General features: G+C 66.2%; 59 protein-coding genes (2 of these 59 running past the window's edge). 40 read left to right on the top strand and 19 right to left on the bottom strand.

What is annotated here, in order from left to right; genetic code table 11:
• Positions 1 to 552, bottom strand: partial view of a DNA recombination protein RmuC gene (rmuC, locus tag ACH0A8_RS01045; RefSeq protein WP_406906164.1) — the 5' end (the start) only. The gene continues 711 nt to the left of window position 1, outside the view; the window shows 552 of its 1,263 coding nt (coding positions 1-552); the start codon lies at positions 550 to 552; its stop codon lies beyond the left edge, outside the window.
• 148 nt (positions 553 to 700) lie between these two features.
• Here rmuC and iolC point away from each other — a divergent pair, with 148 nt between their 5' ends.
• The 8 genes from iolC (at position 701) to ACH0A8_RS01085 (ending at position 9,709) form a co-directional block, all read left to right on the top strand.
• Positions 701 to 1,714, top strand: coding sequence for a 5-dehydro-2-deoxygluconokinase (gene iolC / locus ACH0A8_RS01050; protein WP_406906166.1), 1,014 nt, complete (start codon positions 701 to 703; stop codon positions 1,712 to 1,714).
• Positions 1,707 to 2,696, top strand: coding sequence for a deoxyribose-phosphate aldolase (locus tag ACH0A8_RS01055; RefSeq protein ID WP_251159898.1), 990 nt, complete (start codon positions 1,707 to 1,709; stop codon positions 2,694 to 2,696). The genes iolC and ACH0A8_RS01055 overlap by 8 nt, the downstream gene beginning before the upstream one ends.
• A complete protein-coding gene (locus tag ACH0A8_RS01060; RefSeq protein ID WP_406906168.1) occupies positions 2,693 to 4,216 on the top strand; it encodes a CoA-acylating methylmalonate-semialdehyde dehydrogenase in 1,524 nt (507 codons plus the stop codon). The genes ACH0A8_RS01055 and ACH0A8_RS01060 overlap by 4 nt, the downstream gene beginning before the upstream one ends.
• 8 nt (positions 4,217 to 4,224) lie before the next feature.
• Positions 4,225 to 5,133 carry a 5-deoxy-glucuronate isomerase gene (gene iolB / locus ACH0A8_RS01065; RefSeq protein ID WP_406906169.1) on the top strand — a complete coding sequence of 303 codons (909 nt, stop codon included), beginning with the start codon at positions 4,225 to 4,227 and terminating at the stop codon, positions 5,131 to 5,133.
• On the top strand, positions 5,130 to 7,067 hold the full coding sequence (gene iolD, locus ACH0A8_RS01070) for a 3D-(3,5/4)-trihydroxycyclohexane-1,2-dione acylhydrolase (decyclizing) (RefSeq protein ID WP_066652710.1): 1,938 nt from the start codon (positions 5,130 to 5,132) through the stop codon (positions 7,065 to 7,067). Before iolB ends, iolD begins: the two co-directional genes overlap by 4 nt.
• A 31-nt stretch (positions 7,068 to 7,098) precedes the next feature.
• Positions 7,099 to 8,049 carry a sugar phosphate isomerase/epimerase gene (locus ACH0A8_RS01075; RefSeq protein WP_066652711.1) on the top strand — a complete coding sequence of 317 codons (951 nt, stop codon included), beginning with the start codon at positions 7,099 to 7,101 and terminating at the stop codon, positions 8,047 to 8,049.
• A gap of 17 nt (positions 8,050 to 8,066) precedes the next feature.
• Positions 8,067 to 9,107 (top strand): Gfo/Idh/MocA family protein, encoded by a 1,041-nt coding sequence (locus tag ACH0A8_RS01080; protein WP_209683703.1) that lies wholly within the window; start codon positions 8,067 to 8,069, stop codon positions 9,105 to 9,107.
• A gap of 194 nt (positions 9,108 to 9,301) precedes the next feature.
• Positions 9,302 to 9,709 carry a tautomerase family protein gene (locus ACH0A8_RS01085; protein WP_066652713.1) on the top strand — a complete coding sequence of 136 codons (408 nt, stop codon included), beginning with the start codon at positions 9,302 to 9,304 and terminating at the stop codon, positions 9,707 to 9,709.
• 18 nt (positions 9,710 to 9,727) lie between these two features.
• On the opposite strand, the gene ACH0A8_RS01090 is transcribed toward ACH0A8_RS01085, so the two are convergent.
• On the bottom strand, positions 9,728 to 10,486 hold the full coding sequence (locus ACH0A8_RS01090) for a GntR family transcriptional regulator (RefSeq protein ID WP_209683699.1): 759 nt from the start codon (positions 10,484 to 10,486) through the stop codon (positions 9,728 to 9,730).
• A 97-nt stretch (positions 10,487 to 10,583) separates the two neighbouring features.
• Positions 10,584 to 11,249 (bottom strand): exonuclease domain-containing protein, encoded by a 666-nt coding sequence (locus tag ACH0A8_RS01095; RefSeq protein WP_245171741.1) that lies wholly within the window; start codon positions 11,247 to 11,249, stop codon positions 10,584 to 10,586.
• Positions 11,250 to 11,299: 50 nt separating this feature from the next.
• On the opposite strand from ACH0A8_RS01095, the gene ACH0A8_RS01100 reads away from it, so the two are divergent.
• The 13 genes from ACH0A8_RS01100 (at position 11,300) to ACH0A8_RS01160 (ending at position 25,863) form a co-directional block, all read left to right on the top strand.
• Positions 11,300 to 11,842: a hypothetical protein gene (locus ACH0A8_RS01100; protein ID WP_406906172.1), complete on the top strand. Its 543-nt coding sequence runs from the start codon at positions 11,300 to 11,302 to the stop codon at positions 11,840 to 11,842.
• A 24-nt stretch (positions 11,843 to 11,866) separates the two neighbouring features.
• Complete coding sequence (locus tag ACH0A8_RS01105; protein ID WP_066652723.1) at positions 11,867 to 12,067, top strand: hypothetical protein; 201 nt, start codon at positions 11,867 to 11,869, stop codon at positions 12,065 to 12,067.
• A gap of 61 nt (positions 12,068 to 12,128) precedes the next feature.
• Entirely contained in the window at positions 12,129 to 13,220 is a 1,092-nt protein-coding gene (gene ychF / locus ACH0A8_RS01110; protein WP_406906174.1) for a redox-regulated ATPase YchF, read from the top strand.
• Positions 13,221 to 13,232: 12 nt separating this feature from the next.
• Positions 13,233 to 15,071, top strand: a complete 1,839-nt coding sequence (locus ACH0A8_RS01115; RefSeq protein ID WP_402714574.1) for a DUF262 domain-containing protein — start codon at positions 13,233 to 13,235, stop codon at positions 15,069 to 15,071.
• Between the two features lie 44 nt (positions 15,072 to 15,115).
• Positions 15,116 to 17,083, top strand: a complete 1,968-nt coding sequence (locus ACH0A8_RS01120) for a DNA methyltransferase (RefSeq protein WP_402714575.1) — start codon at positions 15,116 to 15,118, stop codon at positions 17,081 to 17,083.
• A gap of 3 nt (positions 17,084 to 17,086) precedes the next feature.
• Positions 17,087 to 20,062: a type III restriction-modification system endonuclease gene (locus ACH0A8_RS01125; protein ID WP_402714576.1), complete on the top strand. Its 2,976-nt coding sequence runs from the start codon at positions 17,087 to 17,089 to the stop codon at positions 20,060 to 20,062.
• Positions 20,063 to 20,312: 250 nt separating this feature from the next.
• Positions 20,313 to 20,636, top strand: coding sequence for a hypothetical protein (locus tag ACH0A8_RS01130; RefSeq protein ID WP_209823184.1), 324 nt, complete (start codon positions 20,313 to 20,315; stop codon positions 20,634 to 20,636).
• Entirely contained in the window at positions 20,633 to 21,430 is a 798-nt protein-coding gene (locus tag ACH0A8_RS01135; protein ID WP_402714577.1) for a hypothetical protein, read from the top strand. Before ACH0A8_RS01130 ends, ACH0A8_RS01135 begins: the two co-directional genes overlap by 4 nt.
• A complete protein-coding gene (locus ACH0A8_RS01140; protein ID WP_402714578.1) occupies positions 21,423 to 22,568 on the top strand; it encodes a hypothetical protein in 1,146 nt (381 codons plus the stop codon). Before ACH0A8_RS01135 ends, ACH0A8_RS01140 begins: the two co-directional genes overlap by 8 nt.
• Positions 22,565 to 22,813, top strand: coding sequence for a hypothetical protein (locus tag ACH0A8_RS01145; protein ID WP_402714579.1), 249 nt, complete (start codon positions 22,565 to 22,567; stop codon positions 22,811 to 22,813). Before ACH0A8_RS01140 ends, ACH0A8_RS01145 begins: the two co-directional genes overlap by 4 nt.
• Complete coding sequence (locus ACH0A8_RS01150) at positions 22,785 to 23,483, top strand: plasmid mobilization protein (protein ID WP_402714580.1); 699 nt, start codon at positions 22,785 to 22,787, stop codon at positions 23,481 to 23,483. The genes ACH0A8_RS01145 and ACH0A8_RS01150 overlap by 29 nt, the downstream gene beginning before the upstream one ends.
• Entirely contained in the window at positions 23,480 to 24,745 is a 1,266-nt protein-coding gene (locus ACH0A8_RS01155) for a hypothetical protein (protein WP_402714581.1), read from the top strand. Before ACH0A8_RS01150 ends, ACH0A8_RS01155 begins: the two co-directional genes overlap by 4 nt.
• 35 nt (positions 24,746 to 24,780) lie before the next feature.
• Positions 24,781 to 25,863: a hypothetical protein gene (locus ACH0A8_RS01160; RefSeq protein WP_402714582.1), complete on the top strand. Its 1,083-nt coding sequence runs from the start codon at positions 24,781 to 24,783 to the stop codon at positions 25,861 to 25,863.
• Positions 25,864 to 25,969: 106 nt separating this feature from the next.
• On the opposite strand, the gene ACH0A8_RS01165 is transcribed toward ACH0A8_RS01160, so the two are convergent.
• Both ACH0A8_RS01165 and ACH0A8_RS01170 read right to left on the bottom strand, forming a co-directional pair.
• Positions 25,970 to 27,514 (bottom strand): recombinase family protein, encoded by a 1,545-nt coding sequence (locus ACH0A8_RS01165; protein WP_402714583.1) that lies wholly within the window; start codon positions 27,512 to 27,514, stop codon positions 25,970 to 25,972.
• Between the two features lie 116 nt (positions 27,515 to 27,630).
• Entirely contained in the window at positions 27,631 to 28,257 is a 627-nt protein-coding gene (locus tag ACH0A8_RS01170; protein WP_066652727.1) for a TetR family transcriptional regulator C-terminal domain-containing protein, read from the bottom strand.
• Positions 28,258 to 28,404: 147 nt separating this feature from the next.
• Between ACH0A8_RS01170 and ACH0A8_RS01175 the strand changes: the two genes are divergently transcribed.
• Positions 28,405 to 28,770, top strand: coding sequence for a hypothetical protein (locus ACH0A8_RS01175; RefSeq protein WP_144411241.1), 366 nt, complete (start codon positions 28,405 to 28,407; stop codon positions 28,768 to 28,770).
• 99 nt (positions 28,771 to 28,869) lie between these two features.
• Complete coding sequence (locus tag ACH0A8_RS01180) at positions 28,870 to 29,217, top strand: hypothetical protein (RefSeq protein ID WP_066652733.1); 348 nt, start codon at positions 28,870 to 28,872, stop codon at positions 29,215 to 29,217.
• 99 nt (positions 29,218 to 29,316) lie between these two features.
• Here ACH0A8_RS01180 and ACH0A8_RS01185 read toward each other — a convergent pair whose 3' ends face one another.
• Positions 29,317 to 29,604, bottom strand: a complete 288-nt coding sequence (locus tag ACH0A8_RS01185) for a hypothetical protein (protein ID WP_066652736.1) — start codon at positions 29,602 to 29,604, stop codon at positions 29,317 to 29,319.
• A 312-nt stretch (positions 29,605 to 29,916) separates the two neighbouring features.
• Positions 29,917 to 30,693, bottom strand: coding sequence for an isocitrate lyase/phosphoenolpyruvate mutase family protein (locus tag ACH0A8_RS01190; protein WP_066652738.1), 777 nt, complete (start codon positions 30,691 to 30,693; stop codon positions 29,917 to 29,919).
• A gap of 112 nt (positions 30,694 to 30,805) precedes the next feature.
• Between ACH0A8_RS01190 and ACH0A8_RS01195 the strand changes: the two genes are divergently transcribed.
• The gene (locus ACH0A8_RS01195) at positions 30,806 to 31,993 is read left to right on the top strand and encodes a MalY/PatB family protein (protein ID WP_406906179.1); all 1,188 of its coding nucleotides are present in this window, start codon (positions 30,806 to 30,808) and stop codon (positions 31,991 to 31,993) included.
• A gap of 123 nt (positions 31,994 to 32,116) precedes the next feature.
• Here ACH0A8_RS01195 and ACH0A8_RS01200 read toward each other — a convergent pair whose 3' ends face one another.
• Entirely contained in the window at positions 32,117 to 32,314 is a 198-nt protein-coding gene (locus tag ACH0A8_RS01200; protein ID WP_209683687.1) for a hypothetical protein, read from the bottom strand.
• 17 nt (positions 32,315 to 32,331) lie between these two features.
• Positions 32,332 to 32,595, bottom strand: coding sequence for a hypothetical protein (locus tag ACH0A8_RS01205; RefSeq protein ID WP_209683684.1), 264 nt, complete (start codon positions 32,593 to 32,595; stop codon positions 32,332 to 32,334).
• An 843-nt stretch (positions 32,596 to 33,438) separates the two neighbouring features.
• On the opposite strand from ACH0A8_RS01205, the gene ACH0A8_RS01210 reads away from it, so the two are divergent.
• From ACH0A8_RS01210 to ACH0A8_RS01225, 4 genes are all read left to right on the top strand, one after another.
• Positions 33,439 to 35,241 (top strand): hypothetical protein, encoded by a 1,803-nt coding sequence (locus ACH0A8_RS01210; protein ID WP_146245236.1) that lies wholly within the window; start codon positions 33,439 to 33,441, stop codon positions 35,239 to 35,241.
• 143 nt (positions 35,242 to 35,384) lie between these two features.
• On the top strand, positions 35,385 to 36,998 hold the full coding sequence (locus ACH0A8_RS01215) for a hypothetical protein (protein ID WP_111106878.1): 1,614 nt from the start codon (positions 35,385 to 35,387) through the stop codon (positions 36,996 to 36,998).
• Positions 36,999 to 37,689: 691 nt separating this feature from the next.
• Positions 37,690 to 38,067: a co-chaperone YbbN gene (locus tag ACH0A8_RS01220; protein ID WP_111106947.1), complete on the top strand. Its 378-nt coding sequence runs from the start codon at positions 37,690 to 37,692 to the stop codon at positions 38,065 to 38,067.
• Between the two features lie 162 nt (positions 38,068 to 38,229).
• Positions 38,230 to 38,730 (top strand): hypothetical protein, encoded by a 501-nt coding sequence (locus ACH0A8_RS01225; RefSeq protein ID WP_406906183.1) that lies wholly within the window; start codon positions 38,230 to 38,232, stop codon positions 38,728 to 38,730.
• 353 nt (positions 38,731 to 39,083) lie between these two features.
• Here the strand turns inward: ACH0A8_RS01225 and msrA (ACH0A8_RS01230) are convergent, their stop codons facing one another.
• The 6 genes from msrA (ACH0A8_RS01230) to msrB (ACH0A8_RS01255) all read right to left on the bottom strand — a co-directional run bounded on the left by msrA (ACH0A8_RS01230) (position 39,084) and on the right by msrB (ACH0A8_RS01255) (position 42,242).
• Positions 39,084 to 39,653 carry a peptide-methionine (S)-S-oxide reductase MsrA gene (msrA, locus tag ACH0A8_RS01230; RefSeq protein ID WP_111106881.1) on the bottom strand — a complete coding sequence of 190 codons (570 nt, stop codon included), beginning with the start codon at positions 39,651 to 39,653 and terminating at the stop codon, positions 39,084 to 39,086.
• A complete protein-coding gene (msrB, locus tag ACH0A8_RS01235; protein WP_406906185.1) occupies positions 39,650 to 40,123 on the bottom strand; it encodes a peptide-methionine (R)-S-oxide reductase MsrB in 474 nt (157 codons plus the stop codon). The genes msrA (ACH0A8_RS01230) and msrB (ACH0A8_RS01235) overlap by 4 nt, the downstream gene beginning before the upstream one ends.
• A 151-nt stretch (positions 40,124 to 40,274) precedes the next feature.
• Entirely contained in the window at positions 40,275 to 40,757 is a 483-nt protein-coding gene (locus ACH0A8_RS01240; RefSeq protein WP_111106882.1) for a carboxymuconolactone decarboxylase family protein, read from the bottom strand.
• Between the two features lie 12 nt (positions 40,758 to 40,769).
• Positions 40,770 to 41,141: a GNAT family N-acetyltransferase gene (locus tag ACH0A8_RS01245; protein ID WP_181437025.1), complete on the bottom strand. Its 372-nt coding sequence runs from the start codon at positions 41,139 to 41,141 to the stop codon at positions 40,770 to 40,772.
• Positions 41,142 to 41,211: 70 nt separating this feature from the next.
• Positions 41,212 to 41,772 carry a peptide-methionine (S)-S-oxide reductase MsrA gene (msrA, locus tag ACH0A8_RS01250; RefSeq protein WP_111106884.1) on the bottom strand — a complete coding sequence of 187 codons (561 nt, stop codon included), beginning with the start codon at positions 41,770 to 41,772 and terminating at the stop codon, positions 41,212 to 41,214.
• Complete coding sequence (gene msrB / locus ACH0A8_RS01255; RefSeq protein ID WP_111106885.1) at positions 41,769 to 42,242, bottom strand: peptide-methionine (R)-S-oxide reductase MsrB; 474 nt, start codon at positions 42,240 to 42,242, stop codon at positions 41,769 to 41,771. The genes msrA (ACH0A8_RS01250) and msrB (ACH0A8_RS01255) overlap by 4 nt, the downstream gene beginning before the upstream one ends.
• 255 nt (positions 42,243 to 42,497) lie before the next feature.
• Here msrB (ACH0A8_RS01255) and ACH0A8_RS01260 point away from each other — a divergent pair, with 255 nt between their 5' ends.
• On the top strand, positions 42,498 to 42,869 hold the full coding sequence (locus ACH0A8_RS01260; protein WP_181437026.1) for a GNAT family N-acetyltransferase: 372 nt from the start codon (positions 42,498 to 42,500) through the stop codon (positions 42,867 to 42,869).
• A gap of 4 nt (positions 42,870 to 42,873) precedes the next feature.
• Complete coding sequence (locus ACH0A8_RS01265) at positions 42,874 to 43,395, top strand: carboxymuconolactone decarboxylase family protein (protein WP_111106887.1); 522 nt, start codon at positions 42,874 to 42,876, stop codon at positions 43,393 to 43,395.
• Between the two features lie 43 nt (positions 43,396 to 43,438).
• Here the strand turns inward: ACH0A8_RS01265 and ACH0A8_RS01270 are convergent, their stop codons facing one another.
• Positions 43,439 to 44,071, bottom strand: coding sequence for a TetR/AcrR family transcriptional regulator (locus ACH0A8_RS01270; protein ID WP_258374093.1), 633 nt, complete (start codon positions 44,069 to 44,071; stop codon positions 43,439 to 43,441).
• 279 nt (positions 44,072 to 44,350) lie between these two features.
• On the opposite strand from ACH0A8_RS01270, the gene ACH0A8_RS01275 reads away from it, so the two are divergent.
• Entirely contained in the window at positions 44,351 to 45,355 is a 1,005-nt protein-coding gene (locus ACH0A8_RS01275) for a CorA family divalent cation transporter (RefSeq protein WP_111106889.1), read from the top strand.
• Between the two features lie 98 nt (positions 45,356 to 45,453).
• Here ACH0A8_RS01275 and ACH0A8_RS01280 read toward each other — a convergent pair whose 3' ends face one another.
• The gene (locus ACH0A8_RS01280; RefSeq protein ID WP_111106890.1) at positions 45,454 to 46,149 is read right to left on the bottom strand and encodes an RraA family protein; all 696 of its coding nucleotides are present in this window, start codon (positions 46,147 to 46,149) and stop codon (positions 45,454 to 45,456) included.
• Positions 46,150 to 46,499: 350 nt separating this feature from the next.
• Between ACH0A8_RS01280 and ACH0A8_RS01285 the strand changes: the two genes are divergently transcribed.
• Positions 46,500 to 46,925: an anthrone oxygenase family protein gene (locus ACH0A8_RS01285; RefSeq protein ID WP_406906190.1), complete on the top strand. Its 426-nt coding sequence runs from the start codon at positions 46,500 to 46,502 to the stop codon at positions 46,923 to 46,925.
• On the opposite strand, the gene msrA (ACH0A8_RS01290) is transcribed toward ACH0A8_RS01285, so the two are convergent.
• Positions 46,849 to 47,400: a peptide-methionine (S)-S-oxide reductase MsrA gene (msrA, locus tag ACH0A8_RS01290; protein ID WP_111106891.1), complete on the bottom strand. Its 552-nt coding sequence runs from the start codon at positions 47,398 to 47,400 to the stop codon at positions 46,849 to 46,851. The genes ACH0A8_RS01285 and msrA (ACH0A8_RS01290) overlap by 77 nt on opposite strands.
• Positions 47,397 to 47,888, bottom strand: coding sequence for a peptide-methionine (R)-S-oxide reductase MsrB (gene msrB, locus ACH0A8_RS01295; RefSeq protein WP_111106892.1), 492 nt, complete (start codon positions 47,886 to 47,888; stop codon positions 47,397 to 47,399). The genes msrA (ACH0A8_RS01290) and msrB (ACH0A8_RS01295) overlap by 4 nt, the downstream gene beginning before the upstream one ends.
• Positions 47,889 to 48,012: 124 nt before the next feature.
• Between msrB (ACH0A8_RS01295) and ACH0A8_RS01300 the strand changes: the two genes are divergently transcribed.
• The 8 genes from ACH0A8_RS01300 to ACH0A8_RS01335 all read left to right on the top strand — a co-directional run.
• On the top strand, positions 48,013 to 48,270 hold the full coding sequence (locus ACH0A8_RS01300) for a hypothetical protein (protein ID WP_146245238.1): 258 nt from the start codon (positions 48,013 to 48,015) through the stop codon (positions 48,268 to 48,270).
• A 512-nt stretch (positions 48,271 to 48,782) separates the two neighbouring features.
• Positions 48,783 to 49,364 (top strand): sulfite oxidase-like oxidoreductase, encoded by a 582-nt coding sequence (locus ACH0A8_RS01305; protein WP_111106893.1) that lies wholly within the window; start codon positions 48,783 to 48,785, stop codon positions 49,362 to 49,364.
• A complete protein-coding gene (locus ACH0A8_RS01310) occupies positions 49,361 to 50,086 on the top strand; it encodes a ferredoxin reductase (RefSeq protein ID WP_111106894.1) in 726 nt (241 codons plus the stop codon). The genes ACH0A8_RS01305 and ACH0A8_RS01310 overlap by 4 nt, the downstream gene beginning before the upstream one ends.
• A complete protein-coding gene (locus ACH0A8_RS01315) occupies positions 50,086 to 50,388 on the top strand; it encodes a DUF6510 family protein (protein ID WP_220037581.1) in 303 nt (100 codons plus the stop codon). Before ACH0A8_RS01310 ends, ACH0A8_RS01315 begins: the two co-directional genes overlap by 1 nt.
• Positions 50,389 to 50,579: 191 nt before the next feature.
• Complete coding sequence (locus ACH0A8_RS01320) at positions 50,580 to 50,903, top strand: carboxymuconolactone decarboxylase family protein (RefSeq protein WP_111106895.1); 324 nt, start codon at positions 50,580 to 50,582, stop codon at positions 50,901 to 50,903.
• A gap of 527 nt (positions 50,904 to 51,430) precedes the next feature.
• On the top strand, positions 51,431 to 52,510 hold the full coding sequence (locus ACH0A8_RS01325) for a tyrosine-type recombinase/integrase (protein WP_146245239.1): 1,080 nt from the start codon (positions 51,431 to 51,433) through the stop codon (positions 52,508 to 52,510).
• Positions 52,503 to 55,076, top strand: coding sequence for a site-specific integrase (locus ACH0A8_RS01330; RefSeq protein ID WP_181437027.1), 2,574 nt, complete (start codon positions 52,503 to 52,505; stop codon positions 55,074 to 55,076). Before ACH0A8_RS01325 ends, ACH0A8_RS01330 begins: the two co-directional genes overlap by 8 nt.
• A gap of 89 nt (positions 55,077 to 55,165) precedes the next feature.
• Positions 55,166 to 55,709 carry the 5' portion of a hypothetical protein gene (locus ACH0A8_RS01335; protein ID WP_146245240.1) on the top strand. It continues 2 nt past the right edge of the window, so only the first 544 of its 546 coding nucleotides appear in the window; its start codon is at positions 55,166 to 55,168; the stop codon is cut by the window's right edge — 1 of its three bases falls inside, at position 55,709.

The raw sequence follows: 55,709 nt of genomic DNA on the forward strand, positions 1-55,709 counted from the left end.
CACGCGTTCGAGGAGCCCCGCGGCCTCGACGACGTTCCGGAGCTGCGTCTCGCCCCAGACGCCCCGGGTGCTGTTCGAGGAGAGGGCGCTCGCGAGGGTGTCCGCCGTCGCGCGGAGCCGTTCCTCGGACTCGGCGGCCGATCGCAGCTGGGCGGACAGGGCGCCGTACTGCTCGGTCCGCGACTGCTCGAGCTCGGCGATCTTCGCGCGCATGACGTCGAGCGTCTGCGCGACGGGGCTCAGCGCCGACAGCACCTTCGACTCGCCCTGGTTCCGCGCCGCGTCGGCGCCGTGCATGCGCTGCACGAGGTGCTCGAGCTCGGCGGCACGGCGTTCGAGGGAGTCGACCTGCCGGCGGTACTGGGCGTCCTGGGCGTCGAGGCGCTCCTCGGCGTCGGCGCGCACCGAGTCGAGCTGCGCACGCAGCACGTCGGCCGTCGCCCGTGCGGCTGCCGCGTCCACCCCGGCGCGCGAGCGGGCGAGCGACCACGCGACGACGGCACCGACGGCCGTACCGAGGACGAGGCCGATGACCAGGGCGAGGATCTGCATGTCGTGACCCTGGCAGGTCCCACCGACACGCGCCTCCGGGCCGGAGAGGTGCCCGACAGCAGCCCGGTCCATGTACTGACATCAGCGCAAAGTCCGTGTACAGTCGTGCTCGTCCGCCGATGAAGCCGCCCGGAAGGTCCCGCGTCGCATGACCGACGAAGCCTCGCACGTCCACGACGTGATCACGATGGGACGCGTCAGTGTCGACGTCTACCCGCAGCAGACCGGACCGCTCGAGGACGTCACCACCTTCTCGAAGTCCGTCGGTGGGAGCGCGACCAACGTCGCCGTCGCCGCCGCCCGGCACGGCGCGGACGCAGCGGTGATCACCCGCACCGGCAACGACCCCTTCGGCCGCTACATCGCCCGCACCCTGCCCGAGTTCGGCGTCGCGAACGACTTCGTCGAGCCGGTCGAGGGCCTCAACACGCCCGTGGCGTTCTGTGAGATCTTCCCGCCGGACGACTTCCCGCTCTACTTCTACCGCGCGCCGAAGGCGCCGGACCTGATGATCACGTCGGAGTCCCTGCCGCTGCACGCGATCGAACGGACGCGGGTGTTCTGGACGACCGTGACGGGACTCAGCGAGGAGCCGAGCCGCAGCGCGCACCACGCGGCCGCCGCGGCACGGAGCGCGGCACTGCGGGCGCCGGGCGCCACCGGGCGGCACACCGTGCTCGACCTCGACTACCGAGCGGTGTTCTGGCCCGAGCCGGCGGCCGCGACGCGCGAGGTCGCCGTCGCCCTCGACCACGCCACCGTCGCCGTCGGCAACCGTGAGGAGTGCGAGATCGCCGTGGGGGAGACCGACCCCCTGCGCGCCGCCGACGCCCTGCTCGAGCGCGGCGTCGAGCTCGCGATCGTGAAGCAGGGCCCGAGGGGCGTGCTGGCGAAGACCCGCGACGAGACCGTCGCGTACCGACCGCACGCCGTCGACGTCGTCAACGGCCTCGGGTCCGGCGACGGGTTCGGCGGAGCACTCGTGCACGGGCTGCTGCAGGGTTGGAGCCTCGACCGCACCCTCGCCTTCGCGAACGCGGCCGGGGCGATCGTCGCCACCCGGTTCGAGTGCTCGACCGCGATGCCGACGAGCGACGAGGTCGAGTGCTTCCTGCGCACGAACCCCGCGCCGGCGACCGCGGAGGAGGGCGTCGGTGCCTGAGGTCAGCCCGGCCGACTTCGCCCGGTTGCGCGACCTGCGCGCCGGGTCACCGGAACGCGTCGCGGAGGTCCTGCGGACCCGGATCCGCCGTCCGCTGCTCGCCGAGGACGGCAGGCTCCTCATCGTCGCCGCGGACCACCCCGCGCGCGGTGCGCTCGCGGTCCGCGACGACGCCTCGGCGATGGCCGACCGGTACGACCTGCTCGAACGGCTCGTCGTGGCCCTCGGCCGCCCGGGCGTCGACGGGGTCCTCGGCACGCCGGACGTCCTCGAGGACCTGGCGCTCCTCGGGGCGCTCGACGGCAAGGTCGTCGTCGGCTCGATGAACCGCGGCGGCCTGCGCGGAGCATCGTTCGAGCTCGACGACCGCTACACCGCGTACTCGGCGCAGGCGATCACGGACGCCGGGCTCGACGTCGCGAAGCTGCTCGTCCGGATCGCGCTCGACGATCCCGGCACCGCCTCGACGCTCGAGGCGACGGCGCGGGCGGTGACCGAGGCCGCGGCCCTGCAGCTTCCGATCATGCTCGAGCCGTTCATGTCCTCGTGGCGGGACGGCAGGGTCGTCAACGACCTGAGCGCCGACGCCGTCATCACGTCGATGGCGATCGCCGCCGGCCTGGGTGAGTCGAGCGCCTACAGCTGGCTCAAGGTCCCGGTCGTCGACGACATGGCACGCGTGATGGCCGCGACCACCCTGCCGACGCTGCTGCTCGGCGGCGACCCGTCGGGCAGTCCGGACGAGACGTACGCCGCCTGGGACGACGCGCTCGCCCTGCCGGGCGTCCGCGGGCTCGTCGTCGGTCGCACCCTGCTCTACCCGCAGGACGGCGACGTCGCCGCCGCCGTCGACGTCGCCGCCGCACTCGTCCACAGCCGGGAGGCACGGGGCGATCGCTCCACACCGGCTCGCCGCCGCGCCGACTCGCCTGCCCCGTCCGCCACCCTGGACCCGTCCGTCCCGGAAGGAAGCACCGCATGACCACCAGCACCGAGACCAGCGCCGGCAGCACGACGGTCGGGCACTGGATCGACGGCGAGCACGTCGCCTCGGCCTCCGGTCGGACCGCCCCGGTCCACGACCCGGCGCTCGGCGTCGTGACGAAGCGGGTCGCCCTGGCCGACGAGGCCGAGGTCCAGCGGGCGATCGCGAGTGCCAAGGCGGCGTTCCCGGGGTGGTCGGACCTGTCGCTCGCGAAGCGCCAGCAGATCATGTTCGCGTTCCGTGAGGTCCTCAACCGCGACAAGGCCGAGCTCGCCGAGATCATCACGAGCGAGCACGGCAAGGTCATCGACGACGCCCTGGGGGAGATCGCCCGCGGGCAGGAGGTGGTCGAGCTGGCGACGAACATCCCGTCGCTGATGAAGGGCGAGTTCTCGGACCAGGTGTCGACCGGCATCGACGTGTACTCGATCCGTCAACCGCTCGGTGTCGTGGGCATCATCTCGCCCTTCAACTTCCCGGCGATGGTGCCGCTCTGGTTCCTGCCGATCGCGATCGCCGCCGGCAACACCGTCGTGCTCAAGCCCAGCGAGAAGGACCCGTCCGCCGCGATGTGGCTCGCGCGGAAGTTCCGGGAGGCCGGTCTGCCCGACGGCGTGTTCACGGTGCTCAACGGCGACAAGGCAGCGGTCGACGGACTCCTCACCAGCCCCGACGTCGAGTCGATCTCGTTCGTCGGGTCCACGCCGATCGCCCGGTACGTGTCCGAGACGGGCACGAAGCACGGTAAGCGCGTCCAGGCGCTCGGCGGGGCGAAGAACCACATGCTGGTGCTGCCGGACGCGGACCTCGACCTCGTCGCGGACAATGCGGTCAACGCGGGCTTCGGCTCGGCCGGTGAGCGCTGCATGGCGATCTCGGTGGTGGTGGCGGTCGAGCCGGTCGCCGACGAGCTGATCGCGAAGATCAGCGAGCGCGCGGCGACGCTGCGCGTCGGCGACGGACGTCGGGGCTGCGACATGGGCCCGCTCGTCACCGAGCAGCACCGCGACAGGGTCGCTTCGTACATCGAGGTCGCCGAGCAGGACGGAGCCGAGGTCGTGGTGGACGGCCGCACCGTGCGACCCGACGGCGACGAGAACGGCTTCTGGCTCGGCCCGACGCTGATCGACCGGGTGCCGACGTCGAGTCGCGTCTACACGGAGGAGATCTTCGGTCCGGTGCTCTCGGTCGTCCGGGTGCAGTCCTACGACGAGGGGCTCGAGCTGATCAACTCCGGCGCCTTCGGCAACGGCACCGCGATCTTCACGAACGACGGTGGAGCCGCTCGACGATTCCAGCGCGACGTGCAGGTCGGCATGATCGGCATCAACGTGCCGATCCCGGTGCCGGTGGCGTACTACTCGTTCGGCGGCTGGAAGAACTCGCTGTTCGGCGACCACAAGGCGTACGGCGCCGACGGGGTGGCCTTCTTCACCAGGCAGAAGGCGATCACCTCCCGCTGGCTCGACCCGGCAGTGCACGGCGGTGTCGACCTCGGCTTCCCGTCGAACGGCTGACGCGCAGCATGGCGAACGAACAGCAGCAGCGCGACCGCTGGTTCATCCCGGCGGCCTCCCGCCCCGAGGCGGGCTGGACCGACGTGGTCGACGGCCGCGTCGAGGGGTGGACGCACACCGGTCTGCGGACCGGCGCCCTGCAGGACGGGGGCGAGCTGCGCCTCCCGGCCGACGCGGTCGAGCGCCTCGTCGTCCCGCTCGCCGGCAGCTTCACCGTGGCGTACGACGACACCGAGCAGGCGCTCGAGGGACGCACCGGCGTCTTCGAGGGGCCGACCGACGTCCTGTACCTGGGCTCCGGCACCGCCGCGACGATCACCGGCTCCGGTCGTGTCGCCGTGGCCGAGGCGCCCACGGAGACGGTCCGGCCGAGCACGTACATCGCCCGCGTCGACGTCCCCGTGGAACTCCGCGGCGCGGGGCAGTCGAGCCGGCAGGTGCACAACTTCGGGACCCCGGCCGCCCTCGACGCGGTGCGGTTCATCGTCTGCGAGGTGATCACGCCGGCCGGCAACTGGTCGTCGTACCCGCCGCACAAGCACGACACGAACCGCCCGGGCGAGGAGTCGGACCTCGAGGAGATCTACTACTACGAAGCCGCCGTGGCCCGTGGTGTGCAGGCTCCCGAGCAGGCCGACCCCTTCGCCCTGCACCGCACGTACGCCTCGGACGACCGGCCCATCGACGAGTTCCGCCAGGTGCGGACCGGGGACATCGCCCTCGTGCCGTACGGCTGGCACGGACCGGCCGTCGCGGCACCGGGCTACGACATGTACTACCTCAACGTCATGGCCGGACCGGACCCGGAGCGCGTCTGGAACATCACCGACGACCCCGCCCACGGGTGGGTCCGGCAGACGTGGACCTCGGAACCGATCGACCCGCGACTGCCCTACGAGAAGGAGCCCTCCCGATGAGCCAGCACGCCGGCCCGGAGCAGACCCGTCGGATGACCGTCGGTCAGGCGCTCGTCGCGTTCCTGGCGAACCAGTGGACCGTCGACGGCGACCACCGCGAGCGCACGATCCCGGGGATCTTCGGCATCTTCGGGCACGGCAACGTCGCCGGTCTCGGGCAGGCGATCAAGCAGCTCCACGTCGACCAGCCCGGCCTGCTGCCGTACCACCAGGCCCGCAACGAGCAGGCGATGGTGCACCAGGCCGTCGGGTTCGCCCGGATGCACCGCCGCCGGGCGACCTTCGCGTCGACGGCCTCGGTCGGCCCCGGCGCGGCGAACATGCTCACCGGCGCCGCGCTCGCGACGACGAACCGGCTGCCCGCGCTCCTGCTGCCGTCGGACACCTTCGCCACCCGCAGGACCGATCCGGTGCTGCAGCAGATCGAGATGCCCCACGACCCGTCGCTGCAGGTGACGGACGCGTTCCGGCCGCTGTCGCGGTTCTTCGACCGCGTCGAACGGCCCGAGCAGCTGTTCCCGATCGCGCTCGCCGCGATGCGGGTGCTCACCGACCCGGCCGAGACCGGCGCCGTGACGATCGCCCTGCCCGAGGACGTCCAGGCCGAAGCGCTCGACGTGCCGGTGACGTTCCTGCAACCGCGCGAGTGGCACGTCCGGCGTCCGCTGCCGGAACGCGGACCGCTGGCCCGTGCGGTCGAGGCGATCCGGAGCGCCGAGCGTCCCGTGGTCGTGGCCGGTGGTGGCGTGCTCTACTCGGGTGCCGAGGACGAACTCGCGGCCTTCGTCGAGACGACGGGCATCCCCGTCGGCACCTCGCAGGCGGGCGGCGGCTCGCTCGTCTGGGACCACCCGCAGTACCTCGGCGGCATCGGGGCGACGGGGACGGCTGCGGCGAACGCGATCGCCGCACGGGCCGACGTCGTGATCGGCATCGGCACGCGGTACAGCGACTTCACCACGGCGTCCCGGACGGCGTTCCAGGACCCCGACGTGACCTTCGTCAACGTGAACGTCGCCGCGTTCGACGCCCACAAGCACGGCTCGCAGCTGCCGCTGGTCGCGGACGCCCGGGAGGCGCTGGTCGCGCTGACCGAGATGCTCACGGCAGGTTCGTCGGACGCCCCGTCGTACGCCGTCTCCGCCGGGTACGCCGCCGAGGTCGCGTCGCGGAAGCAGGAGTGGGACGCCGTCGTCGACGCCGCGTCCGTGCCGTCCGGACGCGCGGTCCCGGGCCAGTCGGAGATCATCGGCGCGGTCCGGGCGGCGACGGACCCGCGCGACGTCGTGGTCCAGGCAGCCGGCTCGCTGCCCGGCGACCTGCACAAGCTCTGGCGGGTCCGCGACCCGCTCGGGTACCACGTCGAGTACGCCTTCTCGTGCATGGGCTACGAGATCGCCGGCGGCATCGGTGTGCGACGCGGCGCCCCGGACCGCGACGCGATCGTCCTCGTCGGCGACGGTTCGTACCTGATGCTGCACACCGAGCTGGTGACGGCGGTCGCCGAGGGCATCAAGGTCGTCGTCGTGCTCGTGCAGAACGACGGCTACGCGTCGATCGGCCGCCTGTCCGAGACCGTCGGTTCCGAGCGCTACGGCACGGAGTACCGCTACCGGGACGACACCGGGTCGTTCGAGAACGACGAGGTGCTGCCCGTCGACCTCGCCGCGAACGCGCGCTCCTACGGCGTCGACGTGATCGAGGTCCGCCCCGGCCCGGACGTGATCGCCGACCTGACCGCGGCCGTGCGGCAGGCCAAGGCGAACGACCACACCACGCTGGTGCACGTGCACGCCGACCCGCTCGCCCCCGCCCCCGAGGGTGACGGCTGGTGGGACGTCCCCGTCGCCGAGACCTCGACCCTGCCGAGCACCCGGCGGGCCCGCGCCGAGTACGAGCAGCAGGTCGCGTCGCAGCGCCCCCTGCTCGGCTGAACGAACCCATCCCACGAAGGACGACGACGTCATGACCGACACCGCCGACACCGCTGCCACCGACGCAGCGGCCGCCCCCGCCGCGATCCGCATCGGTACCGCCCCCGACTCCTGGGGCGTCTGGTTCCCGGACGACCCGGGCCAGGTGCCGTGGCAGCGCTTCCTCGACGAGGCCGCAGCAGCCGGCTACACGTGGATCGAGCTCGGTCCGTACGGGTACCTGCCCACCGATCCGGCGCAGCTGTCCGACGAGCTCGAGTCCCGCGGCCTCCGGCTGTCCGCCGGCACGGTCTTCACCGGGTTCCACAAGGGTGACGACCAGTTCCAGCGGGCGTGGGACCAGGCGGTCGCGGTCGCCGGGCTCGCGTCGGCGCTCGGTGCCCGGCACCTCGTGACGATCCCGGACCTCTGGCGCTCGGACGCGACCGGTGCGGTGCTCGAGTCGCGGACCCTGACCGACGAGCAGTGGGAGCGCCTCGGCAGGGGACACGACCAGCTGGGCAAGGCGCTGCTCGAGGAGTTCGGCGTCCGCCAGCAGTTCCACACGCACGCCGACAGCCACGTCGGCACGTACCGCGAGACCGTGCGCTTCCTCGAGGAGACCGACCCGCGGTACACGAACCTGTGCCTGGACACCGGGCACTTCGCCTACTACGGCGGCGACAACCTCCGCATGATCGCCGAACACCCGGAGCGCATCGGCTACCTCCACCTCAAGCAGGTCGACACCGAGCTGCTGTTCGACGTGCTCAAGAACGACGTGCCCTTCGCGACGGCCGTGGCGCAGGGCATCATGACCGAGCCGCCGCACGGCACCCCCGAGCTCGCCCCGGTCATCGAGGCCGTCGCCCGGATCGACCCGGACGTCTTCGGCATCGTCGAGCAGGACATGTACGGCTGCTCGGTCGACGCCCCCGGCCCGATCGCCGAGCGCACCGTCCAGCACATCCTCGAGTCGACCGCCTCGGCGCGCGTCCGCTGACCCCCCAGGAGAACCCCGTGAGCACCACCGAGAACCTCCGCGTCGCCGTCGTCGGAGCCGGCGCGATGGGCAGCGACCACGTCCGTCGCATCACGTCCACGATCGCCGGCGCAGACGTCGTCGCCGTCGTCGACCCGGACACCGCCCGGGCCACCGCCACCGCCGAGCGGGCACCGGGGGCGCTCACCGCAGCGTCGTTCGAGGACGCCCTCGACGCGACGCCGATCGATGCCGTGCTCGTCGCGACGCCCGGGTTCCTGCACGAGCCCGTCCTCGTTCCGGCGATCGAGCGTGGTCTCGCCGTCCTGTGCGAGAAACCCCTCACCACGAGCGCGGAGGACTCCCTGCGCATCGTCGAGCTCGAGCAGGCGAGGTCCGACCGCCCACGGATCCAGGTCGGCTTCATGCGTCGCTTCGACAAGGGGTACCAGGAGCTCCGGGCACTCCGCGAGTCCGGCACGAACGGCGCGCTGCTCGCCCTGCACCACGCGCACCGCAACCCGACGACGCCGCCGAACTTCAGCGAGTCGATGCTCATCCACGACTCGGTCATCCACGAGATCGACATCATCCCGTTCCTCACGGGCGAGCCGATCGTCGCGGTCGAGGTGAAGAAGCCCCGCAGGAACTCGCTCGGACCGGTCGACCTGCCGGAGCCGCAGTTCGTGCTGTTCACCACCGCGTCGGGCACCATGGCGATCGTCGAGATCAACGTCAACGCGCAGTTCGGGTACCAGGTGACGACCGACGCCGTGTTCGAGTCCGGCGTCGCGTACATCGGGCGCGAGACGACGATGAACGTCGTGTCGGCCGGTGTCTCGGGCCAGGGCGTCACCCCGTCCTTCGTCGAGCGCTTCGGCGCCGCGTACGACGAGGAGGTCCAGCGCTGGGTGGACGCTGCCCGCACCGGGGGCATCGACGGGCCGAGCGCCTGGGACGGCTACACGGCGTCGGTCGTCGCCGAGGTCGCCGTGCGGGCGCAGCAGACCGGCGCCCTCGAGCACGTGACCTACGCCACCGCGAAGCCCGCGTTCTACGAGACGACGCCTGACGCCTGAGGACGCACCCTGACGAAGGACGCCCGACGGCGGCGCCCGACGGCGGCGCCCGGCGGCGGGCGCCCGGCGACGGAGGTGCCGGCACCGGTGCTGGAGACGGGCCGTGTACCGGACGGGAGGCGCGGTGCATGCTGGCACCGCGCCTCCCGTCCGCGACGGCGCACCGCCACCCCCACGCACCCCCAGGAGGCACCATGCCGCTCGTCCGCATCGATCTCGTCACCGGTCGCACCCCGGAGCAGGTGCGTGCCGTCGCCGACGCGATCCACACCGCCATCGTCGCCGAGTACGGCATCCCCGAGCGCGACCGGTTCCAGGTGATCACCGAGCACCCGGCGCAGCAGATCATCGCGCAGGACGCCGGTCTCGGCTTCGAGCGGACCGAGGGCGTCGTCATGGTCCAGGTCTTCACCCAGGGCGGTCGGAGCGACGAGGCGAAGCAGGGTCTCTACCGCGCCGTGCACGACCGGCTCGCCGAGGTCGGCGTCGCGAGCGAGGACGTCTTCATCGGCTACGTGGAGAACGGGCCGCAGGACTGGTCGTTCGGGTTCGGCCGCGCCCAGTACGTGACCGGCGAGCTCGGCGTCCCCTCCGCCGGCTGAGGCAGCGGGTCCGCCGGCCTACTTGTCGACGAGGGTGACCTCGAACGAGTAGCGGTCCGGGCGGTAGCAGTGCACCCCGTACTCCACCGCCCGGCCCGACGCGTCGTACGCCGTGCGGCTCATCGTCAGGACCGGGTCACCGTCCTCGATCTCGAGCAGCGAGGCCTCGTCGTCGGTGGCCGCCCGTGCCCCGATCCGTTGCTTCGCGACCCGCATCGTGACACCCCGGCCGCGGAGCAGCTGGTACAGCCCGTGCGTCCGCAGGTCCTCGTCGGTGATCGCCGTGAACTCGGGCGGCAGGAAGTTCTCGAGGATCGCCATCGGGACGTCCTCGGCGAAGCGGACGCGGCGGATGTGGACGACCGGCGTGCCCGGGGCGGTGCCGAGGGCCTCGGCGACGACGTCGCTCGCCGGCAGGTCCGTGCGCTCGAGCAGCGTGGTCGCCGGTGCCTGCGAGCCCTGCGCGAGGTCGTCGTACAGGCTCGTCAGCTCCACCTTGCGCGTCACGGGGCCGTGCACGACCTGCGTGCCGATCCCTCGACGACGGACGAGCAGCCCCTTGTCGACCAGGTCCTGGATGGCTCGGCGGATCGTCGGGCGCGAGAGCCCGAGTCGCTCGCCGAGGGCGATCTCGTTCTCGAGCCGTGCGCCGGGCGGCATCGCGCCGGAGCGGATCGCCTCCTCGAGCCGCGATGCGACCTGGAAGTACAGCGGCACCGGCCCGGAGCGGTCCAGGTCCGTGGAGAAGTCGGACGGCAGCTGGCCCTCGTTGGTCATCGCGGTCCTCCGGGTGGGGAGGGCACCGGCGACGGCACCCCACGGCTATGTCGTGACAATAGCACCGGACTCCGCGCGGCCCGGCTCCCCGGGATCGTCAGTCGGCGAAGATCATCGGACGGTTCGACAGCCGCGGCTGGGCTGCCGCGCGGGGCTGCTCCGTCCGCGGTCGCACCGGCGCGATGTGCACCCGGGTGGCCGCACCGAGCGCCTCGACCGTGTCGCACCCGTGCTGCCCCGCGGCGTGCACGACGATCGCGGCGCAGGCCTCGGCGTCGGCAGCGGCGTCGTGGTGCTGGAAGCCCTCGTACCCGGCCGCGCGGGCCGCCATCGGGAGTCGGTAGGAGTCGAGCGTGTAGGTCTTGCGCGCCACCTGGAGCGAGCACAGCGAGTGGTGCTCCGCCAGTTCCGTGCCGGTCGCCGAGCAGCCGCCGGCGATCACACCCATGTCGAACCGGGCGTTGTGCGCGACCAGGACGTCCCCCTCGGCGAACGCCACGATGTCCCGGTACTGCTCGGCCCACCCCTTCGCCCCGACCACGTCCGTCGCGACGATGCCGTGGATGCGGGTGTTCCACTCGAGGAACGCGTCGTGGCCCAGCGGTGGCTGGATGAACCAGGAGGCCCGCTCGACCACGCGGCCGCCGCGGACCTTGACGAGTCCGACGGAGCAGGCGCTCGCGGGGGAGCTGTTCGCGGTCTCGAAGTCGATCGCGGTGAAGTTCAACGGCACGCCCTCGATGGTCGCACGGGGTTCCGACATCACCCGCACGCGGCCTCGGCGTTGCGGCCCGGCGCGGTAGCGTCCGAGGCGTGACCGCCACCGCCACCACGACCCCGCTCGTCCTCGTCCTGCCCGGTGCCGGGTACGGGCAGCAGGCGCCCCTGCTCTGGTGGACGCGCGCGATCGCTGCGCAGCACGGCGTCGAGGTCGTCGCGCCGGCGTGGAGGGTCGACGCCGCAGCGAAGGACGACCCGGTGGCCTTCGTCGAGCGCCACGTCGCGGGCGCACTCGACGGCCGCCGCCCGGACCTCGTCGTCGCGAAGTCGTTCGGCTGCTCCGCCCTGCCCTGGGCGGTCCGCCACGACGTCGACGGGGTCTGGCTCACGCCGGTCCTCACCGATCCGGCCGTCGTCGCCGCGCTCGCCGCGGCGGGCACCGGTTCGCTCGCCGTCGGCGGCTCCGCCGACCCGATCTGGCTGCCCTCCGCGGTCGGGACGACACGCGCCGGACTGCACACGGTGGACGGTGCGGACCACGCGCTCGAGGTGCGCGGTGACTGGCGCGGTTCCCAGCGCCTCCAGACCGAGGTGCTCGCCCTGGTCGACGAGCGCATCAGAGCGCTGGTGTCCTGACCCGCCGCGACGTACAGTCGGCGCATGGGGGAGCCGAGGGACCTGGACGAGCTGTTGGCGGGCGCACACCGCGTGGACGCGCGGCCGCACACGGTGCGGCGTGGGATCGGTCTCGGGACCACCCTGCTCGTGACCGCGGTGCTGGTCGCCGGCATCGTGCTCGGGATCGCGCACGGCCTGCTGCTCACGTTCGTGAGCTTCCTGTCCGGCATCTGGCCGTCCTGACGGCACCGGCCTGGAGGACCGGGTCGGCTCCGGCGGGCCGCCGCCGGTAGGCTGTGCTCCCGTGGCTCTCACCATCGGAATCGTCGGTCTCCCGAACGTCGGCAAGTCGACCCTGTTCAACGCCCTGACCAAGAACCAGGTCCTCGCCGCGAACTACCCGTTCGCGACGATCGAACCGAACGTCGGCGTGGTGAACCTGCCCGATCCGCGGCTCGACCAGCTCGCGACGCTCTTCAGCTCCGAGAAGACCGTGCCCGCGCCCGTGTCGTTCGTCGACATCGCCGGCATCGTGAAGGGTGCGAGCGAGGGCGAGGGCCTCGGCAACAAGTTCCTCGCGAACATCCGCGAGGCCGACGCCATCGCGCAGGTCGTCCGTGGCTTCACCGACGACGACGTCGTGCACGTGGCGAACAAGGTCTCGCCGAAGGACGACCTCGAGGTCATCAACACCGAGCTCATCCTCGCGGACCTCGAGACCATCGAGAAGGCGCTGCCCCGGTACGAGAAGACCGTGAAGCTCAAGCAGGCCGAGCCGATCGTGCTCGAGACCGCGAACGAGGCGAGGGCGGCGCTCGAGCAGGGCACGCTGCTCTCCGCGACCTCGATCGACCTCGCGCCGATCGCCGAGCTCGGCCTCCTGTCGGCCAAGCCGTTCATCTTCGTCTTCAACGTCGACGAGGCGATCCTGACCGACGAGTCCCGCAAGGCCGAGCTGGCCGCGCTCGTGGCACCGGCGCAAGCCGTGTTCCTCGACGCCCAGGTCGAGTCGGAGCTCATCGAGCTCGACCCCGAGGACGCCGCCGAACTGCTCGAGTCGACCGGGCAGACCGAGTCCGGCCTCGACCAGCTCGCCCGCATCGGGTTCGACACCCTCGGGCTGCAGACCTACCTGACCGCCGGGCCGAAGGAAGCCCGGGCGTGGACGATCGGCAAGGGGTGGAAGGCTCCCCAGGCTGCCGGCGTGATCCACACCGACTTCGAGAAGGGCTTCATCAAGGCCGAGGTCATCTCGTTCGAGGACCTCATGGCGGCGGGCTCGATCGCGGAGGCCCGTGCCCACGGCAAGGCCCGCATCGAGGGCAAGGACTACGTCATGCAGGACGGCGACGTGGTGGAGTTCCGAATCGGATCAACATCTTCTGGATCGAAGTGAGGGTGCAGGAAGATGATCAAGTCAGCGAACCAGTATCCGGTGCATACGCTCTTCAGTCATGAGGGCAACGTGCTCTACAAGATCCCGCCGTACCAGCGTGAGTACTCGTGGCACAAAGCTCAGTGGGAGGACCTCTTCGAGGACTTGATCGACGCTGACGGGGCGCACTTCCTAGGCACCATCATCACGCTCGACCAGACCACTGACGCGCTCGAAGGCAGCATCCTTCAGGTGGTCGATGGTCAACAACGGCTCACGACGCTCACGCTCCTCCTGGCCGCTGTGTACTCAGTGCTCAAGGAGCACATGGATAGCCTCGACGATGACACCCGGACCGACGTCACCAATCTCGGGCGTCAGCTGGTGCGTAAGAGTGACGGACAGCCGAGGGTCACGCCCCAAAAGCAGGGCCTGAACCTTTTCGACTACCTCAAGGTTCTCGAGGAGGCCGGGCTGCCCGTCGAAGGCGAGTGGAAGCCGTACTACCCAAGTCGACGGATCGCGAAGTGCTATCAGTACTTCCGCTCTGCAATTCTCAAGCTCGCCGACACTGAGGACATAGCTGAGACCGAGGCCGCGCTTCGAGTTCACGAGGCAGCCTTGAAAGCGGTCATCGTGAAGATCGAGGTGGTGAGTCATTCAGACGCCTTCGTTCTCTTCGAGTCGCTGAATAACCGTGGCATGCCGCTTTCGCCGGTGGATTTGATCAAGAATCACCTGCTCGCCGAGTCGGAGAAAAAGAAGATCATGAACGTCGATCAGGCGTTCAAACACTGGAACGACATGCTGACGAGCCTGGGGGACAATTACTCCACTCAGGAGCGTTTTCTCCGGCACTACTACAACGCATTCAAGTCAGAGCTACCCGATGTGCCCAACGCCTCTGTCGCCACCAAGTCGAATCTCATTCGGATTTACGAGGACCTTCTCGAGCGGGACTTGAAAAAGGTGGCGGATGCTCTCGTCACCGCGAGCAAGATCTACGGTCGCATCAACTGTGTTGTCGAGCTTGACCGACCGACGTCGCTCGACAGGGCCTTCCAACGGCTCCTGCGAGTTCAGGGTGCCCCGTCCTACGTCCTCTTGATGTGGTTGATGGCGAAGCAGGACGAACTTGAGCTCAATGAAGCCGATATTGAAGCAATTGCCGATCTCCTCACGAGCTTTTTTGTGCGTCGCAACTTGACTGGCTATCCGCCAACATATGCGCTGACGAAGCTTTTCATGACGGCTATTAATGCAATTGACGCGCGCCGCGGTGAGGATATCTTTGGGATCGTCGCCGAGAAGCTGACCGCGGTGTCGGCGTCGGACGACGAGTTTCGGGCACGGCTCTTGGGTCGCATTTATGACGACAGCACTGATGTTGCAAGGTTTGCCTTGACGATACTTGCCGAAGACGAGATGACCAAGGAGACGGCAGTCGATCTCTGGCGTCAGGAGAAGAATCACTTCGTTTGGACTATCGAGCACATCCTCCCACAAGGTGAAAACCTGCCGAGGGCGTGGGTTGATATGCTCGGGGGCGAGGAAGTGGCTGCCGAAGTGCAGGAGGAACACAAGCACCGGCTTGGCAACCTCACGATCACCGCTTATAACAGCAACCTCGGAAACAAGTCGTTTGTGGAGAAGCGCGACCGACTCGACTCCAAAGGTCGACCGATCGGTTACCGCAACGGGCTGTCGCTGAATGCTGAGTTGGTGACGCTTGATTCTTGGACGAGTGACGACATTGAGCGCCGCACGCAGGAGCTGGCATCACGGGTGATGTCACGGTTCCCGCTTCCCGGGCCGGTTGACGGCGACCTGGTGGAGTTCCGTAGCGGACTCACCTCTGGTGGGAAGAAGTAGGCTGCTCCAGGTCCGCCTACGCCCAACTCATACGAAAGACGAAGATGATCAGGGACGCTCACGAGGCCAACGCGACGACCAAGCCGACTGACTTCGAGGTGGCGCGGCTCCAAGCTGCACTGCCCGAGTATTTCGACAAGGACGGCAGTTTCAGGCTCGACCGCCTGCAGGAAGCTCTGAGCTCGGCCGACGTGTCTGTGTCCCGCGAGGGCTTCGAGCTGAAGTTCTTGGGGAAGTCGTACGCGAAGTACCTGACCTCGACGCGCACTGAGACTGTCGTGGTTCCCGACCTTGAGCACAACGCTGAGCCGGCGAACGCGAACTCCGAGAACCTCTACATCGTCGGGGACAACCTCGACGCGCTCAAGCATCTCACCGGGTCGTACGCGGGCACGATCAAATGCATCTATATCGATCCGCCGTACAACACGGGCAAGGACGGCTTCGTCTACAACGATGACTTCGGCTATTCGGCCGACGACCTCGTGCGCAAGATCGGTCTCGACGAAGACGAAGCTCGTCGCGTCATCGGCCTCCATGGGAAGTCTTCGCACTCCGCCTGGCTCACCTTCATGTACCCGCGCCTCGAGCTCGCGCAGGAGCTGCTCGCAGACGATGGTGTCATCTTCATCAGCGTCGACGACAACGAGATGGCCAACGCCCGGGCGCTCTGCGACGAAGTCTTCGGTGAGGGCAACTGGCTTGGCACGCTCGTGTGGAAGAACGCGACGGACAACAACCCGTCGCAGATCGCGATCGAGCATGAGTACGTGCTCGTCTATGCGAAGTCGCGTGACTTCACTGCGCCCGTATGGAAATCAGATGTGTCCGCGATCAAGGACCTGTTGGTTTCGGTCGGTGCGGAGCTGGCGGATGCACACGCCGACGAGACAGATATGCAGGCCGCATACACGTCGTGGTTCCGCGCGAACAAGTGGCAGCTCGGTCCGCTGGACCGCTATAAGTACATCGATGCCGGCGGCGTTTACACAGGTAGTCAGAGCGTCCACAACCCGGGCCGAGAAGGCTACCGGTACGACATCCTGCATCCCGTTACGGGACAGCCCTGCAAGGAGCCTCTGTTCGGATACCGATTCCCAGAAGCATCGATGAAGCAGCTGATCGAGGACGGAAAGATCCTCTTCGGCGAGGATGAGAGCAAGATCGTCGAGATCAAGGTCTACGCCCGCGACTTTGCAGACAAGCTCAACAGCGTGATCACGCTCGACGGGCGGACTGGGGCAACCGAGACCGCAAACCTTCTCGAGGACAAGGTCTTCACAAACCCCAAGCCGAGTCAACTCCTCACCCAGCTTCTGGGCTTTGTTTTGAAGCCGGGCGATACCGTGTTGGACTTCTTTTCCGGATCGGCGACTACCGCCGACGCGGTCATGCAGCTGAATGCTCGTGACGGAGGTGACCGCCGGTACATCATGGTTCAGCTTCCCGAGGTGATCGAGCCCGGAAAGCCCGGCTACGCGCAGGGGTACCGGACTATCGACCAGATCGGACGGGCGAGGATCACCAAGGCTGCGGAGAAGCTTCGTAACGCTTCCGGTGAGCAGTTCGACTATGGTTTCCGTCTCTTCCGCCTGAACGAGCCGAGCGCTCGTACGTTGGATGAGCTCCAGTCGTTCGACCCGAACGAGGACGGCGCGCTTCTGTCCGGCGACTTCGTATCGAAGTTCGCAACGGACGGCACTCCCGGCGAGCAGGTCGCTCTCGCGACGTGGATGGTCGAGGACGGCTTCGGTCTTACCGCTGACGTCGAGAGCGTCCGGCTCGATGAGTACGAGCTCCAGGTCTGCGATGACACCGGATACGTCGTCGAGGTGGGGCTTTCGAGCGAGGACGTGGTGGCGCTCGTGTCCAAGATCGAGACGGGCGCCCTCGACCTGAAGCGTCTCGTCGTCTTCGGCTACTCCGTGACGTTCTCGGTGCTGCACGAGCTGAAGCAGAACCTCAAGTCGCTCCGTTCCGGCCAGACGGCATCTGTGATCGAGCGGTACTGACCGATGCAGATCCGACTCCAAACGCTCGAGCACCAGCAGCGCGCTCTGCGCGCGCTGACGCACGTCTTCAAGGACGTCGACCTCGACGGCAGCTCGCCGCTCGAGGCGAACCTGACGTTCGATCCCGCAGATCCGCAGATCGGCGAGAACATCGAGGCGATCCAGTCCGGTGTGCTGGACGGTATCGAGGCGATCCCTCGCCAGTGGCGGGGTCGCGTGAACGACGGCGTGCTCGGTATCGACGCCAAGATGGAGACGGGAACCGGCAAGACGCTGGTCTACACACAGCTCATGTATGAGCTCAACCAGCGGTACGGCTTCACGAAGTTCATCGTCCTCGTGCCGTCGACCCCGATCAAGGAAGGCGCGAAGGCGTTCATCCAGTCGGGCTACGCGCGCAAGTACTTCAGCGACTCGTACGGCTCGCAGCGGGACCTGCAGCTGTTCACCCTTGACCCGCAGAAGCGGTCCAAGGGGCGGAAGATGTTCCCGAACTCCATCGCCAGCTTCGCGCACGCGTCGCGATTGACTCGTGGGCGCATCTCCGCTCTCCTGATGACCGACGGCATGCTCCTGTCGCAGAAGACGATGCGCGCCGAATACGACCAGACCGTGCTCGGCGTGACTAGCGTCCCCTACGAAGCTCTGCGCGAGACCCGCCCAATCGTCATCATCGATGAGCCCCATCGCTTCCGGCGTGACAACAAGGCGTACCAGACGCTCATCGACGAGATCCAGCCGCTGGCGGTCTTCCGCTTCGGCGCGACGTTCCCTGAACTCGGCAAGACCGGCAGGACCGACTACAACAACCTCGTGTTCAACCTCGGTGCCGTTGAGTCGTTCAACGAGCAGTTGGTCAAGGGCGTCCAGGTCCAGTACCCGCAGGACAGCAGCAGCGCGACGACGCGGCTGAAGCTCGTGAGCCTCTCCGCGAGCAAGCCCAAGCAGGCCACTTTCCAGAACGTGGGGACCGGCAAGCCGCTCACGTTCGACCTGGGGGAGTCGCTCGGCATCGCCGACGGCGCGTTCGCCGGCATCACGGTCGACGGCATCGGCAAGACCGACAATCCGAGGATCACATCTGGCGTCACGCTGTCCAACGGCCAAGCGTTGGCAAAGGGTGACATTATCTCGGCTCGGGTCTACTCCGACACGTACCAGGGCGTGATGATGAAGCAGGCGCTCGACAACCACTTCGAGACCGAGTGGGACAACTTCCGGCGCTCGTCGAAGGTCAAGACGCTCACGCTGTTCTTCATCGACTCGATCGAGTCATATCGGGGGAGTGACGGCTCGAAGGGGCATCTCCGGCAGCGCTTTGAAGAACTCCTCGAAGCACGTCTTACGGCCGAGATCGAGAAGCGCCAGGGCGACTCGTCGCCGGTAGCGAAGGAGTACGTGGCGTTCCTACAGGCATCGCTCGCCGACGTCGAGGCGACGAACGCCGGCTACTTCGCAGCAGACAACTCGACGGCGGACGAAGACATCCAGCGTGAAGTCGACGACATCCTCCGGAACAAGGAGTTGATGCTCTCGTTTCAGAACCCGAACGGCGCGCCCAACACGCGTCGATTCCTCTTCTCGAAGTGGACGCTGCGCGAGGGTTGGGACAACCCGAACGTGTTCCAGATCGTCAAGCTCCGCTCGTCGGGATCTGAGATCTCGAAGCTGCAGGAGGTCGGCCGCGGTCTCCGCCTGCCCGTGGATGCGAAGGGAACTCGTCTCGCGGGGGAGCAGTTCTACCTCACGTACCTCATCGACTACACCGAGGAGGCGTTCGCCAAATCGCTGGTCAAGGAGATCACGTCCGACGCCGCGACGAGCTCGGTGAAGGTGAAGGATCTGCTCGCCAAGGTTGCAGACAGCCTCGGCAAGACGGAGACCGAGTTCTTCTTCGAGCTCGTGCAGCAAGGGCTCCTCGACCTGGAGATGAACGTCGTGCCGGGGCGCGAGCAGGATCTGTTCGCCGCGTACCCGGGCTTCAACCCCAACGGTCTGAAGCCGGACAAGATCCTGACGGGCGACCGGAAGGTGAAGGTCGGCATCCGTGCCGAGCGGTACTCTGAGCTCAAGGACCTGTGGGAGGCGCTCAACGCTAAGTACTACCTTCGCCTCGACGATCTCGCCCCCGAGGAGATCGACAAGTGCATCGACGACGTGCTCGGCACGGGGATCTACCGGCAGGAGTTCGGCCGATTCGCTCAGGACATCCTCGTGCGTATGGACGATGGGACGTCGCTTGAAGTGCGGTCGGGGACGAAGGACCGCTTCGACGCGACCGAGACGGTGCCGTATGGCCTCTGGCTGAGGCGGGTCCACGAGCAGACGGCCCTGCCCATCGATCGCGTTCACGCAGGGCTCGTCCGTCTCCACTCGAAGGAGCGAGTGCTGAAGGACTTCTTCAACAAGGCGACGCTGCACGAGTTCGTCGCCGAGTTCTCGCAGTGGATGGAGCGAAACTACCTCGAGCGCTTCTCGTACTCGAAGATCGACGGTGTCGTGCTCGGCACCGAACTCACCGATGCCGATGGCGCTCCGCTGGAGAGCATCACGCAGGGAAACGTCGGCGTGTTCCGAGACGAACACGCCATCGTGCCGGACAAGTTCCTGTACGACGCGTTCGTGTACGACTCGCCTAAAGAACGCGAGACGATCCGCGACTCCACGCTCGGCGAGGTCGCCGTCTTCGGCAAGATCCCGCGCCGCTCGATCAAGGTCCCGCTCTACTTCGGCGGCACCACGAGCCCGGACTTCATGTACGTGCTGAAGCGCCCGGACGGGAAGCTGTCCCTCAACTTCATCATCGAGACAAAGGACGTCAAGAATCGCTCCGACCTCCGCGAGAGCGAGAAGCTCAGGATGACGGCCGCGCGGCGCTTCTTCGAGTCGATGAGCAAGGACGGCATCGAGGTGACGTTCCGGGACCAGGTGCATCGCGACGACATCGCATCGTTGATCCAGCAAGTCATTGCCGGCTGACGCGCCGCGGGCGCGCCCTGGACTTCCGTCACGGCAGCGCCGGGTTGCCCGCAGGGTGAAGTACACGGTCGCAATCGATTGCGCGCGGTTGTGCTAGCCTCTTCGTCAGTCAATAAGCCCCGCCCTCACCGGCGAACCGGGATGAGGCTGGCGTGAGGCCCTGGGTCCTATGACACCCTGGCTCCTGAGGATGGGAGCAGCTCTGAGCAACGCCACAGAGTGAAACTTCGATTTCGAAGGGTCACTCGTAGTGTCTCGTTGCTCCCCAGGCGTCATCACGCCCGCCCGTCTCTCGATCCCGGCTGCGGCTGCTCGCCAGCAGGTCGCGCCCATCACCGTCCAGCGTCGCATCCGCGCGGGCGTCCTCCCTGCCGTACTTGTCGGCAAGCGATACGAAGTTGAGGTCGCGGACCTCGACCGCGTGTTCGCGCCGCGCCCGGTGGTGGCGGCGCGCAAGAGCGACGCGCTTCTCGCCGAGCTTGAGCGTGCCGCTGAGCGTGTCGCCGCCGAGGCGCCCCCACTGACTGAAGCGGCGCGTGAGCGTCTCCGTGACCTGCTCGGCGGTGTTCTGTGACCGCCGTAGCCCGCCTCGAGCCGGTCGATGACCGCCCGCAGGGCGGCCTCCAGGAAAGCCACGAAAAAACGCGGAAAGTCGGTGATCGCCTCTCAGAGGACGTCGCCGAGCGCCCTCTGACCGCCGAAAACCCGCATGAAATCAACGCATGCGAGGGCGGGGGACTCCTTGGGTCCCCCGCCCCCACGTCACCGAGTTCGGTCACCGAGAATCGAAACGCGGTGGTGCAGAACTCGGTGAGCGGCTATCTCGAGGTGGTCTCGACGCCCGACGAGATCGCCGCCGCGGCGGCGTTCTTCGCGGACGCGAAGGCAGCCGAGACAACGGGACAGCGCCAGCGCGCGAACCGGCAGCACGGCTCAGTCTTCGGCCTCATGCAGTACCGCCAGAACGCTCGCACGGGGCAGGTCATGCTCACCCAGGAGACCATCGATACCGGCCTGGAGCGGCTGCGGGATCTCGATGTCCTCGACCTGTACGCCGACGTCTGGCAGTCCCGCGACACCTACAACAGCAAGGGCGCGGCCGAGCGCACCGCCAAGGGTTGGGGCACCGTCAACCCGGGCGACCGGGTGCCGTTGCACTGGCACTGCGCGATCCTGCTCAAGCGGGGGTGCGATCTGACGATCCGACAGGTCTCGGACGCCTTCGAGATCCCTTCGGCCCGCATTCGCCTGCCGCGCGAAGCGCTCGGCGATGACGCGCCGAAGGGCCGCGGCGCGGCGCGCCGCGCGTTCCTCGACCTCTGCGCGTACCTCACCCACGAGCTTGTCGCGGGGGATCACAGTGTCTGAGGCCAAGCGGACGCCGAAGTTCGATGACGGCGAGGTCCGGGTCCGCTATGACGACTCGGAGGTGCGCGCCAACTTCGACCTGCGCGCGGCGCTCGAAGAGCACTTCGCCGCGCGCACGCGCAGCGGAGGCGGCGGGGGCGGCGGGCTCGCGGAGCGTAAGCGCAAGCTTCGCCGTCTTGTCCGTCTGGACGGGGTGACTCTGGACGAGGCGCGAGAGCTCGATTTCGACGCCTGGGCCGATGACCTTCCGCGCCTGCGCGCGATGCGCGATGACTACCTCGCAGACCCGGCGCACAGGCCCCCGATCGGCTCGGTCTTCACCAAGGGTGTCGTGATGATCTGCGCGGCGTCGGGGCATGGAAAGGGTGTGCTCGCCGATGAGACCGCGGCGCAGATCGTCACGCTGGCGCTGCTCGGTGGCGGTCGCCCGTGGTCGATCGCGATGCCCGCCGGGCGCAATGCAGTTGAGGACGTCAAGGGTGCCGAGATCGTCGTCCACGACGATGCGCGCTTCTGGCTCCTGCCCACGCACGACGAGTTCCTTCGGTGGCTCGACCCCAACCGCACGACGGCGGCGGCGACGCGCAACACCAACACCCCGGCGCCCGCGCCGCGGGCGATCCTGCTCACGACTTCGAACACGCTCGAAGAGTTCGCAATGACCGTGTTCACGAGGAAGCCGTCCGGCGACCTTGCGCAGAACGCGCGCTTCGAGCGCGGCTCGGTCGTGATCGACGAGCTTCTGCGGCGGATCGGGTGGCACGTCGAGATCCGCACACCCGAGTGGGTGCTAGAGCAGGAGGGTCGCATCGCGAAGCCGGACTTCCTGGCACTGCTGCGGGCCGAGATGGTCGTCTCGATCCATCGGATGGTCGTGGTGCCGGAACAGCGGCAGCGCGTCTACGCCCGCGACGGGTTGCTCCTGGGCGAGGCCTCGACGACCCGCAGGCCGCAGCTGATCGCAATGCTCCGAGGCGTCGAACCTGCCGCCCGCTTCCTCGCGATCTCCCTACTCAGCGAGTGCTCGCCCGACGTCTGGGCCGGGATCCCGGCCGACGAGGCACAGGCGCTCGGCGTCGAGCACCAGGCGATCCGCATCGACGGTCTCCAGCGCGCGGCCGAGGCGGTGGCCGCATGAGCGCCCTCGACGCCGAGATTGTCGCCGCGCAAGTCGCGGCCCGCAAGCGCCTCGCCCGCCTGCGCGAGAAGCAGCGCCGTGACCGCGCCCGGGTCGATGCCCGTGTCCTCACGATCCTCCGCGGCAAGCTCCGCCCGGCTGATCTCGCCGCGGTCGAGGCCGAGGCGCGGGCGCAGCTCGACGCCGAGGCTGCCGAGCGCTCGCGCCGCGCTCGCGATGCCCGACAGCGGCGGGCTGACTCGTGATGCTCGCGCAGCGCAGCATCGCGCACACCGTGGGTGCTCCCGTGCGACAGCACGGGAGCCCCGCGGTGTGCTTCGGCGTCGCAGCAACAGCGGCGCTCGACGTGCTCGCGCACGCGAGCACGAGGGGGTCGAGGGGGTGCCCCCTCGCAAGTGCACCGCGAGAACCGGCGCGCCAGCGCCGGGGGTCGCGCTGCCTGCTTGCGTACAGACTCCCGACCATTCCCCGCTGCTTCGCCCCGACAGCAGAGGACATCTCGTGACTCGCGCTGATCAGCAGCACCGTCCGCCCGCGCGCTCCTCCAGCGTCAAGGCCCGCGTGACCTCCGACGAAGCTCGCGCCATCGAGCAGGCCGCCGCGCTTCACGGTCTCCCCGTCGCCACCTTCGTTCGCGCCGCGGTTCTCGATGCCGCAGCGCCCGATGGAAGGCTGCGGCAGGCCGCGCAGCGGCACTTGCCCCCGCCTCCACCCATGCCGGTGCTCGACGCCGCCGACCGTGCGCGCCTCGCCGACCTCCGGGCCGCTATCGGCCGGACGGGCGGCCTCGCCAACTCGCTCGTGCGCCTCGCGCACCGCGGGGAGATCCGGGACGCATCCCTGGGCGTGGCCGTCCGCGACCTCGCCGCCACCTGCCGTCAGCTCGTCGCCCTGCTCGGCGGGAGCACGCGGTGATCTGCACAGTGGCGCCGGTCTACGATCTCGACGCTCGCGCCCTCTACCTCGCGCTCGGCGCTCCGGGCTCAGAGAAGCGACGCGGCCACGAAGAGGCGGGAACCGACCGGCTCGGCGCGGGGACGCTGATCGACGCTCCGTCGCTGTCGGCGTTCGTGGCCGAGGCTGAGCGGCTCACCGCGGGGCGCCGCGTGAAGGCGCAGGGCATCGTCATCTCGGCACCGACTTCGGAGCTTGACGCGACCAACGAGGACGATCAGCGCCTCATCGCGGCGATCACCGTCGAGGCGCTCCGCCGCGCCTACCCGGGTGCGCTCATCGCCGTGATCCCCCACGGGGATGGGGGCGCCGCCCACGCGCACGCTCTCGTCGTGAACGATCTCGCGGGCCGCGCCATTCGCGAGAACCGCACGCACTGGGCGCTGTCGAAGATCGTCGACGAGGTGACCCGCGAGCACGGGCTCTCCGTGATCGATGATCCGCAGCCGAAGATCGCCCCGCCGGAATGGGCCGCCCGGCGCGACGAGGTGCCGAGCTTCGATCGGCTGCTCGGCGACACCGTGGCCGACGTGCTCGGCGACGAGACCATCACGAGCTGGGCCGCGCTCCGGTTCGCGCTCGAAGAGCATGGCGTCACGGTCGAGCCGAAGTTGGTGCCGAACCGCGCGACGGGCGAGATCGTCACGGGCCTGACCTTCAAGATGCTCGACACGACGGGCGAAGGCAAGCCTCGCATCCGCCGCCGCAAGGCGTCATCGCTCGGCGCCGAGTTCACGCACGCTGCGATCGTGCAGCGCCTCGCAGGCCGTGTCGCTGAGCTGACGATCCCGCAGGCCGCGCAGCACGTCGCTGTTGTTCCCGGCCGCACCCGAGGGGATCTCGTCGGCGTCCTGACCGGCGTGCTGGCCTCCGGGCTGTTCGCGGTGCCGGGCCTGCCCGGCTACGCGCGCGCCGCGCTGAAGGTCGGCGTGACGGTGGCTCGCGCTCACCAGCGGACGGGCTTCTCGTATGCCTGGGCCGACTCCCCGCAGGCCCGTTGGCACGAGACCGAGCTGCCCGTCGAGCTGTCCGAGGATCACGTGCGCGCCCAGCTCGCCGAGGCCGAGATCATCCGCCAGCAGATCGAGGAGATCGAGGCCGAGGCTGCGAGCCCTCGCCGCCGTCGCCGCGCGGCGCTCCCAGACCTTCCTCCCGCCGCCCAGCGGCACGCCGAGGCGCAGCGCCTCTACCGCGAACGCGGCGCCCGCGCTCTCGGCGACTGACCAGCAAGACCCCAACAAGAAAGGCCCGACACCTCATGACGACAGCCGCACATCCTCTCGCGCTCCGCGCGCACGAGCTCTCCGCCACGGCCGCCCGCCGTCATCTCGCGCTGCTCGCCGCGCTGCCCGTCCCGTTCGCGGAGACACGTGCACGCGTCACGCGCGCGAGCTGCCACACGCTCACGGATCAGTTCGGCCCTGAGCGGGCTGTGCTCCGCGCTCCCAGGACCGCGCTCCCGGGCGTCGATCTCGTCCAGCTCCACGCGGTGACGACGCATCTCACCACGTATCTCGGCCGCACGCTCGCCGAGGTCATCGAGGCCGAGGAGGAGGAGTGGGAGCGTCGCCTGACCAGGGCCGGAGCCCTGCGTGTGGGCGCCATGCGCCGCCTGCTCGACGCCGAGCGTCTGCGGGCGGCGACGGTCGAGCACGTGGCCGAGTCGCTCGCGATCTTCGAGGTGCTCCCGGTGCGCCCGGCCGACTTCGACGTGATGCTTACCGAGGTCGCTCACGCCTCCGGCTTCGCCCCGGTGAACGGCGGATACCGTCTCCTTGACGGTGTGCGCCCGGTCGGTCCCCTCATCACGGATGGGGATCTCGGCGTCGGGCGCTCCCGGGCCGAGCTGGAGGTCTCAGCCGCCGATGCCGCCGACGAGTTCGCCGAGGTGTGGGAGCTGATCCTCGCGCTCCTGTGGTCGAGCAGCGGCAGCGACAGCATCGACTCGCTGCTCGATGACGCGAGTGCCCTCGGCGTCGAACTGGATGATTTCGGCCCGGCTACCGCCGACGACATCGATCTGGACGACCCCGACGAGGTGCTGCGGTTCGACTTCCGGAGGGCTGCACACCTGCACGCACAGGTCGCCCCTGCCCGTGAGGCGGCACGACAGCTCGCCAGGGGGGAGCGTGAGCGGGCCGCCGAGCGTGAGCGTCGTCAGCAGCGTTGGGCTGAGCATCAGGCTAAGCAGGCGCGCGAGCGCGAGATCCGGCGCCGCATCAGTAAGGCCGAGATCCGCGATCTGCGATTCGACCGCGACGCCACGCCCAACCACGACAACAGCGACGGCGACAAGCCCGGGCCTAAGAGCGACAAGGGCGACGACGGCTGGTCCTTGTAGCTGCGCACCTGATCCCCCCGCCGATGGCAAGGGCGTGCCCCGCGCGCCCGCGGCAGCCCACGAGCGCCCCGACCTTTACGGTTCGGGGCGCTCGTCTGCGCTCGCGCTACTTGAGCCAGTCAATGGCCACCGTGTCGGGGTTGAATGCCTTCACGCCGCGCGGGTGCCCGTGCAGGCGAATCTCGCAGAGCGCCTCGATGACGCCGCGCTGCGCGCCGAGGTCGGCCGCACCGAACGCTGCCACGGGGTCCTGCGCGCCGAGCACCGCGCCTGCGGTGGCGCTGGCTGCCAGACGCACGCGCTCGGCCTCCAGGACTGTGATCGCTGCTTCCTCGTAGTCGCGCACTCGCTTGAGGTCGCGGCCTTCGATCTCCTCGGCGTCGTAGTCGCGCTGAGCCCTCGCGATCTTCGCGCGATGTGCGCCGATCGCGGCCTTGATCTCGTGCAGTCGCGGCTCGTTGCGGTTCGGCAATAGGTCGGCCAAGTCGGGGCGTGCCAGGCGTGCACGGATGGCGGCGGTCACGTACGCGTCGATCTGCTCCCGGCTTCGGGTGACGTGCCCGGCACAACGGTATCGGCCCGTGTGGGCACGCACGCGCTGCTCGCACACGCCGCAGCGGTACAAGCCGCTGCCGAGGTGGCGGCGGTCGGTGCCGACGCGGTTCGTGACCCGCTCGGTGCTATCGAGCCGATCCTGTACCGCCGACCAAGAGCCCTCGTCGACGATGGGCTCCCACTGCCCGCGCACGGGCTCGCCCGTCTCGTCTCGAAGGATCGACGCACGCCACGCTCGCCGCTTTCCGCCGTCTGGCTGCCCATCCTTCGGTGTGTATGTCGAGTACCCGGCGTATCGCGGGTTTCGAAGTATGCCGAGCACCGTGCTCGGTGGCCACGGGGCGTCATCAGGCACGGGCCGCAGCTTCCGCTGCTTCTGTGTCGGAAGGGTCTTGTTCTCCTCCTCGCGCCGAGCGTTGCGCTCCAGGGTGATCGTCTGCGTGTGCCGGGGGAGCGCCGGTACCTTCGGCGGGATGCGCTCGCCGGTCTCGCCGGACAGAGCTGCCGCGATGGCTCTGAGCGAGCTTCCGCTGTTGAACGACGCGAAGATCGCCCGCACCGCCTCCGCCTCGCTCGGGATGATGTCTCCTGCGACGGTGTAGCCGACCGGACGCATGCCCTTCGGGGCCCGGCCTTGCGCTGCTCGTTGGGCTTGAGCGGCCGCCTGCCGAGCGGTCTTTCGCTCGACCTCAGAGCGGGCAACTGCGGCCTTCACGCGGGCGAACAGGCGTCCGCCATCGGTGGTCAGATCAGCTTCACCGTTGGCGGTCACAAGACGCAGTCCACGCGCCTCGGCGGCGTCGATCCAGTCCTCCAGCTGTCGAGGCTGGCGGGTGAGTCGGTCGAGATCCCAGCAGATGATCGCGTCGAACTCTCCCGCCTCGAATCCGCTCACCAGGTCGTCATATCCGGGGCGTCGCTTCGTCTTGTCCGTCGCGCTCCGTGACTGGTCGACGTACTCGCGGACTACCTCCCACCCGCGGGTCTCGGCGATGGCCAGGCAATCGGCGCGCTGCCGGTCGATGGCCAGGCCGTCCATCTCTCGATCCATAGAGATGCGAAGGTAGATCGCAGCGCGCGCGGGAGTCTCAGGCATGCGCCCACCGTACACCCGAGATGGTTATCCGCTACGAAACGTAGTGGAGTTCCGCTTCAACAACTGACCGGTACGCGGCGGCCGACGGCTGTCGGCCGCCGCGCTCGGAAGTCCGGTCAGGCCGTCTCGAGGTCCCACACCGGCGGCACGTACTCGCGCGACCAGCCCTCGCGGAGTCGGGTGACCGCGCGGTCGAACGACTCGAGCAGGTCCATCTCCGGCCGCACCATCGACTGCAGCTGCAGCCCCTCGTACGTCGCGAGGAGCTGCTCGGCGCCACGAGCCGGCTCCATGGTGCGCGGCTCCCGGCCGAGCTCGACGTCCCGCTGCAGGGCCGCCAGCACGAACCCGTGGAAGCGACGCCAGCGCAGGTGGAGCATCGGTGCGAGCGGGTGGTGCGGCGTCGCGGCGATGTTGAGCGTCGAGGTCAGGAAGCGCATGAGCGACGGGTCGGCGACGTTCGCGCGGACGATGGCGCGGAGGAACACGATCGTGCCGCTGCGCTCGGCGATCGGCAGCAGCGCGGTGGTCCGCTGGTCGTTCCACTGGTCGATGGTGGCGAGCAGGAGGCCGTCCCAGGTCGGGAACACCTCGGTGACGACGTCGAGCGGCTGCGACGCCTCGGTGGCCACGTGCTCGTACGACACCTCGTGCAGGGCGTTCGCGCGGAGCACACGGATCATCGCGTCGACGATCTCGACCCGGAGCAGCGCTGACGTGTCGAGGGGGTGGAACGATCGCATGGGTCCAGTCCACCGGGTGCGTGCTGCCCTGACCAGTCCCCAGAACTGGGAAGAGCCGATCTCCGCAGCCGCGCAGTCCCGGCGTGGCGGAGGAGCAGCGCGTCCCCCGGGGCCCGTCCGAGCTGAGTGCCCATCGAGGATGCAGCGTTGACTGGACCGATGAAGTACGTGGTCTACGGAGAGAACCGAGTGATGACCGGCGACGCGATCGCCGAGGCGGTGCTCGCCTACGCCGCTGCGCTCGGCGAGAACGGCACGACGGACATCGTCGAGATCCCGACCGCGGACGCCGAGGGCTACGGCACCACGGCGGAGGTCCTGCTCGGCCCGGCTTCCCAGATCATGGTCGAGGCGGCGCCGGACGACGAGCTGGAGCCCGAGGACGAGGACCTGGTCAACGAGCTCGGGCGCCGCATCGCGGTGGTGGGCGGCGGACGGTTCACGGACGCCGCGTCGTCGCACTCCGACGAGCCGGAGGCCAAGCGCCTCCGGACGGACCCGCCTGAGGTCTGACCGGCGCACGCCCCGAGGAGTGGACTGGCCACGGAACGCACACTCCAGACCTCCTCGCACACGCGGTACCTACTTTCGAGGGAGAGATGAGGAGGAGACGTGAAGTACATCAACTACGACGCGAGCCAGATCCTCACCGGGGACCTGATCGCGGACGCGGTCGCCGACTACGCGGCCGTCCTCGGAGCGAACTCGCGCACCGACACGATCACGGTGCCGAGCGTCGGTGACGACGGTTCGGTGTCGACGTCGATCCTGCTCGTCGGCCCGGCGAGCGAGCTCTGCGTGACGGTCGCCCCGGACGACGAGCTCGAGCCCGAGGACCCGGCGTTCATCCGTCGCCTGCGCGACGCGGCACGGCGTGCGGGTCCGGCGCTCCCGGTGAACGCGGACGGTGGCACGCGCTTCCGTGGAGCCGAGGGGCCGTCGTCGTACGGGCCGGCCTGACACCCCTAAGGCACAGACGACGAACGCCGCCGGCGCTGAGCCGGCGGCGTTCGTCGTGTGTGGACCGGGAACCGTGTGAGCGGTTCCGGCGGGTCCGACCTAGGCGGCCAGGGCGAGCTCGCCCTTGCCGACGCGGCGCGCGAGCAGGATGGTCCGGCTCGACTCGCCCCGCCAGGAGCGGCCGGGTACGGTCCAGCCGGCCTCGCCGTCGATGTCCACGCGTGCGTCACGCGTGACGAACAGGCGCAGGTCGTCGGCCGCGATGCGGACGAGGTACTCGCGCTGCGAGCGGTCGTCGCGGACCGGGAACTCGGCGATGCGGTCGGGGGAGACGGTGGGGGCCGCGAGTGCGGTCCCGGAGATGGTGATGCGGTCGTTGCTGGTCATGGTGGTGCGGTACTTCCTGGTCGTTCGGCACCCGGCCGTGCTCTGGTCGGCGGACTCCGTGGTCCGGCACGACGCATCGGCTGCGGGTGCGCACGTCGTGTCTCGACGTGCTGCTCGTCCGTTCGGATCGAGCGGTGGTCTCGGTGGAATGCGACCCGGCGGGTCGGTACGAGACGTGCTGGTGTGCGCGAGTCAGATGGGTTCGCTGCAGTGCACCAATGAGACACTATACGTCGCTTCGTCCGGAACGTCCAGCAAGACGGACGGGAGGCGCGGTGCGGGCGTGCACCGCGCCTTCCGTCCGGTGGGCCGTCAGTTCAGAGCGGGGGTGTCCTCCGGCACGACGCCGTCGCCGTACAGGTCGGTCGCCAGGTCGCGGAGCGCGCGCAGCGCGACGCGCTGCGTCAGCGGACCGTAGGAGATGCGGGCGACGCCGAGGGCCTCGTACTCGGCAGCCGGCAGGGCGCCCGGCAGTCCGATCACCGAGAGCTTGCCGCGACCGAGCCCGTCGACGAGTCGTTCGACCACGTCGCGCTGGATCGCACCCGGCACGAAGACGAGTGCGGCGCCGTTGTCGAGGAACGCCTTCCCGCGGGCGATGGCGTCCTCGATGCTCTCGTCGATCGGGCGGTCGCCACCCCGGGCGATCGCGTCGGTGCGGGCATTGAGCTGGAAGGCGACGCCCTCGGCCTCGGCTGCGGCGGTGATCGCGGCGACGCGGGCGACGGCCTCGTCGAAGGGACGGAGGCGGTCCTCGACGTTCGCGCCGACGATCCCGGCGGCGATCGCGCGACGGATCGTCTCGGCCGGGTCCGCGTACCCGTCGTCGAGGTCCGCCGTGACGGGCAGGTCCGTCGCGGCGGCGACGGTCGCGGCGCCCGCGAGGGCCACGTCGAGCGGCATCCCGCCGTCGTCGTAGCCGTGGCTCGCGGCGATGGAGTGCCCGGCGGTCGCGATCGCCTTCGTCTCCGGCAGGTCGCTCACGACCTTCGCGCTGATCGCGTCCCACACGTTCACGACGCGCAGGATCTCGGGGGCTTCGTGCAGCTGCTTGAGGGTGGTCGCCTTGTCGGCGGTGCTCGTGCTCATGGTGCCGAACCTACGTGGGCGGGCCTCGGCACGCACGGGAGGTGACCGCTGGACGACGCGGGATGACGGCCGGACTCGCACCGGGCCTCCCGGTCGATGCATGCTGGGACGCATGGCTGACGACGAACAGGACCCGGTCGGCACGCTCCGCGGGGTCCGCACGAGCATCAAGTGGACGCGCTACGCGCCCGACGTGCTGCCCCTGTTCGTCGCCGAGATGGACCACGACGTGGCGCCGGCGATCCGGCAGGCACTGGTCGAGCGGGTGCAGCAGTCCGACCTCGGGTACCTGGACGGCCCCGGGCCGCTCGCGCCGGCGTTCGCGCAGTTCGCGCGCGACCGGTGGGGGTGGGCGGTCGACCCGGAGCGTGTGCACCTGGCGACGGACGTCAGCGTCGGGATCGTCGAGTCGCTCCGGCTCGCGCTGCCCGAGGGCGGACGCGTCGCGATCACCCCGCCGGTGTACCCGCCGTTCTTCGAGCTCGTCGAGGAAGCACGATGTCGGGTCGAGGAGGTCCCGCTGACCGAGCAGTGGGGTGTCTACCGGCTCGACCTCGCCGGGCTCGAGCGCGCCTTCGCCGACGGCGTCCGGGTGTTCCTGCTCTGCAACCCGCACAACCCGATGGGACTCGTGCACGACCGGGCCGACCTCGAGGCGCTCGCCGAGCTGGCGGCACGGTACGACGTGCTCGTCGTCAGCGACGAGATCCACGCGCCGCTCACGCACCCGGGGGTCCGCTTCACCCCGTTCGCGATGGTCGCCGAGCAGCACGGCGCCCGCAGCGTCTGCGTGACGAGCGCGAGCAAGGGCTGGAACCTCGCCGGCGTGAAGTGCTCCGTCATGGTCGCGGGGGACGACCGGACCGCGGCGCTCCTCGACACGCTGTGGGAGGAGGTCGCCTGCCGCACGAGCATCCTCGGGCTGCACGCGAACCTCGCCGCGTTCACCCTCGCGACGGACTGGCTCGACGACGTCGTCGCCCGCATCGTCGCGAACGAGCGGCTGCTCGGGGCCCTGCTCGCCGAGCACCTGCCCGGGGTGGTCTACACGCGGCCGCGGGCCGGCTACCTGGCATGGCTCGACTTCCGGGGGATCGGCCTCGGGGACGACCCGGCGGTGCCGCTCCGTGAGCACGCGTACGTGGCGCTGAACTCCGGGCTCGGCTTCGGCGCCCAGGGGCGGGGGTTCGCGCGGCTCAACCTGGCGTGCTCGCCGGAGACCCTGCGCGAGGCCGTGCAGCGCATCGCGGCGGCCTACCCGTCGAGCGCGCAGGAGGGACTGGTCTGGCACGTCGCCTGAGCGGTCGGTCGCGCTCGGACGAGTCTCGGGCTCCGCGACCCGTCCCTGGCCCGGGCGCGAGGGACGTCGCGCAGCTCGAGCCTCACCGCGGGAGGACGCTCGCGGAGGAGCGCCGCGACAACGTCAGTCGGACAGCTCGTCGACGTACTGGTTGCGGCCGACGACGCGGATGCGCAGGTCGTCGTCGCGGTCCATCGCGAGGAACTCCCGTGCGACCGGACCGACGGAGGACCAGCGGAGCACCTCGGTGATCGGGGTCCCCTCGATGAACACCTGCCACACGCCGCGCTCACGGACGGCCTGCACCTCGTACGTCGCCATGCGGCGAGCGTACCGGCTCACGGCAGGCGCTTCTCGTACCACCGCATGGTCGGGACGGTCCCGTCCGGCTTCGCCCAGTCCGCGGGAGACCGGTGGGTCAACCGCCAGCCGCGGCGCTCGTAGAGCCGCCACGCGGTCCACGCCGAGCGGTGCCCGGGCGGGGTCAGCCACGCGACCGGATCGTCGGGCCAGTGCGCCGGGTAGCCGTCCTCGTCGTGCGTGCGCTGGAGCACCCGGACCAGGTGCTCCAGGTCGTCGTCGCGGCGCGGTCGGATGTGCACGATCGCGACGCTACCGTTATCCGGTGCCCGAAATAGCATGTCAGGCACTGTCAGGGACATTGGGTTGAGTCAGGTCGGCTGACAGCCCGGCCCGCAGGTGTCAGGGACTGGCTCCGGCAGGGACCGTCGCGTCGAGTCGAACGATGCGCTGGAGGCTGACGTCGCGCACGAAGCCATTGAACCGGCTCGACATCGACAGCCGGATACGCGTGAATCCTGTTTGATCGATGGAAGCCCGTCGCGGTTGACGGGATTTCTTGCTCCCGAGCGGGCGCGGACCACGGAACCTGGGCGCGCGAGCTGCTCTCGCGACGCGCGCTCCGAGCATGAGTCCTGGGGGAGTCGCCTTCTCGGTCCCGACCGGTCGCAGCCTGCTTCAAGTAGCGCGCCGTACAGCATATGCGAGTTCTGCTCGCCGGTTGACACTCGGCGTAGGCAAACATCTGGCTCAGGATGGACTGTAGCGACACTCCTGAAAGAGGTCAGCTTGTGCGCATTTGAACACGAGACGGTCAGGCGGCGGAGATTGGCTTGAGATCGTGCCGACCCGCAAAACGCGGTATTGCAGAAATGGTCATCTCTGCGAGACACGCAAAGCGGCGGAGCCGGGTCACAGGCGAACGCCGCCGTGTCCCGTGACTTGTGAAGGGAGAGGCACAATAGTTCTTAGAGATCGCCACGGGCCCGAGGGGACGCTGGCGGCCCTCGACAACTGAGCCCATAAGCCGGTAAACGGGGGTTTCATCCGAGAAGACACGTCCTAGGCCGTGGTGCCGATACGGTGGACGCAACGCGTGAACATGTTCGCGTACTTATCAGACCTTCATGGGCAACGGGGAGATCGTGGCAGAAGAGAACACCCCGCGATTGCGCGTGCACGAGTTCGCGAGCCGGAGCGGCGTCAAGACCCGCGATGTCCTCCAAGCCTTGGCGGACATGAACGAGTATGTACGCTCGCCATCAAGTGTCTTGCCTCCGCCGGTCGTGCGGCGATTAGGAGTGGCGCTCGGTGTTGATCCCACGCTCTTGGTCGACGAACCTGTCGCTCGCACGCCACCCGTGGAAGCGGTACGCGAGACGGAGGCGTTCTCCAATGACTACGGATGGCATTCGGGGGCTGTTAAAGCGCCCCGGAGCGTTGCGCTGCAACGCGAGCTCGAAGCCGTTGAGGCGAGATATCCGGCGCTGGTGGAACATCGGCGCCAGCTCGCATCCATGGGGTCTCAGGTCATCAGAGCATCACTGATCAAGGGCGGCCCGTTGAGCGGTGGCGCGAACCTCCGCATCCGGTTCAGCGAAGCCATCGAGTCCGCGTTCGGGCTTACCCGCGAGGTGCTCGCGATCTACCTGCCATACGAGGATTTCCAGATGCGCTCCTATGAGGCAGTGCTCCGCCAACTCAAGGACGAACGACACGTCGTGACGCCGGACGTCATCCTTATCTGGACTCCCGACGAGCGTCTTGGAACGAAGCTAGCCGAATGGAGGAATCTGCGTACAGTAGCCATCCCATTCAAGCTGGACAGCGTGAACTCCTTCGGGCTCATAGAACTCCTCCAGAATCACATCCACATCCGCAATCTCTTCGAGGTCACGACCCCCGTGTCGGGCGACACATTCTTCGGCCGTAGAACGGTCCTCCAAAGTCTGCGCGAAGATGTACTAGCCCAACGGGCAGCAGGCATCTTTGGACTCCGAAAAGCGGGAAAGACCAGCATTCTTCTGGAGCTTTCGGATGAGCTGCGTGCGGACGGCGTGCTGCCCGTTCTCATCGATCTTGAGGCGCTACCGTCCCCGCCAGTTGACCCGACCGACGATCTGCTCGCTCTGTTGCGCCTGCGCATGATGGAAGCGCTGAAGGGTCAAGAACTACGCGTGAAGGAACTGGCGGAGCTTCCGGACTTCCCAAGCACCATGCAGTTCAAGATCGCGGTGCAGAAACTTCTCCGACACCTCGGCTCGAGCGGGACTCGTGTGCTACTGATGCTGGACGAGATCGAGTACGTGACACCGAGCGGAAAAGCTGGGGCGGCGGCTGCTGACCTGCCCCGGGTTGCACAGGTGCTGGCCACGCTTCGAAGCTTGACCCAAGAGTCCGACAACATGTCCCTTCTCCTCGCAGGTCTGACTAGCTCGATTGTGGAGGACGGGACACTTCACGGTAGGCCGAACCCATTCTTTTCCTGGGCACGGAAGGTGTATCTCGGTCCCCTCGAGCGGGATGAAGCGGCAGATCTTGCTCTCTCTCTGGGCCGGCGGATGGGCATATTCATAACGGAAGGCGGGCTGGACGCACTGTACGAGGCCTCAGGTGGGCACGCCTACCTCTATCGCCATCTTGCGTCGACCGTCGTCAAGACGCTCCCAGTCAACTTGACCAATCGGATCATGGCACGCAGGGATGTGCTGAGCGCGCTCAGCGCCTGGAAGTCTGAGGTGCACGCCCACATAGTCGAGATGATCCGGCACGTCGAGGGTTACTACCCCGTTGAATCCGTCCTCTTGGATGCGCTCCGCGCTGCTCCGGATCTGTTCAACGAGTTCGCTGACTCGGAGATCGATGCGACCCGCCACTTGGTGGATCTGGGCCTATTGGAATCCACAGATGGCGGGTACCGTCCCGCTGCGCTGCTGGAGCTATTGTGACTTCGCCGAGTAGCCAGGCACATTGGCCAGGGTGGGCTAACTCAATCGCAGAGCAGACCACTGTTAGCAGTATCGTCTTTCTTCAACTCGGCTCCAGCTACCTCGCGACCGCAGACGTCTTGTCCAGCGCTGGATTCGTTCTCGTGGACGCGGATGCGTTCCTCGACGGTGAAGACGTCGAGGGAAACCTCGTCGTATTGACCGATCTCGACGCCCTCTCGTCACCCGCAAGCGCAGCGCGCATGGGCAAGCTCCGTATGAAAGTGCACGCTGAGGTCAAGGCTGGCCGGCGGTTCGTGCTGCAATCCCGCGCTCCCCGCCTCATCTACGCATCTCGGGGAAGTTTGTTGGCGCAGGACGCGACGTTCGCCACGGGGCCGTCCCGCAGCTCGTGGGCTGATCCACACCACGCGACTCCAGTGTTCGAAGCCGAGCTGGACGAGACCCGGCCCTTTCGGACGGTGCTGCGGCAAACGCTCACAGAACTTGGCGTATCCGTGTGTGCGCGGCTTGACCGGCTCGTCTACGAATCGGGCAACCCCGCCCCCGGAGTTCATGAGCTGGACGCGACGGAAGTAGAGGCTCTACGAGGGGCTGGCCTCGTCGACAGTGTCGGGGGCTGGCAAGTCGAAGACCTCGCGGCCGTCCTTCGTCGAGAACTCACGGACGTACTCGACGAAGGGCGGGATGGTTCCAGCTACCTCAGCGATGTAGTAGTCGAGTTCGACGCCCTGACCTCAGCGCTTCGCAGGACTGTACGTGCTGCCGCTCGAGCACGCTGGGGTCCCAGCTGGGCGTCGGAGTGCCTACCTGAAGCGGTTGCCCTTGAGGTGGTCAAACGGGCATCCAGCGAATTGGCGCCGATGGTGGAATCGATTGAGGATATTCGGGACGCGCTCGCTTGGTTGAGTGCGAAAGAGCTGCTGGGACTTCGTCGGGAGAGTGCGCTCGGGGGCCTCGGGATGTCTGAGAGCATGTGGAAGGCGGCCGAACGAGAACTAGCGGCAGTCGAAGATCGGCTTCGTTTCTTTGGGCATCTCACACGTCAGGACGAGGCTTGCGTAAAGAAGTGGAGCGGTTGGTTGGGCCAAAAGCTCTCACACACGAGTCACCTCAGCCCTGATAGCGGGCTCGCCATCGAGTCGGCCAATGAAGGGGCACTGCTCCGTCAGATCAGAGATGGCCTGCTCCACAACCCCGCCTTCTCTACGGCGTCGGGAGCCGCGTTCATGCAGCTCGTGACTTCGACTCTGCGCTTCCTGAGGCTCGCTGCGGACCACCGCGCCCCGTACACACGTCCGTTCCCTAAGGGGAAAGCGCCGTTAGAAGCAGCGCTGCAGGAGCACTACTTCTGGTACCTCGGTGCGACGGGCCTAGGAGACAGTACGTTCATGGAAGTGCCTAACATCTCCACTGGGCGCGTGGATGTGCTCGTGGTGGGGGAGGGTGGCAAGCGCTTCGTCACCGAGGTCAAACGGGAGCTGAGCGACGCGTCATTTCCAGCGATTGCGGATGCGTACTTCGGTCAGGCAGCGGACTATCACGTCAACAGCGATCCACTCGGTCAGCTGCTTGTTTTAGACCTTACCGATCACTCAGAGGGAGTGCCGGCGGTCGCGAATTCCATCAGCGTGGAAACGCGCGACGTAGGTGGGAGCTTGCGATCCATTGTGATTTACGTAGTCCGCGGCAATCGACCCGAACCGAGCGCGACCAAATCCCCGCGTCCGGTGCAGTCGGGTCCGGAAAACGAATAGGCGCAAGGTAAAGGTTCGACCTAGAGGCTCCGGGCACGCTGTCGGACCTGGGGCGCTCGTTCCACGGCACGCTCCGCAACGGCGTGCTCGTCTACGTGGAGCGCGACCCGCCACAGACGCCGCATTGCATCTCACCCTCACCAAGGAGCGGCTCATCCGCCTCGCCGGCGGAGGCCTCGACGCCGAGGGCCTGGACGTGCGCGGCGACCTCGGCGTCCTGAAGCAGTTGCTCAGGGTGCTGAGCCCCGGGAGACCCGGCGTTCGAGATCGTGCTGCCGTGAGGACGCGGCAGAAAGGCCAGCGAAGCAGAAGCTGACACGCACGCAGTGTCCGTCGCGGTCGCGACCGTCATCCCCTCACGGATTCCGACAGTTGGCTGGCGACGGGAGCGGACCGTCGTCGTGCCCCTACCAAGCCCGGCCACGCGGGACACACCGACGGGCTTTCGCGCGGGCAATGGCTCAGCAAACCACGCTGTCCGACGGCTCGCGGCGAGCCCGCCACTACGTGCCGCAGGCCTGTCCAAGACACCGCGATGGTTGGGAACTGTCCGCCGCAGGGTCGAGCCCCAGGGCATGCGCGCGAGCAGATGTCGGTTGGTAGCTAAGCCTTGCGCCCTAGGACGTTATCGAGGAGGATAACCTTTGGACTCTTGAGTCCAATCAGGTTGGCCGACCCGAAGGGCTTTATGATGGCGACCGTCGAGGTAACAGACAACAATTTCCGGGAGATCGTAGAACGCGATGGGATCGTCATTCTCGATTTCTGGGCCGAGTGGTGCGGAGCGTGCAGGTCGTTCGCACCTGTGTACGAGGCCGCGTCCGAGAAGCATTCGGACGTTGTGTTTGGCAAGGTGGACGCCGACGCTGCCACTCGGCTTTCAATCTCCACCGGCATCCGCGCGCTGCCCACCGTCGCGGTCTATCGTGATTCGATCCGGGTGTTCTTCCAGGCGGGGGCTCTGCCGAAGCCCGCGCTGGAGGACCTGATCGGGCAGGTCAGGGCGCTGGACATGGATCGGGTCCGCGCGGAGCTTGATGCCCATGGTTCTGGCCACGTCCATTCATAGCCGTAGATGGCCGGCACAGCGTTGCGCCGGCTGACGTGTAGTGAAGGAGGATGCACTTGGAGGTCTCGACGATCAGTGCTGATCAACTAGCGGGCTTGAGCGGTACCGTCTCAATGGGCGGCCTCATACAGGGGACGTCAATGCTTCGTCCGGGACGCTGCCATGTCTGAGGTGAAATCTCCGATCCGGATCGGAGACGACGCGGCCTTGCTTGAACTTGTGCCGTCTACGTCGGGTGTGCCGACAGCCGAAGACCAGCGGATGGTATTGGCTGCATACCATGTCTCAGGAAAGCTGGGCTATCGCGCCCGGAGGTCCGAGGCCGCACGGATTCGAGATGAAGTTGTTGCGTCGTTGCGCGAGGTCCAACCCCGCACGGTGGTCGCGGTTTTCGGGGGCTCCCACGGGGCGTCTCGACGACGTGTCGATCGTATGGCGCGCCGGATCACCCGTGGCGTCAGCGTGATCGCGACGAACACGGTCGGTTCCGATACGACGGTGATCGGCCTTGTGATTATGTCTGGCCAGGAGCGAGATCTCGCCGCGACGTGCGTGCGGCACGTCGCAACGGAGCCGCCAGCGAGGGGCGACGGACTCGTCTTCCACGCTGCCGATCTCCGCCGCGCGAACATCTACGAACTCATCGAAGAGGCGGTCGTCTGAGGCCGCCCACATGCAGTTCGAGCCGCGGACCGTGAGAGGTTCAAGCGATGAAGAAGGGCGACAATATCCTTGCGCGGGACATCCCCTGCGCGTGACAAGAATCCCCGTGAGTTGCGGTGAACAGTCGTAGCCGCCCATGTAACCGGGATGAGGTTCCGCAACGATAGTTACGTAGCCAACCGCCGCTATGACGTGCCTACTCCCGCCGATATGCTCGTCCAGCAATTTGGCGAATCGACCGACGATAAGGGTTGTTGAAGCATCGCGCCGAGGCCCCTCAGGTCAGCGAGAACACTCAAAACCGCAGAGGAGGGCGTGCTCAGCAACTGAGCACGCCCTCTGCCATTCATTGATCAGCTTGTCGTCGCGCGCGCCGGCCGGGCCGAGCGGGTCGACAGCACCCATTCTGGGCGCTCATAGTGGCACGTGTACCCGTTCGGATAACGCTCCAGATAGTCCTGATGCTCAGGCTCCGCTTCCCAGAACGGACCTGCCGACTCGATAGTGGTGACTACTCTGCCCGGCCACGCGCCTGAAGCGTTCACGTCCGCAATAGTGTCGCGGGCGATCTGCGCCTGCTCCGGTGTGAGTGGGAAGATCGTGGAACGGTAGCTCAGACCGACATCGTTACCCTGCCGGGTGGGTGTCGTCGGGTCATGGATCTGGAAGAAGTACTCCAGGATGTCTCGATAGGTCGTTTTGGCCGGGTCGAAGACGACCTCCAGAGCTTCGGCGTGACCCGGATGGTCTCGATACGTGGCGTGGCTGTTCCGACCGCCGGTGTAACCGACACGCGTCTGCAGCACACCGGGCCGGCGACGAATGAGCTGCTGCATGCCCCAAAAACATCCGCCGGCGATGACAGCTGTCTCAGTGCCCGGCGTGCTGGTGATCTGTCCGGTGTCCTGAATGCCGCTGGTCATGATGCGTTCTCCTCAGTTGTGTCAGTAGTGTCGAACAGCGAGCGATACTCGCCGTACCCCTCGGCATCGAGTTCGGCCACGGGGATGAAGCGGAGGGCTGCGGAATTCATGCAGTAGCGCAGGCCCCCAGCCTCGGCGGGGCCGTCATCGAACACGTGCCCCAGATGGCTGTCGGCACCGCTGGAGCGGGCCTCAGTCCGCTCCATCCAGAGCGTTCTGTCCGTCTTGGTCCGGACGGCATCCGGCTGGATAGGCCTGGTGAAGCTCGGCCATCCGGTACCGCTTTCGTACTTGTCGGTGGAAGAGAACAGGGGCTGACCCGAGACGACATCGACGTAGATGCCGGGCTCGTGGTTGCTCCAGTACTCATTGCGGAACGACGGCTCGGTGCCGTCCTCCTGTGTGACGCGGTACTGCAGTGGGGTGAGGCGGCTGAGCGCCTCGGGAGTCTTGCGATAGTCGTTGGACACGATTCCTCCTGTTCGGACGCCGCTGGCGTGCGGTGTCACTAGATGGAACGCATCAGTTGGACCATTTGGTCCCATTATCCTGAGAGCCGGCTGTGACTTCAGCCCCGTTCCTTGTTCGCGCTGCTTACGTGCTCTGTCTCGGACCAGGACCTCAGGAGAGGTGCCCGTCGGCGTCGCGGGCGCGCACCGGATGTTCGCTCAAGATTGAGATTCTGTTGAAGAGGTTGATGGACGTTGCTACCCATTCGGCGCTGACGAAGCTTACCTCCCCTAGGGCGTGCCGGGCAGCGATGAGGTCCGCTTTGCTGTTCTCGCTCAGCGGCACGGCTGTCGCTGTCTCAGCGACAGCGAGCAGGGCTGTTTCCCGGCTGGTGAACAGTGTCGTTTCTCGCCACGCAGGTAGCAGGTCCAGCTTCTGCTGGGGCACGCCGTGCTTTCGAGCTTGACGTGAGTGCAGATCCAGGCAGAACACGCATCCGTTGAGTTGGGATACGCGCACTTTGATGATCTCGCTCTCGGCGAGAGTCAACCCGCTGGCGGTTGCACTGGAGATGGCAGTTGCGAACTCGCCCGCCGCTTTCCACGCATCGGGCAGAGCTTTGTCCATGTAAGGAAGATCTTCAGCGTGCATCATCACGCCGATGCCTCAGTGACGGCGTCCATGCTGACGCGAACTCGCATTGCCCGGGAAGGCAGGGTCGACGATGTCTGCGTACTCCGGGTGTGTCTTCACGAACGCCGTGGCGAAGGGGCACGTCAGAGTCACGGTTCGTCCCTGTGAGCGGAGCATATCGAGGACTCCACCAAGTAGTTTGCCTGCGATTCCGTGTCCGCGGAACTCGGGGAAGACGGAAGTCGCCAGAAGTGTGACTCGCGTCCCTGTTTCCTGGTAAAGGAGTCCTGCTGCCGCACGACCCTCGACCGTGTACTCGTACACGGCGGCCTCCTTATTGTCGGTGATGCTGAATGGTTCCGCATCGAGTTCGGCTGACGCAGTCGCTACGAGTTCCTCCGTCATTCGATCAGTGTCCGTGAGCGTGATCATTCGCGGTTGATTCGAGTCCATGTGTCCTGCCTGTGTCTTGTTGTCACGCCTGTGGGTTCTCCTCAGGGCGCCTGGGTAGCACCCATTCGGCGCGTTCGAAGTGGCAGGTGTAGCCATGGGGGTAGGTGACCAGATAGTCCTGATGCTCGGGCTCGGCTTCCCAGAATGCGTCGGCAGGTTCGATGGTGGTGACGGCCGGGCCTGGCCAGAGTCCTGATGCGTCAACGTCTGCGACTGTGTCTCGCGCGATCTGCTCCTGACGCATCGAGATGGGGAAGATCGCGGAGCGATAGCTGCTGCCGTAATCGTTGCCTTGGCTGTTCAGCGTTGTGGGGTCGTGCACCTGGAAGAAGTAGGCGAGTACCTCGCGATATGTCGTGACGGTCGGATCGAACTCGATCTCGATTGCCTCGGCGTGCCCCGGATGATTGCCGTAGGTTGCGTGGTCGTTCTCGCCGCCGGTGTAGCCGACACGTGTGTTGACCACGCCCGGCTGGTGACGGAACAGGTCCTCCATGCCCCAGAAGCACCCGCCTGCGAGGACAGCCGTCTCGGTGTCCGGGTTGTCGGTTATGTTCCCGGTGTCGTCGACACCGCTGGTCACGCCACGTGGCCCTTCTCTTCAGCGTCGAAGGTGAACAGGGAGCGGTATGCTCCGTACCCCTCCTCCTCGAGCGACGAAACGGGGACGAAGCGGAGGGCCGCCGAGTTCATGCAGTAGCGAAGCCCGCCAGCCTCCTGCGGCCCGTCGGTGAACAGGTGACCGAGATGGCTGTCCGCACCCGCCGAGCGCACTTCGGTGCGTGGTTCGCTTAACTGGAAGTCGGATCTGGTGTCCACAGCATCCCGAGTGATCGGCTTGGTGAAACTCGGCCAGCCCGTTCCACTGTCGTACTTGTCGGTCGACGAGAACAGAGGCTCCCCGGAGACGATGTCGACATAGATACCCGGTTCATCGTTTGCCCAATACTCGTTGTCGAAAGCTGGCTCAGTGCCCTCTTCCTGAGTGACGTAGTGCTGGTGCTCCGTCAGGCGGCTCAGCGCCTCCTTCTTGGCGTGATTCTGCGAGCTCACAGCTCCTCCTCCTCGTTGGGTCCGTCCTCACACCATAGAACATTTTGGGACCCCTGGGTCCAAAAACTGCTATCCGCAGGTATGCTCGACAGACATGAGCCGGTCTGACGAGGCGACGGCAAAGCTAGCTCGGATGCGCGAGAGCCCGGCAACTGCAGGCACTCCGTTGGACTCGAAAGGCCCGGTATGAACGACTCGAACTCCCCGCCTCGGCCCGCCGCTGACGCTACCGATCCGAAGCAGCACAGAGCCCCAGTGATCTCCTCTGAGCAGCGTGCTCTCATTGAAGAGATGGAGAGGACTGCGCCAACGGAAGGACGGTTCTCGATAACGCGTGACGATGCCGCTGGCCTTTTCGTGGCTGCGAAGGATGACGTCGAGTTCGGTGGCGTGCTGTTCGCCGAGAGTGATGGTCAGGTGTTGCTTCTGTCGACATCGATCCTGCCGGCTTTCCGCGGCCAGGGCCTCGCTACCGAACTCACTCGGCGCGTACTCAACCTGCTGCGCGCCGAGGGAAAGAGTGTGACCGTCAGGTGCCCGGTGTTCAGGTCCTTCTTGCAGCACTACCCGGAGTATGAACAGCCTCTGCACGAACGGCCCGAAAGTGATCGGAACGAGGATGGTTAGTCAGATGAACGACTTCGGTCCTGTCCTTGAGACAGTGAGCTTCACGAACACGCGGTTCGACCCCAACCAGACCCGCTTCGGCCACTTGGCGGGCGAAATGGCAGCAGCCTTCGGATACGCGGCGGAACTCGTCGGAGATTCGCGCCTGATGCAACTTCTCAGGCTGCGCGTTGCGCAGCTGAACCCGTGCTCTTACTGCCTCATCTTGCATAGTGAGGTCGCAGCCAAGATCGGGATCTCCTCGGTCGTCATCGCGCACCTACCCTCATGGCGAGAGAGCAGGATGTTCTCCGAACCTGAACGAGCTGCTCTCGGGTACTGCGAAGCACTCACCATTTTCGACCAGGAGAGGTTCGAGACGGCGCATGACGAGCTGCGTGCCTACTTCAATGAGCGGGACGTCGCGGAGATCGCCGCGGTGGTGATTAACATGAACGTGTGGACCCGGCTCAAGCTCGCACAAGGTGCCGTGCCTGTCGCCGCGGATGAAGGAACGCGAAACCGCGCGGAGGACGACTCTGTGTGAGTCTCTTCGTACCCCAGGCGCGGCCCTAGCTGATGTCGCCCGCTCAGGCCGGCGCCTCGAAGGCTTTGACCTGGGCCAACGCTGCGTCGAGAGCGGCACGCATGGGATAGACATCCCGCGTAGCTTTGGCTAGCAGGTAGCCACCTTGCATGGCGGCCAGCAGAGTATTCGCGAGCGCCCGGGAGTCTGCTTCAGCCTGAAGAACACCGTGGGTCTTGAGCCGGTCAAGTGCCTTCCCTAGCACCTCGAGCCACTCGTCGAAGTGCGCAGCGATAGCGCGTCGTGCATCCTCGTCGTGATCGGCAAGCTCGTTCGCAATCGAACCAAGCGGGCAACCGTACGCGCCGTGACGGATCGCGTTGCGGTCGACGAGCTCGTCCCGCCACAGCTCGAACCCTCGAAGCGAGACGACTTTGTCGAGCCTGCTCCGCTGCTGCGCGAGCAGACTTTCGGCCCGAACATCGATAACCGTCCGAACGAGATCCCGCTTGTCGGGGAAGTGCTGGTAGAGCTGAGACTTGGACGTGGCGCTGGCGATACGCACGTCGCTCAGCGTGGTAGCGGCCACACCGCGCTCGCTGATCAAAGCATCTGCCGCCTCGATGATGCGCACCTTCGTCGCCGCCCCGCGCGCCGTCAAGCGGCGTTGGGGCCGTGGTTGGCCGCTGTTGCTCACATGAACCAGGATATCCCGCTCGCACCGTACTCGACTGGAACGCTACGGACCGCTGCTAGCGGGCATTCGGGGGATCGAGGCGGGCCGCTGGCCGAGCTCGCATGGCGCGCCGCCCTTACCGAGACGAGCGCATCCCGTGCGTTCGTGGTCTCCAGATCTGGTCCGATCCAGAAACTCGTGGACCAGCATGTCCAGAAGTGACATGAGCAGCGCGCGCAGATAGACACTTCTTGTCTCAGATAATCGGACCCCCTAGTCCATCCGCGCTATGCTCGGGCGATGACTACGGAACTGTCTGGAAACGTGCATCAGGAAGAGCCGAAGGGTTCGGCCCCGCGTGAAGCCGCCACGCTTCGAGCCTCGATCAGCGACGCAACGCCCCTGCAGGAACTACAGGCGCTCATCAGTGGAACGTCGTCGTCGGGCGTCATCGGCTGCAGCTGCGGCCTTGACCATTCCCTGGACCAACTGGCCGTCGAGTTCGACTTTCCCGAGGCATTGCGTGAGAGCTTGTTGATGGCAGGAACGCGTCCGAAGCTCGAAATTCACGGGAAGTCGTACCTGCTCCGCATCACGCGTGCATCCTTCGTCTCCAATGAAGTCGTGATCGCGCCGGTCCAGGTGGTGTGCCACGGACAGTGGATGGTCGTCTTCGAGGATCCGCACGAGGCTGCGACCGCGTGGCATCCGACTTCCACTGCCCCCGAGGGGGCAGGAATCGCGGGCGACACGAGCGGGGTACTGTCCGGCCTCATCGATGCGTCGGTCCAGTCCCATCGCCACGCAATCGACATGATCGAAGACGCGATGATCGATAGCGAAGCGCACGTTTTCAATCGCGAGGGCGAGGGAGTGGAAAGCGTCTACCGTCTCGGACAGCAGGTGACCACGCTCAAGGCTTCACTAACGACCCTGGCGCGGTTCATCAGACAGATCCCGCCGCCCGACGCGATGAACGACCATGACTGGGGCGCAATCATCGTCGGTCATTCAAACGAGGTGGCCGATATTCTCACGCACGTCGTCGACATACATGCGCAACTGACCCAGCTGGTCGCTGTCAACACCGCTCTGATCGCGCGGCGCCAGAACGACGACATGAAGAGAATATCCGCATGGGCGGCGATCCTTTTCGCGCCAACGCTTGTCGGTGCTATTTACGGCATGAACTTCGCCGTGATGCCTGAGCTTGAGTGGACTTTCGGATATCCTCTTGCCATCGGAGCCATGTTCGCCATCGGCGTGATTCTCTTTGTCATCTTCCGTCGTCAGCGGTGGCTGTGATCCGCCCCGAGGCAGGAGCGCATCTCCGCTGGTACTGCGGGTGATGACCTGATCGAAGTACGAGGCGTCGGGCCGATCCCGGGGCGACTCCGGCTGACTCAGCGCTCGGTTCCGTCGGCGATCCCACCCACTTCCTCCAGGGCTATCGCGGCGCGATGAGAGGAATCATCCCGCCGAATCTGATGAGCGTCCTCGAGAACTCGATCAATGTCTGACTCGGGAATGAAGACAGCGCCGGAAGCGTCGCAGAATACGTACTGACCAGGATGCACACCTACCCCACCGATAACAACGGGGACGTTCGTCTGATAGGGCGTCACGTCACCGCCACCCCATGCGATGGCTTCAGCTGAGCACCAGGCCGCGTAAGGCTCGTCGGCCAGCTCGCCGAAATCGCGCAATCGACCATCAGTCAGAACCCCGGCAAGTCCGGCATTCGCGAGCCGAGAAAGCTTGGTTCCTCCTGCAAGGGAAGTGTCGGTGTAGCCGTTGCTCGCCATGACGAGGACAGTGTTTTCAAGCGCTGTCTGCGCACCGGCCACCGCCTGATGGAACAGGCGTCCGAAATTGTAGTGGGCGGGATCCAGAGCCGCAGCGCACGACGGGAAGAACGAGATCGTGATAACTCGTCCGAACAGTTTTCGGTCGGGAGTGGGGCTCACAAGCCCCGTGATATGGGCTCGGTGTCCATGCAGCCTGCCCAAAGCGTCGGTGATGTCGGCGCTTGTGAGCTCCGCCGACAAGCCCACGCGTCGTGCATCGGCCGCTTCCGATTTGATAACTGCGTCGCCCATGGTTGTTCCTCCAGGTCGGTTGTGCGCCGGTCGCGTGGGGCTCTTCCGATCCCCGTTGGCGGCGTCCTATCGTCAGCCAATGCCGAGGCATCACCCGAGCGAAGGCTTTCCGGCGGGTCTATCCACCGTAGGGCATGTTGGACCCCAAAGACCATATGACGAGTGGCTCCGCCAAAATGATCAAGAAGAGCTCAAACTCGGTCTGGGCCGCACCAATGACGAGACATTCGTGACGTCGATGCGGTCGATCAACCGCGTGGTGGTAAACCCGTTGTTCCTGCTGCCGATCTTCTTGCCCCGGTGATCCTCGGTGGGCGGGGCTGCTCGATCAGAGTCAGCCCCGCTGATGGATGCTCGTCACCAGCGGTGTCGTCTTCTTTGCCGGAGCGACCCTCGTCACGGTCGCCGGCAACGTCCCGTTGAACACCGCGTTGGATGACTCGACGTCGGCTGCGACGGGGGCACGCGCTGCATTCGAGCGTCGATGGAACGTGCTGAATGGGGTACGCTCGGCGTCATCGTCGGCTCGGTACGCCCGCTCGAGGAGGCGGCGGACGCATTCCAGAGGCGAGCACGCATGCAGGGAAAGGTCATCATCCGCGTTGCGGATGATGACCTTTCGGGGTGACCCTCGTCCGAGGAGTGGAGACCGGGGCGCCCAGGGGTGTGGGGGGGGCTGGGCGCCCCGGGGCTTTGTGATCAGGCAGACGCTGTCCGCTTGGGCAGCACCCATTCCGGGCGCACGAAGTGGCAGGTGTAGCCATTCGGGTAGGTGATCAGGTAGTCCTGATGTTCGGGCTCCGCCTCCCAGAACGGCCCGGCCCGCTCGATGGTCGTCACCGCATCGCCGGGCCAGAGCCCCGAGGCGTTCACGTCCGCAATGGTTTCCCGTGCGACCTCTTCCTGCTCTGAGGTGAGAGGGAAGATGGCAGAACGGTAGCTGGAGCCGAAGTCGTTGCCCTGGCTGTTCAGCGTCGTCGGGTCATGCACCTGGAAGAAGAACGCCAGGATGTCCCGATACGTCGTCTCCGTCGCGTCGAAGACGATCTCAACCGCCTCCGCGTGTCCGGGGTGGTTGCGGTACGTCGCGTGGTCGTTCTCGCCGCCGGTATAGCCCACGCGGGTGTCGAGCACACCGGGCTGTCGGCGGATGAGGTCTTCCAGCCCCCAGAAGCAGCCGCCGGCGAGGACGGCAGTCTCTGTCCCTGGGGTGCGGGTGACCTCGCCGGTGTCATCGATTCCACTGGTCATGATGCCTCCTCCTGAATGGGGGTTTCGTTGCTCGCGGCGTTCGAAGCCTCGAACAGGCCCTTGTACTGGCCGTAGCCCTGCGCGTCCAGCTCGCTGACGGGAACGAATCGGAGGGCCGCGGAGTTCATGCAGTAGCGCTCCCCGCCCTTGGCGGTGGGGCCGTCGCCGAAGATGTGGCCAAGATGGCTGTCCGCGCCACTCGAACGAGCTTCAATGCGCACCATGCCGTGAGACCTGTCGGTGACGCTGACCACCGCCTTGGGACTGATGGGTCGGGTGAAGCTCGGCCATCCCGTGCCGCTGTCGTACTTGTCCGTAGACGAGAACAGGGGCTGACCGGAGACCACGTCGACGTAGATGCCGGGCTCGTGATGGTCCCAATATTCGTTCCCGAACGCGGGCTCTGTCGCCGACTCTTGAGTGACGCGGCGCTGGCGTTCGGTGAGACGGCTGATGGCCTCGGGGGTCTTGCTGTACTCGGTTGACATTGTGCTCTCCTTAGTAACTGTGGCTACCGAAGCCACAAGATGGGGAAAAGTTGCTGGTGCTGTGCCGACTCCGCTGACTGTGGGGAACTCATGTCGCGCGCCACGGGTCGCGTGGCAACAGGTCATGCGCCGCAACAGCAGCGACAAGACCCTGCAGTATTTGTCCGCAGGGCCGACAGTTGACGAAATGATCAGCGGTTCTGGGGCTCCTGGACGGAGCATCTACTCCCGCGCGAAGCTCGTCGACGTACACATTCACCACGGACTGAGCGGCAACGCACGCGAGGCCGCGATGATCTGCGGCCAGCGAACGACGCCTCATCCCACGCTTCGCCATCGCCTTCTTCCCTTCCGCCGGATTTTGCTGTCCATCTATCCATGAGCGACGCTGAGGCTGAGAACCTTACGCGCTGATCTGCCGGCACTCATACTGGACGAAACAATCCCATATGGAGTAGGAAGGGACCGGGTCCCGTAATCCGATTGCGTCTCGAAGCTGTGGCGCCGGCCCGTACAGGACCACCGAGGAACTGGAGCAAGCGTGTCGCAGAATCAAGAGCCACCCGCGGAAGGAATTCGAGACGGCGATCCCATTGGGATGGACGCCCTTGCCGGCGCTCTGACGCGTTCACCGCTCGCCTATAGCGATGGAACTGCGCAGGTCTTCCTGCCCGACGGGAGCACGACGTTCACCGAGCGTGACGGCAGCAGGACAACCGGCGAATGGGGGGTCGATGAGGGGGGACGGTTCTGGTCGTTCTGGCCCCCGTCATACCGCGCGGAGTACGACGTGTCTTGGGCTGTGGAGTCCACTCGCGTGGTCGGTGTGAGATTTCAAGAACGAGCGCGAGGGGCAACCTCGGACGGCAGATATGTGGACGGTGATTAGGGATCATGGCTGTATTCGGAGCTCGACGGCGTAACAATGACCCGGCCTTGCCGCCCGGTCAGCACTTGACGGAGTCCTTTCCGGTGCTCTCAGCCGGCCCCACCCCTCGGATCGAAAGAGAAACATGGTCGTTCTCCATCGAAACCGAGTCCGGTGACGTCCACCGGTGGTCGTGGGAGGAGTTCGTGGCTCTTCCCTCGGAGGAGATCTCTACAGACATCCACTGCGTCACTAGCTGGTCGAAGCTGGGCACGAGCTGGCGCGGTGTGTCGTTGGACACGCTCTTCGCTGACGTCCAGACGAGTCGTCAGTTCGTCATGGCGCACTCCTACGGCGGCTACACGACCAACCTTCCGCTAGCCGATCTCCTGAATGGTCGAGCCTGGATCGCCAATGAGTACGGCGGGGGACCACTCGACCCCGAGCACGGCGGGCCGGCTCGCCTGCTGGTTCCGCACCTGTACTTCTGGAAGAGCGCGAAGTGGGTTCGCGGCCTCGTGATGCAGGACGCGAACCGTCCAGGGTTCTGGGAGCAGTACGGTTACCATCTGCATGGTGACCCGTGGCGGGAAGAACGGTATTCGTGACCGACTCCACGTTCGCCTGGAGGAAGGGACGGCTGGCGCAGTCCGCGACGCTGAGTTCATCGGCGCGCAGTCTGACCTTCGACGTTCCCGGATGGTCGGGAAATCAGCCCGGACAGCATGTTGACGTTCGCCTCACGGCGCCGGACGGCTATCAGGCGGTGCGGTCGTACTCACTTGCCAACTCGGGCGCCGGGGAAAGTCTCGAGTTGGCCGTTGAACGGCTGCCTGACGGTGAGGTGTCTCCATTTCTCGTCGATGAACTGGAAGTTGGCGATGAGGTCGAATTACGTGGTCCCCTCGGGCGGTGGTTCGTGTGGCAGCCCGAGGAAACCCGGCCCGTGCAATTGATCGGCGGGGGATCGGGTGTTGTTCCACTCGTCGCGATGATTCGTGCCCATGCGGACGCGGGTAGCTTCATTCCCATGCAGCTCCTGTATTCGCTGCGTTCCCCCGAGAACGCGCTGTATCAGGAGGAACTGCGTTCCCTGTCCGACACAGCGGCCACGACATGGCACTACACACGAGTGGCGCCCGAAGGTTGGGCAGGCAAGCCTGCCCGTCTTACCGCCGAGGTGCTACGGGCCAAAACGCTTGCGCCAGAGAGCGACCCGATCATTTACATCTGCGGGCCCACGGGATTCGTCGAATCGGTCGCGCACGAGCTGATACGGCTCGGTCACGACCCGGAGGGCATCCGCACCGAACGTTTCGGAGGGGCATGATGACTCATCTAGACGGCAACGTTCTCGCGGGCGTCGCCTCATCATTGTTCGCGTTTGACCTTCCGACGGCAACCGGACAGTGCGATGCGTGCCTAGATGTCGCATCACTCGCGGAAGCGATGGTCTACGGCGCGCCTATGGGCTTCGTCGTCCGTTGCCGAAACTGCTGTGGGGTATTGGCGCTTCTCGTGGAACGCCCGGGGGACCTGAGGTTGGACATGCGCGGTTTACGGTGGCTCACGCCGTCGGCGGCTGACTACCATCGTCCGGCTGCGGTCGCGGAAGGAACCCGCTCTCCGTGATTGTGCCGCTCGCAGGAAGGTAGCGGGCGCGGAGCTTACATCCACATGTCGGCGGGCAAGGCGAGTCTCCTCGGCGTGCAACCACGTCCACGGGCTTCGCTCTTTGAAGGTGTGGCCGACGTTGTAGCTGGCTGCCCGACCTCTCGTCACGACCGCAGCTCTTGAGATCAGCTCTGCGAAAGGGGCACGGCATGAACCAGCTTCAGTACACCAACACCAGGTTCGATCCGAATAGGACCAGACTGCACGACATCGCAAAGGACATGGCGGAGGCATTCGGGTACACAGCAACGCTCGGGATCGATAGTGAACTCGCGCAGCTACTCCGCCTGCGGGTGGCTCAGCTGAACCCCTGCTCGTACTGCCTCATTCTGCATACAGAGGCTGCGCACGCCGCGGGGTCCACGCCGGCGAAGGTGGCGCATTTGCTGAGCTGGCGAGAGAGCACCCTCTTCTCGCCGGAAAGCGCGGCGCTCGAGTGGCTGGTGCCGCGCTACCTGAGATTCTTCCGGTAAGCCGCTTGTCGTGGATGCTTCATGAACGCTGTCGGCAAGCAGCACCGCTACTCCTTCTGATCAACGAGAAGATGGAGCGCCCCCAACGCCCGGCACTTTGGCGTCGCCACAAAGACCTCTCGATCCAGTAAGCTTCGCCGGCCTCACTGTGGAGTCGGTCGCCATGTCCGCCCTTCTTCATCGCGCAGCGATCGCAGACCAGGGTCCTTGCAACGCCTCCAAGCGAGCGGGGGACCTCGCGATTACATTGGACATGTCCAACGTAAATACCCGTTCAGTAGGGAAAAAACCTCTGATACGGTAGCGACCTGTGAGGCATTCATCAGCGGCTCGGACCACCAACCCGTCACTAGCGCGCACTATGTCGGGCTGCTCTCCGGTGTCGGGATGGATGAGCGGACAACAACGGCCGTCGGGCCGGCCTATCGCCTCCGTGTCGCGAGTGAGGTGGGACCATCTCACTACCTGACGGCCCCTATCGCTTGGACGTCGCGACACTTCCCGGTGGTGAGCGGAGGTTCGTCATCGTGGACGCGTATGACCACCTGCACGCATCTTCTTCATGGCTCGCAGCCCTCGAAGACCTTGACAGATCTCCGAACACCGCGGAGCACTACGGGCGCCGTGTTGTCCGGTACCTGAACTGGACGCTCACAACGGCCGACTGGCGGGCGGTTTCCGTGAATCACCTCGTGTTGTGGCGGCGCGCGCTCATGGCGACCTCGACCATGAACGCGGAAACTGTTGACGCGCACATTATCGCTATCCGATCATTCTACGAATGGGCAGCCACCAGGGAGTTGGTCCGGCCGTCCGTGGCAGCCCAGTTTTCAGAGATGAAGTGGTTCGCCCCGGGAAGTCCCGCTGGCGGCGAGCACGGACGTCATCGTTCGGTGACCGCGGAGAGGCTCCGCGGGGAGCCCCGGAAACCGTCTCCGCCACCTCGGTGGATTAGCGACCGTGGCGCGCGCGACAGGCTGGAGACCCTTGCTCTCCCGGCTCGCGACCGATTCCTCATCGATCTCCTGTACTTCACGGGAATTCGGGTGGGCGAGGCGGCCTCGTTGTTCACAGCCGACATGCACTTGGGTGGGGGAACCCGCAGTTCGGGGTGCAACATTCGTGACCCCCACTTCCACGTCAAGATGGACAACCCTGTGACCAACGGCGCCCGCGCGAAGGGGGCCGAACGCACGCTGTTTGCAAAACAACTGCTTGTCGATGGGTACATCGACTACGTCATTCAGCGCAGGGAAATCCTCGGCAATAGTGATAACTCGCCGCACATGCTCGTAAATCTCTACACCCACGGGCGCGCACTGGGCGAAGCCATGAAGGAGGATCGGATAGCAGAGATTGTCGAAGAGTGCGGCAAGAAGATTGACTATCCACTGAGTGGGCCGCACATGCTTCGGCACACCTTCGCCACTCGGCTCGTGCGAGGGTACGACGTCCCTAAACAGCCCCTCGAAGTGGTGCAAGCCCTCATGGGGCACCGCAGCAAGCAATCAACCCAGATCTATGTGCATGACGTTGAGATCGCGATGGTGGCTGCTCTCGACAGCCTTCCGACGCGTCGCCTCAACCTGGAGACACGCCGTGACTGAATTCGCTAACGACTTTCGCACCTCGACGAGCCACGAACTGACGCCCTCACAAGAATGGGCAAATTACATTCGAGGTCGCGTGATGATGGACTGGCGGCCCGGTGAGTTCGATCCCGACACTCTTGTATACACGCCTGACGTCGATAGGGCGGACACGTACCTGAGCCGGTGTTCGAAAGCAGGGTGCGAGACCAGGGTCCAGGGCAAGCTGTGCCCCGTGTGTCATAAAGAACGTAAGCGCCTCATGGCCGAGGGCGCCGACGCATTCAACCTTGCCGAATGGCTCGAAGTCCCACGCGAAAAGATCGAGCGGCCGACCAGTTGTGTGATCACCGGGTGTCAGCGCAGTGTCGTGAATACCGGGTTGTGCGTGAATCACCGAACTGCGTGGTGGGGCTGGAAGCGTCGCACGGGGAGGTCGGACATGGGGGAGTGGATCACTGAGCGGCGTCCGAAGCCCTTCCCTCCAGCCGAGCAAAAGTGTCGGGCGGTGATCTGTAAGCGGGATGGTGCGGGAGCTTGGGTCCTTTGTGACGTCCACGAAGGAGCCTGCCGTTCTTGGGCGAAGCGAATGGGCATCGGGAAGCCCAACCCTGCTGATGTCGAGAGTTGGCTGCACAATTATTTCGAGCTGCCTGTTTCCGCAGACCAGAAGTACACATACGCGCAGCGCACCGCGACGCCATTTCATCTACTTCGAGAGCCGATCCGGTCCGAGTTGCTGTTCGCCCTGCAGCAGAGAGACATATCCGCCAACGCGCACATCCCACCGATCCTCGTTCGCCGCGTGTATCAGTTGCTTCGCAACTCCGAGCACGAGACGCTCGTCGGTCTCAACGCCTTGAACCTCCCGACGCCACACGCGAACATCGCAGGCTTCTATCGGGATCTGCAGTCCAGGATTGACCAGGCGCATCGTGAGTGGGCGGGGGAGCAGGGGCGGACGTTTGGGCTGTATTTCCTCACAGACCTCGACTTGAAATACTCAGTGAAGCCAGTCCACCGGCGGACGCGGATCGACCTGCGTGAACTGAGGCTACGTTGGTGGGTGGAAAGCGTGGATTCATACATCCTCGAGGCTGGTCCCCATGGGCGGAACAAGCTCGAAGCCGCGGTTCGAGTCGCACGGATTGTCGACCAAGTTCTTCACGCGAGAGGAACGCCCGTTGAAGCGCTCGGAGGGGCCGACGCCACCGCCGTCCTGAAAGCGATTCGTAAGGCGTGGGACACGATCCACGCTCAACGGCTCGCCCTCGCCGCGCTGAGGGGAATGCTTGATTTCTTTCGCGCCTCGGAGGACTTTCTCCCGGTCTGGCGACGGCTGCCAGCCACCTTCGACCGCGAATTCCTGCGTCAAAAGGCTGTTGGCAAACCGCCGGGCGGCAAGGAGCATGATGACTCTTTCCGATTCATCCCGCAACCAATTGTCGACTGGTTGATGGACCACCTGCATCTCCTACAGCGACACTCAGCCCTAGTCACGGCCGAAGCGAAGGTCATGATCTACTTGCAAGAGCGATGCGGACGTCGAACTTCTGAGACGGTTCGGCTAAAGGAAGAATGCATCTCGTATGACAGTGCCGGGCAGGCCTACCTCGAGTGGGATCGCGTCAAGCCACCCTTCGGTCGTGGCACGCGTCTCCCGATCCACAAGGATGTTCACGATGCAATCAGGCAATGGCAAGAAATCAAGATCGAGCACGGCATCGAGTCTCAGTGGCTCTTTCCTACGGACCGAGGAAGAAAGGACGCGCCGCGTTCAGCAGCATTCTTGAACGCAAGGATCGACGAGCTCGTAGCCGTTGTGCTCGACGAAGCTCCGTTCATGGAAGAGGTGGAAGGCGCAGACGGAAACTACATCAGGTTCGATCTGACAACTATCGACGCGTACGCCTTTCGCCATGCATTCGCGCAACGTCATGCCGATGCGACCGACCGTGAGGGGCGTCCGACTTGCACTCCGGAGGAACTGCAGGAGTGGATGGGCCATAAGAGTTTCAAGACGACGATGAACTACTTTCTCATCACCAGCAGACGAAAGCGGCACGCGATGTCGTCGCTTCCCTCGCGGCGGCTCAACTGGTCAGGTGAAGCAGTTACTGTGGATCGAGAGCGCGATGGTTTCACCAAGTTGGCTGTCTCTCTTGGGTCATGCACGGAGCCCGCTAACGTGGCGGCCGGCGGTGCTGCATGTGCGATGGATCATGTCTGCGAATCATGCCCGTTCTTCCTGGTCGATCCTTTCGAAAGAGACGGACTGCTAGCAAAGCGTCTGTATCTGCAGGCACAGATTGAGCGCGTGCGAATCATCGCGCCGGACAGTCACATGATTAGTCACTACGAGCGCAGAACACGCGACTGCGACCGAATTCTCGCCGGCATTGATTCCTACATCGATAATCTGCCTGAAATGGAAAGGTCATCAATACACCTAGCTCTCGAGAAGATGGAGGACATTCGGCGTCGAGCTGGCGCTCCCCGTCGTATCGACCTTCGTGCTATTCATGGCGAATTCTCGCATCTGTCGGACATCGAGCGCGCCGGCGCAACGAAGGGCATCGAATGAGTCGTGGCGCAATTCAAGGCCTCCATGCAAGTCGTAGACAAGCGTCTCTTGACAAAAGAGCGGCGGTGTTACGGGCCTTGGACGCGGCGATGGATTCAAGCGAGAAGATCACCATATCCGGAGTCGCCCGTGAAGCGCGCGTCTCGCGCGAGTTCATTCATACTCAGGGTGATCTGGCCGAGCGTATTCGTCAGTCGGGTCGCCAGCAGGCAGAATTACGGCGCCGGCTTGAAAGCGACGAGGCGAACTGGCGCGAGGGTCAGGCGGTAGATCGAGCGACCTTGATGAAGAAGCTTGTAGAGCAGCGCAAACGAATCGGTAGTCTCGAACAGAAAGTCGATGAACTGCGAGCCGCAAGGAGGCGCCTACTAGGCGAGCGGCTGGTCGCGCTTGACTCCCCCAGCTCAATCGAAACGCTCGAGGCGCTGGTGACCTCGGAACACTTCGCTTCAGAGAACGAACGACTGCAACGCGAGCTGGACGAAGCAGTCAAACTGTCCACCCGGTTGAGGGGTGAACTCGGAGGCGCTCGTGAGCTACTACGTGAGTTACTCCGCGACTCGGCCGGGGAAGAGGCATTGCGTCCCATCGTCCCCATTCGTTCAGCCGACCCTAGACCTGGTGATTCGGTTT

It is taken from the genome of Curtobacterium sp. 179-B 9B NHS (assembly GCF_045370965.1).
Lineage (GTDB): Bacteria > Actinomycetota > Actinomycetes > Actinomycetales > Microbacteriaceae > Curtobacterium.

Bases quoted from the DNA above. Each gene is read 5' to 3' on its own strand.
- iolC (WP_406906166.1), top strand. From the start codon at position 701: ATGACCGACGAAGCCTCGCACGTCCACGACGTGATCACGATGGGACGC.
- ACH0A8_RS01060 (WP_406906168.1), top strand. From the start codon at position 2,693: ATGACCACCAGCACCGAGACCAGCGCCGGCAGCACGACGGTCGGGCAC.
- iolB (WP_406906169.1), top strand. From the start codon at position 4,225: ATGGCGAACGAACAGCAGCAGCGCGACCGCTGGTTCATCCCGGCGGCC.
- iolD (WP_066652710.1), top strand. From the start codon at position 5,130: ATGAGCCAGCACGCCGGCCCGGAGCAGACCCGTCGGATGACCGTCGGT.
- ACH0A8_RS01075 (WP_066652711.1), top strand. From the start codon at position 7,099: ATGACCGACACCGCCGACACCGCTGCCACCGACGCAGCGGCCGCCCCC.
- ACH0A8_RS01085 (WP_066652713.1), top strand. From the start codon at position 9,302: ATGCCGCTCGTCCGCATCGATCTCGTCACCGGTCGCACCCCGGAGCAG.
- ACH0A8_RS01090 (WP_209683699.1), bottom strand. From the start codon at position 10,486: ATGACCAACGAGGGCCAGCTGCCGTCCGACTTCTCCACGGACCTGGAC.
- ACH0A8_RS01095 (WP_245171741.1), bottom strand. From the start codon at position 11,249: ATGTCGGAACCCCGTGCGACCATCGAGGGCGTGCCGTTGAACTTCACC.
- ACH0A8_RS01105 (WP_066652723.1), top strand. From the start codon at position 11,867: ATGGGGGAGCCGAGGGACCTGGACGAGCTGTTGGCGGGCGCACACCGC.
- ACH0A8_RS01115 (WP_402714574.1), top strand. From the start codon at position 13,233: ATGATCAAGTCAGCGAACCAGTATCCGGTGCATACGCTCTTCAGTCAT.
- ACH0A8_RS01120 (WP_402714575.1), top strand. From the start codon at position 15,116: ATGATCAGGGACGCTCACGAGGCCAACGCGACGACCAAGCCGACTGAC.
- ACH0A8_RS01125 (WP_402714576.1), top strand. From the start codon at position 17,087: ATGCAGATCCGACTCCAAACGCTCGAGCACCAGCAGCGCGCTCTGCGC.
- ACH0A8_RS01145 (WP_402714579.1), top strand. From the start codon at position 22,565: ATGAGCGCCCTCGACGCCGAGATTGTCGCCGCGCAAGTCGCGGCCCGC.
- ACH0A8_RS01150 (WP_402714580.1), top strand. From the start codon at position 22,785: ATGCCCGACAGCGGCGGGCTGACTCGTGATGCTCGCGCAGCGCAGCAT.
- ACH0A8_RS01160 (WP_402714582.1), top strand. From the start codon at position 24,781: ATGACGACAGCCGCACATCCTCTCGCGCTCCGCGCGCACGAGCTCTCC.
- ACH0A8_RS01165 (WP_402714583.1), bottom strand. From the start codon at position 27,514: ATGCCTGAGACTCCCGCGCGCGCTGCGATCTACCTTCGCATCTCTATG.
- ACH0A8_RS01170 (WP_066652727.1), bottom strand. From the start codon at position 28,257: ATGCGATCGTTCCACCCCCTCGACACGTCAGCGCTGCTCCGGGTCGAG.
- ACH0A8_RS01185 (WP_066652736.1), bottom strand. From the start codon at position 29,604: ATGACCAGCAACGACCGCATCACCATCTCCGGGACCGCACTCGCGGCC.
- ACH0A8_RS01190 (WP_066652738.1), bottom strand. From the start codon at position 30,693: ATGAGCACGAGCACCGCCGACAAGGCGACCACCCTCAAGCAGCTGCAC.
- ACH0A8_RS01195 (WP_406906179.1), top strand. From the start codon at position 30,806: ATGGCTGACGACGAACAGGACCCGGTCGGCACGCTCCGCGGGGTCCGC.
- ACH0A8_RS01200 (WP_209683687.1), bottom strand. From the start codon at position 32,314: ATGGCGACGTACGAGGTGCAGGCCGTCCGTGAGCGCGGCGTGTGGCAG.
- ACH0A8_RS01220 (WP_111106947.1), top strand. From the start codon at position 37,690: ATGGCGACCGTCGAGGTAACAGACAACAATTTCCGGGAGATCGTAGAA.
- ACH0A8_RS01225 (WP_406906183.1), top strand. From the start codon at position 38,230: ATGTCTGAGGTGAAATCTCCGATCCGGATCGGAGACGACGCGGCCTTG.
- msrA (WP_111106881.1), bottom strand. From the start codon at position 39,653: ATGACCAGCGGCATTCAGGACACCGGACAGATCACCAGCACGCCGGGC.
- ACH0A8_RS01240 (WP_111106882.1), bottom strand. From the start codon at position 40,757: ATGATGCACGCTGAAGATCTTCCTTACATGGACAAAGCTCTGCCCGAT.
- ACH0A8_RS01245 (WP_181437025.1), bottom strand. From the start codon at position 41,141: ATGACGGAGGAACTCGTAGCGACTGCGTCAGCCGAACTCGATGCGGAA.
- ACH0A8_RS01265 (WP_111106887.1), top strand. From the start codon at position 42,874: ATGAACGACTTCGGTCCTGTCCTTGAGACAGTGAGCTTCACGAACACG.
- ACH0A8_RS01275 (WP_111106889.1), top strand. From the start codon at position 44,351: ATGACTACGGAACTGTCTGGAAACGTGCATCAGGAAGAGCCGAAGGGT.
- ACH0A8_RS01280 (WP_111106890.1), bottom strand. From the start codon at position 46,149: ATGGGCGACGCAGTTATCAAATCGGAAGCGGCCGATGCACGACGCGTG.
- ACH0A8_RS01285 (WP_406906190.1), top strand. From the start codon at position 46,500: ATGCTCGTCACCAGCGGTGTCGTCTTCTTTGCCGGAGCGACCCTCGTC.
- msrA (WP_111106891.1), bottom strand. From the start codon at position 47,400: ATGACCAGTGGAATCGATGACACCGGCGAGGTCACCCGCACCCCAGGG.
- msrB (WP_111106892.1), bottom strand. From the start codon at position 47,888: ATGTCAACCGAGTACAGCAAGACCCCCGAGGCCATCAGCCGTCTCACC.
- ACH0A8_RS01300 (WP_146245238.1), top strand. From the start codon at position 48,013: ATGCGCCGCAACAGCAGCGACAAGACCCTGCAGTATTTGTCCGCAGGG.
- ACH0A8_RS01305 (WP_111106893.1), top strand. From the start codon at position 48,783: ATGGCTGTATTCGGAGCTCGACGGCGTAACAATGACCCGGCCTTGCCG.
- ACH0A8_RS01315 (WP_220037581.1), top strand. From the start codon at position 50,086: ATGACTCATCTAGACGGCAACGTTCTCGCGGGCGTCGCCTCATCATTG.
- ACH0A8_RS01320 (WP_111106895.1), top strand. From the start codon at position 50,580: ATGAACCAGCTTCAGTACACCAACACCAGGTTCGATCCGAATAGGACC.